The 57671-nt window shown below is 63.3% G+C and carries 43 protein-coding genes and 10 pseudogenes (2 of these 53 running past the window's edge); 23 read left to right on the top strand and 30 right to left on the bottom strand.

What is annotated here, in order from left to right:
* From AB5975_09610 to exbB, 6 genes and pseudogenes are all read right to left on the bottom strand, one after another.
* Positions 1-477, bottom strand: a pseudogene (locus tag AB5975_09610) (HDOD domain-containing protein) (it extends 926 nt beyond the left edge of the window).
* A gap of 78 nt (positions 478-555) precedes the next feature.
* Positions 556-2635, bottom strand: a pseudogene (recG, locus tag AB5975_09605) (ATP-dependent DNA helicase RecG).
* Between the two features lie 3 nt (positions 2636-2638).
* A pseudogene (locus AB5975_09600) lies at positions 2639-3564 on the bottom strand (LysR substrate-binding domain-containing protein).
* 94 nt (positions 3565-3658) lie between these two features.
* On the bottom strand, positions 3659-4390 hold the full coding sequence (locus tag AB5975_09595; protein XDR22037.1) for an energy transducer TonB: 732 nt from the start codon (positions 4388-4390) through the stop codon (positions 3659-3661).
* Positions 4387-4815: a TonB system transport protein ExbD gene (gene exbD, locus AB5975_09590; GenBank protein ID XDR22036.1), complete on the bottom strand. Its 429-nt coding sequence runs from the start codon at positions 4813-4815 to the stop codon at positions 4387-4389. Before exbD ends, AB5975_09595 begins: the two co-directional genes overlap by 4 nt.
* A 3-nt stretch (positions 4816-4818) precedes the next feature.
* Positions 4819-5799: a tonB-system energizer ExbB gene (gene exbB, locus AB5975_09585; protein ID XDR22035.1), complete on the bottom strand. Its 981-nt coding sequence runs from the start codon at positions 5797-5799 to the stop codon at positions 4819-4821.
* A gap of 190 nt (positions 5800-5989) precedes the next feature.
* Between exbB and AB5975_09580 the strand changes: the two are divergent.
* Positions 5990-6863 (top strand): annotated as a pseudogene (locus AB5975_09580) (SDR family oxidoreductase).
* Positions 6864-7004: 141 nt separating this feature from the next.
* Here AB5975_09580 and AB5975_09575 read toward each other — a convergent pair.
* The 5 genes from AB5975_09575 to AB5975_09555 form a co-directional block, all read right to left on the bottom strand.
* Entirely contained in the window at positions 7005-7736 is a 732-nt protein-coding gene (locus AB5975_09575; protein ID XDR22034.1) for a hypothetical protein, read from the bottom strand.
* 59 nt (positions 7737-7795) lie between these two features.
* Entirely contained in the window at positions 7796-8176 is a 381-nt protein-coding gene (locus AB5975_09570; protein ID XDR22033.1) for a RidA family protein, read from the bottom strand.
* A 23-nt stretch (positions 8177-8199) separates the two neighbouring features.
* Positions 8200-10308: a bifunctional GTP diphosphokinase/guanosine-3',5'-bis pyrophosphate 3'-pyrophosphohydrolase gene (gene spoT, locus AB5975_09565; GenBank protein XDR22032.1), complete on the bottom strand. Its 2109-nt coding sequence runs from the start codon at positions 10306-10308 to the stop codon at positions 8200-8202.
* Between the two features lie 59 nt (positions 10309-10367).
* Complete coding sequence (rpoZ, locus tag AB5975_09560; GenBank protein ID XDR22031.1) at positions 10368-10631, bottom strand: DNA-directed RNA polymerase subunit omega; 264 nt, start codon at positions 10629-10631, stop codon at positions 10368-10370.
* A gap of 240 nt (positions 10632-10871) precedes the next feature.
* Positions 10872-11744, bottom strand: coding sequence for a LysR family transcriptional regulator (locus AB5975_09555; protein XDR22030.1), 873 nt, complete (start codon positions 11742-11744; stop codon positions 10872-10874).
* A 205-nt stretch (positions 11745-11949) separates the two neighbouring features.
* On the opposite strand from AB5975_09555, the pseudogene AB5975_09550 reads away from it, so the two are divergent.
* From AB5975_09550 to AB5975_09540, 3 genes and pseudogenes are all read left to right on the top strand, one after another.
* A pseudogene (locus AB5975_09550) lies at positions 11950-13331 on the top strand (glutamine synthetase family protein).
* Positions 13332-13335: 4 nt separating this feature from the next.
* Positions 13336-14103: a gamma-glutamyl-gamma-aminobutyrate hydrolase family protein gene (locus tag AB5975_09545; protein XDR22029.1), complete on the top strand. Its 768-nt coding sequence runs from the start codon at positions 13336-13338 to the stop codon at positions 14101-14103.
* Positions 14104-14221: 118 nt separating this feature from the next.
* The gene (locus tag AB5975_09540) at positions 14222-15763 is read left to right on the top strand and encodes an APC family permease (protein XDR22028.1); all 1542 of its coding nucleotides are present in this window, start codon (positions 14222-14224) and stop codon (positions 15761-15763) included.
* A gap of 115 nt (positions 15764-15878) precedes the next feature.
* On the opposite strand, the gene gmk is transcribed toward AB5975_09540, so the two are convergent.
* Entirely contained in the window at positions 15879-16499 is a 621-nt protein-coding gene (gene gmk / locus AB5975_09535; protein XDR22027.1) for a guanylate kinase, read from the bottom strand.
* 13 nt (positions 16500-16512) lie between these two features.
* A complete protein-coding gene (locus AB5975_09530) occupies positions 16513-17376 on the bottom strand; it encodes a YicC/YloC family endoribonuclease (GenBank protein XDR22026.1) in 864 nt (287 codons plus the stop codon).
* Between the two features lie 228 nt (positions 17377-17604).
* Between AB5975_09530 and rph the strand changes: the two genes are divergently transcribed.
* Positions 17605-18327: a ribonuclease PH gene (gene rph, locus AB5975_09525; GenBank protein XDR22025.1), complete on the top strand. Its 723-nt coding sequence runs from the start codon at positions 17605-17607 to the stop codon at positions 18325-18327.
* A gap of 61 nt (positions 18328-18388) precedes the next feature.
* Here rph and AB5975_09520 read toward each other — a convergent pair whose 3' ends face one another.
* The gene (locus AB5975_09520) at positions 18389-19168 is read right to left on the bottom strand and encodes an exodeoxyribonuclease III (protein XDR22024.1); all 780 of its coding nucleotides are present in this window, start codon (positions 19166-19168) and stop codon (positions 18389-18391) included.
* Between the two features lie 80 nt (positions 19169-19248).
* Between AB5975_09520 and pyrE the strand changes: the two genes are divergently transcribed.
* Positions 19249-19890: an orotate phosphoribosyltransferase gene (gene pyrE, locus AB5975_09515; GenBank protein ID XDR22023.1), complete on the top strand. Its 642-nt coding sequence runs from the start codon at positions 19249-19251 to the stop codon at positions 19888-19890.
* A 79-nt stretch (positions 19891-19969) separates the two neighbouring features.
* Here the strand turns inward: pyrE and argB are convergent, their stop codons facing one another.
* The 4 genes and pseudogenes from argB to coaBC all read right to left on the bottom strand — a co-directional run bounded on the left by argB (position 19970) and on the right by coaBC (position 24089).
* Complete coding sequence (argB, locus tag AB5975_09510; protein ID XDR22022.1) at positions 19970-20875, bottom strand: acetylglutamate kinase; 906 nt, start codon at positions 20873-20875, stop codon at positions 19970-19972.
* Positions 20876-20905: 30 nt separating this feature from the next.
* Positions 20906-22305: pseudogene (locus tag AB5975_09505) on the bottom strand (phosphomannomutase/phosphoglucomutase).
* Between the two features lie 111 nt (positions 22306-22416).
* Positions 22417-22872: a dUTP diphosphatase gene (gene dut, locus AB5975_09500; protein ID XDR22021.1), complete on the bottom strand. Its 456-nt coding sequence runs from the start codon at positions 22870-22872 to the stop codon at positions 22417-22419.
* A 5-nt stretch (positions 22873-22877) separates the two neighbouring features.
* Entirely contained in the window at positions 22878-24089 is a 1212-nt protein-coding gene (gene coaBC / locus AB5975_09495) for a bifunctional phosphopantothenoylcysteine decarboxylase/phosphopantothenate--cysteine ligase CoaBC (GenBank protein XDR22951.1), read from the bottom strand.
* A 127-nt stretch (positions 24090-24216) separates the two neighbouring features.
* Here coaBC and radC point away from each other — a divergent pair, with 127 nt between their 5' ends.
* Positions 24217-24897 (top strand): DNA repair protein RadC, encoded by a 681-nt coding sequence (radC, locus tag AB5975_09490; GenBank protein XDR22020.1) that lies wholly within the window; start codon positions 24217-24219, stop codon positions 24895-24897.
* A 61-nt stretch (positions 24898-24958) separates the two neighbouring features.
* Here the strand turns inward: radC and AB5975_09485 are convergent, their stop codons facing one another.
* On the bottom strand, positions 24959-26566 hold the full coding sequence (locus AB5975_09485) for an ABC transporter substrate-binding protein (GenBank protein ID XDR22019.1): 1608 nt from the start codon (positions 26564-26566) through the stop codon (positions 24959-24961).
* 361 nt (positions 26567-26927) lie between these two features.
* On the opposite strand from AB5975_09485, the gene rpmB reads away from it, so the two are divergent.
* Both rpmB and rpmG read left to right on the top strand, forming a co-directional pair.
* The gene (gene rpmB / locus AB5975_09480) at positions 26928-27164 is read left to right on the top strand and encodes a 50S ribosomal protein L28 (GenBank protein ID XDR22018.1); all 237 of its coding nucleotides are present in this window, start codon (positions 26928-26930) and stop codon (positions 27162-27164) included.
* 11 nt (positions 27165-27175) lie between these two features.
* The gene (gene rpmG / locus AB5975_09475; protein ID XDR22017.1) at positions 27176-27331 is read left to right on the top strand and encodes a 50S ribosomal protein L33; all 156 of its coding nucleotides are present in this window, start codon (positions 27176-27178) and stop codon (positions 27329-27331) included.
* 70 nt (positions 27332-27401) lie between these two features.
* Here the strand turns inward: rpmG and AB5975_09470 are convergent, their stop codons facing one another.
* Positions 27402-27761, bottom strand: coding sequence for a cupin domain-containing protein (locus AB5975_09470; GenBank protein XDR22016.1), 360 nt, complete (start codon positions 27759-27761; stop codon positions 27402-27404).
* A 196-nt stretch (positions 27762-27957) separates the two neighbouring features.
* Between AB5975_09470 and AB5975_09465 the strand changes: the two are divergent.
* Positions 27958-29450, top strand: a pseudogene (locus AB5975_09465) (aldehyde dehydrogenase).
* Between the two features lie 104 nt (positions 29451-29554).
* Positions 29555-30694, top strand: coding sequence for an MFS transporter (locus AB5975_09460; protein XDR22015.1), 1140 nt, complete (start codon positions 29555-29557; stop codon positions 30692-30694).
* 39 nt (positions 30695-30733) lie between these two features.
* Here the strand turns inward: AB5975_09460 and AB5975_09455 are convergent, their stop codons facing one another.
* Together AB5975_09455 and AB5975_09450 are read right to left on the bottom strand one after the other, a co-directional pair.
* A complete protein-coding gene (locus AB5975_09455) occupies positions 30734-32287 on the bottom strand; it encodes a phospholipase D family protein (protein ID XDR22014.1) in 1554 nt (517 codons plus the stop codon).
* 60 nt (positions 32288-32347) lie between these two features.
* Positions 32348-33778 (bottom strand): PLP-dependent aminotransferase family protein, encoded by a 1431-nt coding sequence (locus tag AB5975_09450; GenBank protein ID XDR22013.1) that lies wholly within the window; start codon positions 33776-33778, stop codon positions 32348-32350.
* 178 nt (positions 33779-33956) lie between these two features.
* Here AB5975_09450 and AB5975_09445 point away from each other — a divergent pair, with 178 nt between their 5' ends.
* A complete protein-coding gene (locus AB5975_09445; protein ID XDR22012.1) occupies positions 33957-34187 on the top strand; it encodes a DUF1127 domain-containing protein in 231 nt (76 codons plus the stop codon).
* Positions 34188-34343: 156 nt separating this feature from the next.
* Here AB5975_09445 and AB5975_09440 read toward each other — a convergent pair.
* Positions 34344-35637, bottom strand: a pseudogene (locus AB5975_09440) (NAD(P)/FAD-dependent oxidoreductase).
* A gap of 129 nt (positions 35638-35766) precedes the next feature.
* Between AB5975_09440 and AB5975_09435 the strand changes: the two are divergent.
* A complete protein-coding gene (locus AB5975_09435) occupies positions 35767-36120 on the top strand; it encodes a YkgJ family cysteine cluster protein (GenBank protein XDR22011.1) in 354 nt (117 codons plus the stop codon).
* Between the two features lie 2 nt (positions 36121-36122).
* Here AB5975_09435 and dadR read toward each other — a convergent pair whose 3' ends face one another.
* Positions 36123-36611, bottom strand: a complete 489-nt coding sequence (gene dadR / locus AB5975_09430; protein XDR22010.1) for a transcriptional regulator DadR — start codon at positions 36609-36611, stop codon at positions 36123-36125.
* A 156-nt stretch (positions 36612-36767) separates the two neighbouring features.
* Between dadR and dadA the strand changes: the two genes are divergently transcribed.
* The 5 genes from dadA (at position 36768) to AB5975_09405 (ending at position 42531) form a co-directional block, all read left to right on the top strand.
* The gene (dadA, locus tag AB5975_09425) at positions 36768-38072 is read left to right on the top strand and encodes a D-amino acid dehydrogenase (GenBank protein XDR22009.1); all 1305 of its coding nucleotides are present in this window, start codon (positions 36768-36770) and stop codon (positions 38070-38072) included.
* Positions 38073-38218: 146 nt separating this feature from the next.
* Complete coding sequence (alr, locus tag AB5975_09420; GenBank protein ID XDR22008.1) at positions 38219-39292, top strand: alanine racemase; 1074 nt, start codon at positions 38219-38221, stop codon at positions 39290-39292.
* Positions 39293-39401: 109 nt separating this feature from the next.
* Positions 39402-39950: a cupin domain-containing protein gene (locus AB5975_09415; protein ID XDR22007.1), complete on the top strand. Its 549-nt coding sequence runs from the start codon at positions 39402-39404 to the stop codon at positions 39948-39950.
* Positions 39951-40104: 154 nt separating this feature from the next.
* Complete coding sequence (locus tag AB5975_09410) at positions 40105-40509, top strand: cytochrome c5 family protein (GenBank protein ID XDR22950.1); 405 nt, start codon at positions 40105-40107, stop codon at positions 40507-40509.
* 165 nt (positions 40510-40674) lie between these two features.
* Positions 40675-42531, top strand: coding sequence for an acetyl-CoA hydrolase/transferase C-terminal domain-containing protein (locus AB5975_09405; GenBank protein ID XDR22006.1), 1857 nt, complete (start codon positions 40675-40677; stop codon positions 42529-42531).
* A gap of 122 nt (positions 42532-42653) precedes the next feature.
* Here the strand turns inward: AB5975_09405 and AB5975_09400 are convergent, their stop codons facing one another.
* Together AB5975_09400 and rep are read right to left on the bottom strand one after the other, a co-directional pair.
* Positions 42654-43226, bottom strand: a complete 573-nt coding sequence (locus tag AB5975_09400; GenBank protein ID XDR22005.1) for a xanthine phosphoribosyltransferase — start codon at positions 43224-43226, stop codon at positions 42654-42656.
* 64 nt (positions 43227-43290) lie between these two features.
* Positions 43291-45299: pseudogene (gene rep, locus AB5975_09395) on the bottom strand (DNA helicase Rep).
* Positions 45300-45592: 293 nt separating this feature from the next.
* Here rep and AB5975_09390 point away from each other — a divergent pair.
* Complete coding sequence (locus AB5975_09390) at positions 45593-47257, top strand: putative bifunctional diguanylate cyclase/phosphodiesterase (GenBank protein ID XDR22004.1); 1665 nt, start codon at positions 45593-45595, stop codon at positions 47255-47257.
* A gap of 71 nt (positions 47258-47328) precedes the next feature.
* Here the strand turns inward: AB5975_09390 and AB5975_09385 are convergent, their stop codons facing one another.
* Positions 47329-48717 carry a NorM family multidrug efflux MATE transporter gene (locus AB5975_09385; protein ID XDR22003.1) on the bottom strand — a complete coding sequence of 463 codons (1389 nt, stop codon included), beginning with the start codon at positions 48715-48717 and terminating at the stop codon, positions 47329-47331.
* Positions 48718-48874: 157 nt separating this feature from the next.
* Here AB5975_09385 and AB5975_09380 point away from each other — a divergent pair, with 157 nt between their 5' ends.
* Positions 48875-49801, top strand: coding sequence for a LysR substrate-binding domain-containing protein (locus tag AB5975_09380; GenBank protein XDR22002.1), 927 nt, complete (start codon positions 48875-48877; stop codon positions 49799-49801).
* A gap of 51 nt (positions 49802-49852) precedes the next feature.
* Here the strand turns inward: AB5975_09380 and AB5975_09375 are convergent, their stop codons facing one another.
* Complete coding sequence (locus AB5975_09375; protein ID XDR22001.1) at positions 49853-51247, bottom strand: VOC family protein; 1395 nt, start codon at positions 51245-51247, stop codon at positions 49853-49855.
* Between the two features lie 140 nt (positions 51248-51387).
* A pseudogene (locus AB5975_09370) lies at positions 51388-52277 on the bottom strand (LysR family transcriptional regulator).
* Positions 52278-52413: 136 nt separating this feature from the next.
* Here AB5975_09370 and AB5975_09365 point away from each other — a divergent pair.
* Both AB5975_09365 and AB5975_09360 read left to right on the top strand, forming a co-directional pair.
* Positions 52414-53904: an aldehyde dehydrogenase family protein gene (locus AB5975_09365; protein ID XDR22000.1), complete on the top strand. Its 1491-nt coding sequence runs from the start codon at positions 52414-52416 to the stop codon at positions 53902-53904.
* 187 nt (positions 53905-54091) lie between these two features.
* A complete protein-coding gene (locus AB5975_09360; GenBank protein XDR21999.1) occupies positions 54092-55378 on the top strand; it encodes an NAD(P)/FAD-dependent oxidoreductase in 1287 nt (428 codons plus the stop codon).
* Positions 55379-55424: 46 nt separating this feature from the next.
* Here the strand turns inward: AB5975_09360 and AB5975_09355 are convergent, their stop codons facing one another.
* Positions 55425-56852: a mechanosensitive ion channel domain-containing protein gene (locus AB5975_09355; GenBank protein ID XDR22949.1), complete on the bottom strand. Its 1428-nt coding sequence runs from the start codon at positions 56850-56852 to the stop codon at positions 55425-55427.
* A gap of 232 nt (positions 56853-57084) precedes the next feature.
* Here AB5975_09355 and ycaC point away from each other — a divergent pair, with 232 nt between their 5' ends.
* Positions 57085-57671, top strand: the 5' portion of a protein-coding gene (gene ycaC / locus AB5975_09350; protein ID XDR21998.1) for an isochorismate family cysteine hydrolase YcaC. It continues 43 nt past the right edge of the window; 587 of the gene's 630 nt are visible here — the first part of the coding sequence; the start codon lies at positions 57085-57087; the stop codon falls past the right edge of the window.

Raw genomic sequence — 57671 nt, 5'->3', positions numbered from 1 at the left:
GCTGATGGCCTCGACTTCCTGACCGAAGTTGCTGGCGCTGGCTTTGGCCAGCATACGCTTGAAGTTCGCGCGTTCGATTTCCAGCAGCAGGCCGGCTTCGCCCGACTGGATATAGACGGTCTCGGCGTCGAGCAAGCTCTTTTCGTACTGGCACGGCGAGCTGGTCAGCGCCGGGATACCCGGCAAGGCCTTGAGCTGGTGCTTGTCGAGCATCTGCTTCAGTCGCGGCACCGACACAGCGGTGAGCTTGCGCCCGGTCAGCTCGGCCAGGCGGTTGAGGTCCAGCAGTTGGCTCTGCGGGAACAGCACCATGAGGGCGCCGACCTCGTCGTCGAGAAGCACCGCCTGCACCCGCGAAGCCGCAGGCAGCTGCGGGTGTTCGACCACCTCGCGGTAGGCCACGCCGAGTTTGTCGAGCAGCAGCCTGATGACAGAGGGGGCGTGTGGGGTTGCGGTGTCCAGGGCAACTTCAGTCATGGTCCGTATCCACTGTTTCTTTTAAACGCGAAGTATAACCAGCCTGCGAGCAAATCTGGATCCGTTCTGGGACTAGCGTCACACTTGGCCATATTGCTGGCCATGGCGCAGCCAGCGGTCGAGTAGCGGGCTGACATGATCCGGCCAGCGCGCGACCAGGGCTTGAGCGGCGTCTCGCACAGCCGGCAGCAGGTCGGCGTCGCGCATCAGGTCGGCGACCTTGAACTGAAGCAGGCCGGTTTGGCGGGTGCCCAGCATCTCGCCCGGACCACGCAGCTCAAGGTCCTTTTCGGCGATGATGAAGCCATCGTTGGTTTCGCGCATGATCCCCAAGCGCTCGCGACCGATCTGCGACAGCGGTGGGTGGTACAGCAGCACGCAATGGCTGACGGCGCTGCCCCGGCCAACCCGGCCGCGCAGCTGATGCAGTTGGGCAAGGCCCAGGCGTTCGGGGTTTTCGATGATCATCAGGCTGGCGTTGGGTACGTCCACGCCGACTTCGATGACAGTGGTCGCGACCAGCAACTGCAACTCACCGGCCTTGAACTGCGCCATGATCTCGGCTTTTTCCGCAGGTTTCATGCGGCCGTGAATCAGGCCCACACGCAGTTCGCCCAAGGCGCTGCCGAGTTCTTCATAAGTGCTTTCGGCTGCCTGACAGGTCAGCTCTTCAGACTCTTCGATCAGGGTGCACACCCAATAGGCCTGGCGCCCCTCGGCGCAAGCGGCGCGAACCCGCTCCACCACCTCGAAGCGGCGGCTGTCGGCCACCAGCACCGTGTTCACCGGGGTACGCCCAGGCGGCAGTTCGTCGAGCACCGAGGTGTCCAGGTCGGCATAGGCGCTCATGGCCAGGGTGCGCGGAATAGGCGTGGCAGTCATGATCAGCTGGTGTGGGCACAGCTCGCCGGCCACGCCTTTTTTGCGCAGGGCCAGGCGTTGCTGTACGCCGAACCGGTGCTGTTCGTCGATGATCGCCAGGGCCAGGTGCTTGAACTTGACCTCTTCCTGGAACAGCGCGTGGGTGCCGACCACCATGGGTGCACCGTTGGCGATCTGCTCCAACGAGGCTGCCCGGGCCTTGCCCTTGAGCTTGCCAGCCAGCCACGCCACTTCGATGCCAAGCGGTTCGAGCCAGCGTTTGAAGGTGATGTAGTGCTGTTCGGCGAGAATCTCGGTGGGTGCCATCAGCGCCACCTGGTAGCCCGCTTCCAGGCCCTGCAACGCAGCCAGGGCGGCAACCACGGTCTTGCCCGCCCCCACATCGCCTTGTACCAGGCGCATCATTGGCGCGTGCTGGCTGAGGTCGTAGGCAATTTCGTTGGCTACCCGCTGCTGCGCGCCGGTCGGCTGGAAGCCTAGGTTGGCCAGGTATTGCGCCTGCAGGCGCGTGGCCTTGGGCAATACCGGTGCACGCAGGCTGCGCAGGCTTTCGCGCAGGCGTTGTTGCGACAGCTGATGGGTCAGCAGCTCTTCGAAGGCCAGGCGGTGCTGGGCCCAGTGCTGGCCTTCGGCAAGCTCGTCGAGGTCGGCGTCGGCCGGTGGGTTGTGCAGGTAGCGAATGGCTTCGTCCAGCGGCGCCAGCTGGTAGTCCCGCGCCAGTTCGTCCGGCAACCAGTCGGGCAGGCTGCGTGGGCCGAGCAGGCCAAGGCTCTGTTGGCACAACAGGCGCAGGCGTTGCTGGGTAAGGCCTTCGGTGGAGGGGTAGATCGGCGTCAGGGTCTGCTCGACCGGTGGCGGCGGCTCGTCGCCGTTCAGTGCGCGGTACTCTGGGTGGTCAGATTTCCAGGCCCGAAGCGCCGGGGCGGGCTTCGCCGTAGCAGCGCAGGTGAGTGCCGCGCTTCAGGCCCTCCTTCTGCGCGTTGCTGAAGTGGTAGAAGCGCAGTGTCAGCACGCCGCTGCCATCACCCAGGCGCACCACCAGGCTGCGGCGCTTGCCCATGGTCACGTCGCTACCACTGACCACCCCCTCGATCACCGCATCCTGGCCGGGGCGCAGTTGGCCAATCGGTACCACTCGGGTGCGGTCCTGGTAGCGCAGGGGTAGGTGGAACAGCACGTCTTGCAGGTTTTCCAGGCCGACCTTGGCGAGCTTTTCCGCCATGGCCTCACCAACACCTTTCAGTACCGTGACCGGGACTTTCGACAGCTCACTCATGACTCAGGCCGGCTGTTCCGCAGGGTTTTTTGCGACCGAGCACAGGCGGATCGAGTCAGCGAGGATCTCGATGGCCTTGGGCCGAGGGAAGCTGGCGCGCCAGGCGATGGCCACGGTACGGAACGGTGCCGGTGCCGTCAGCGGGCGCACTTCGATGACGCCGGGGGCGTAGTGATGGCTGTGCACGGCCGACAGCGGCAGGATCGACACGCCAAGGCCCGAGGCCACCATGTGGCGGATGGTTTCCAGCGAACTGGACTCGACCGTGGTGTGCCTGGAGCCTTCTCCCCCTTGTTCAAGGTTGGGCAGGCTTCCAGTACCTGGTCACGGAAGCAGTGGCCTTCACCGAGCAGCAACAGGCTCTTGTCGTTGAGCATGGCGGTGTCGATGGTCTTCTTCGCCGTCCACGGGTGGTCGGCAGGCATCAAGGCGCAGAACGGTTCGTCGTACAGCGGCAAGGTCAGCACGTCGGCTTCGTTGAACGGCAGGGCGATGATCACCGCGTCCAGTTCGCCGTTGCGCAGCTTTTCGCGCAGTACGTGGGTGAAGTTTTCTTCGATGTACAGCGGCATCTGCGGCGCCACGCGGTGCAGTTGCGGGATCAGATGCGGGAACAGGTAGGGGCCGACGGTGTAGATGGCACCGACCTTGAGCGGGGCGGTCAGCTGATTCTTGCCGGCCTGCGCCAGTTCGCGAATGCCTTGGGCCTGCTCCAGTACCTTCTGCGCCTGGGCAACGATGCTTTCACCGACCGGGGTCAGGCGTACCGCGCTTTTGCTGCGCTCGAAGATCAGAACGCCAAGCTCATCCTCGAGCTTCTTCACACCGACCGACAGGGTCGGCTGGCTCACGTGGCAGCGCTCGGCGGCGTGGCCGAAGTGCTGTTCCTGGGCGAGTGTGACGATGTAGCGTAATTCTGTGAGGGTCATAACGTGCGTCCATGAAGTTGCGGGCCCAGCATAGCGGCTGCAATCGATAGACGCACGTTATCAGACTTGCCGATTTGTGACAGAAACAAAAGTCTCAGCGGCGGTCCAGTGAGTAGACGAACGGTGCCACGACTTCGATCGTGCCATTGTTCAGCAACTCGGGTGGCGGCTTGGGTACCGTGCCGGCCCGACGGATCATTTCCAGGGTCGCCCGGTCCAGTGCGGCGCTGCCCGAACCACCGGCCATGGAGTACGACACCACCTTGCCTTCGGCGTCGACCACGAAGCGCAGGCGGTTGATGCCTTGCAGGCCGCGACGGCGCGCGTCTTCCGGGTAACGCTTGTATTTGGCCAGGTGGCGCAGCAGGTCGCTCTGCCAGGTGGGCAGGGCGTTGCTGTTGGACGCAATGCTCGGTGCCGGTGCCGCGGACTTCTGCGGTGGCGTGTTGCTGGGCGGTGCGTCTACCGTTTGCTCGGTTGGCGGCGCTTCCTTCGGCGGCTCAGGCTTTTTCTCGGGCTTGGGCGGCTGTGGCTTGGCCTTCGGCTTGGGCGGCTTGTGGACGGCGATCTTGGGCTTGGGCGCTTCCACCAGCTTCGGCAATGGCAGTTCTTCGACCGGTGCCGGTGGCTGTGGAGCCGCTTTCGGTGGTGGTGGTGGCGCAGGCTCCGGTAGCGGTGCCAGTTCGACCATCATCGCTGCCGGGGGCAGTTCGATGGCCTGGGGCACCGACCAGTTGAGCGTCAGCAGCACGGCGACCACGTGCACGCCCAGCACGATCGCCAGGCTGCCACCGTAGCGCGCCATGTTCGAGCGCGTTTTCGTCATTTCTTGGCTGCCGTCTCGAGACCTACCAGACCGACCTTGAGGTAGCCGGCCGCGCGCATGTTGTTCATCACTTCCATCAGGTCACCGTAATCCACGCCTTTGTCGGCCTGGAAGAAGATGGTGGTTTCCTTGTCACCCTTGGTCTTGGCGTCGAGCATCGGGCCAAGCTGTTCGGGCGCAGCAACCTGATCGTCGCCGACGTACAGCTTCTGGTCGGCCTTGACGCTGACGAACACCGGCTTCTCGGGCCTCGGCGCCGGTTTGGCGGTCGAGGCTGGCAGGTCGACCTTGATGTCGACCGTGGCCAAGGGGGCTGCGACCATGAAGATGATCAGCAGCACCAGCATTACGTCGATGAACGGCGTAACGTTGATTTCGTGGTTTTCGGCGAGGTCGTCGCCACCTTCGTTGAGATGCAGGCCCATGGTTTACCCCACTTTCACCATGTGCGGGGCAGCGCGCTCGCTGCCCTGGTGGTCCAGGTCACGGCTGACCAGCAGCAGTACCTGTGCGGAGGCGTCGGACACCTGGGCCTTGTAGCCGGCAATGGAGCGGGCGAAGACGTTGTAGATGACCACAGCCGGGATTGCCGCGACCAGACCCAGGGCGGTGGCCAGCAGGGCTTCGGCGATACCTGGGGCAACCACGGCCAGGTTGGTGGTCTGGGTCTTGGCGATGCCGATGAAGCTGTTCATGATGCCCCATACGGTACCGAACAGACCGACGAACGGCGCGGTGGAGCCGATGGTGGCCAGGACGCCGGTGCCGCTGCTCATGGTGCGGCCGCTGGCATGCACCAAGCGCTCCAGGCGGAAGCTGACGCGTTCCTTGATACCCTCTTTTTCACGGGCGTTGGCCGACAGACGCATTTCTTCGAGGGCATCGTGGACCAGCGTGTGGGCCAGGGTGCCTTCCTTGTTGGAGACTTCGCTGGCTTCTTTAAGGGTGGTGGATTTCTTCAGCTGGGCAATTTCACCCCGCAGGCGACGTTTGGCGCCCATCAGCTCGAAGCCTTTGGCGATCCAGATGGTCCAAGTGATGATGGAGGCGATGGCCAGGCCGATCATGACGATCTTCACCACGATGTCGGCGTTCTTGTACATGCCCCAAGGGGACAGGTCGTGCGCCATGCCCAGCGAGGTGTCTTCAACCAGTGTATCGGTGGCGGGGTCGACCAGTACCTGCGAATCTGCCGGGGCGGCAGCTTGCGCTTGGCCTGCAGGTGCCTGGCCTTCCACGGCAGGTGCTGCCGGAGCGGCCGGAGCAGAGGCAGCGGCAGGCGTGGCGGCATTGGCAGTTGGCTCATCGGCCATGGCCACCGGGGCCAGCACCAGGCTGAGCGTCAGCGCGGCGATGGCGCGCCAGGCGCGCGACGGGGTTGGCGAAGCGGAAGGTTGAGTACGTGTCATGCTGGCCGGACCTGATGAAGAAAAAAGTGAGCGTTCTCCAAGGCCTCGAGGTAGGCCGAGAACAAATTGGCCGCCATTATTGCAAGTAATTCTTGTTAACAAAAGTAATCTTGTTGCTTTTTTCGCCTATGGTCTAGCCGCCCATCGTGTAGCGTGGCCGGGATGATCAATTGGTCTAGGGAGTTTAAAGATGTCAGACCTTTCCGTGATGGTGGTGGGTTGTGGTGATGTGGGTGGGCGTCTTGCCCTGCAGATGCTGGCTAAAGGTTGGCAGGTGAGTGGCCTGCGCCGTTCGGTCGAGCAGCTGCCAGCGGGCGTTCAACCAGTCGCCGCGGACCTGGCCGAGCCTTCGATCCCGCAAGCCTGGCCACAAGGCCCACTGGACTACCTGGTTTACTGCGTGGCGGCCAGCCAGCACGACGAGGCGGGTTACCAGGCGGCCTATGTTGATGGCTTGCGTCATGTGTTGGCCTGGCTGGTCGAGCGTGGCCAGCGCCCGCGTCGGCTGCTGTTCGTCTCCAGCAGCAGCGTGTATGCGCAGAAGGATGGATGGCGAGTGGATCGAGGAAGGCGCGGCCACCGAACCGGAGGGCTATTCCGGGCGGGTGATGCTGGAGGCGGAACAGCTGGCGCGGGCCAGTGGCATCCCGGCGAGCGTGGTGCGCCTGACCGGTATCTATGGCCCAGGCCGCGAGTGGCTGTTGAGCCAGGTTCGCCAGGGCTACCGTGTGGCCGAGGAGCCGCCGCTGTATGGCAACCGCATTCATGCCGAGGATGCTGCCAGCCTGCTGGCGTTTCTGCTGCAGGCTGATGCCGATGGCATGGCGCTGGACGAATGCTACATCGGTGTCGACGACGACCCTGCGCCGCTGGCCGATGTGGTGGCCTGGCTGCGGGCGTACATGGGCGTTACCGAGTGGTCCGATGAGCAGCGGGTACGGCGCACCGGCAGCAAGCGCTGCAGCAATGCCCGGGCGCGCGCGTTGGGCTGGGCGCCGGTGTACCCAAGTTACAAGGAAGGCTATGCCGCGATCCTTCAAGGAAAAAATCAGTCTCAGGCCTGATGCGGTCCCTGTAGGAGCGGCCTTGTGTCGCGATGGGGCGCGCAGCGGCCCCAGGATTTCAGCGTCGCCGCATAGAATGCGGGGGCTGCTTCGCAGCCCTATCGCGACACAAGGCCGCGCCTACAGGAACCGCGCTCGATTTCAGCTGCGCTCCAGCACCCACTGACGCTTGCCTGCTGCCAGTTCCGGCATGTCGTCCGGCTGAGCACGGTTAACCGCCTGGAAAATCTCCAGCTTGTCGCCATCACGCTTGATGATGAACGGTGCACCACGCTGGTTGCGCTCCAGCCACAGGCTGTCATTGCTGCCGCCCATGGTTGCGCAATCGCCCGCCAGGCACAGGGCGAAGCGGTCCGGACCGGGCAGGCCGGTGACGCTACCGGTGTCGCTGAAACGTACATTGGCACCTTTGCCCTGGCCTTCGACGATCTTCCAGTCGCCGCCCAGGTAAGCCTGGTACAGCGCCTTTTCGAAGCTGCTGCCCAGTGGCGCATTGGCTGCAGCTGGCGCCTTGGCACGCACGAAGGTCTGCTTGGCGCCGCGCTGGTCGACAGCCAGCAACGCGTCACCATCAAGCGACAACTGCTCGGTCTGGCCGCCCTCGAAGCTGGCCTGCCATTGCTTGTCATTGGCGCTCAACTGGCCGTCAGCGGCCTCGAAACCATTGCTGTAGCTGGCTTGCTGGCTGGCAACGTCGAGTTTCCACTCGAATACCGGGCCGTGCTCGTTCAGTGCTTGGCGCAGGCTGCCGCCTTTGACCGCCGCAGTGATGGCGTCCTGGTTGATCCAGGTGCCGTTGAAATCTTCGGGTTTGTGGCTGGCGCAGCCGCCCAGTAGCAGGGCTGCCAGCGCGAGGGGCAGTGCTTGACGCATGACGGGTTGACCTTGCAGAGGAGAGAGGGTGACGGGCAGGGCGCCCGTCACCAGGGGCATCATTCGATGACCAGGATGGCGTCCATTTCGACCTGGGAGCCTTTCGGCAGCGCGGCTACGCCGATGGCGGCGCGGGCTGGGTAGGGCTGTTCGAAGTAGCGGCCCATCACCTCGTTGACCTTGGCGAAGTGGCTCAGGTCGGTGAGGAAGATGTTCAGCTTGACGATGTCCTTGAACGAACCACCAGCGGCTTCAGCCACGGCCTTGAGGTTCTCGAACACTTGCACGGTCTGGGCTTCGAAGCCTTCGACCAGTTCCATGGTCTTCGGGTCCAGCGGGATCTGGCCCGACATGTACACGGTGTTGCCGGCCTTGATCGCTTGCGAGTAGGTACCGATGGCGGCTGGGGCCTTGTCGCTGGTGATGACGGTCTTGCTCATGATGACTCCTTGCGGTTGGCGGACTACGTACGCATGCGGGTGATGCGGACCACACCGGTCAGGGTACGCAGCTTCTTGATCACACGCGCCAGGTGCACGCGGTCGTGCACGCTGACCACCAGTTGGACCACGCTGATACGGCCGTCGCGTTCGTCCATGCTGATTTTCTCGATGTTGCCGTCGGCGGCGTTGACACTGCTGGCCAGCAGGGCGATCAGGCCGCGCTGGTGTTCCAGTTCGACACGCAGTTCGACATTGAACTCGCCGGTGATGTCCTTGGCCCAGGAGAGCTGTACGCACTTTTCCGGGTTATGGCGGATTTCACTGATGTTGCGGCAGTTTTCCAGGTGCACGACCATGCCCTTGCCTGCCGACAGGTGGCCGACGATCGGGTCACCTGGGATCGGTGTGCAGCACTTGGCGTAGCTCAGCACCAGGCCTTCGGTACCGCGGATCGCCAGCGGGCCTTCCGGCGCCGGCAGCTGTTCGCCTTCGGCCGACAGCAGGCGACGGGCGACCACGTAGGCCATGCGGTTGCCCAGGCCGATGTCCTCGAGCAGGTCTTCGATCAGCTCCAGGCGGTACTCGGCCAGAATCGCTTGAATGCGCTCCTGGGGGATTTTTTCCAGGCTGCTGTCGAAGCCGGTGAGGACCTTGTTCAGCAGGCGCTCGCCCAGGCTGATGGACTCGGAGCGGCGCTGCTGCTTGAGCGCGTGGCGGATGTGCGTGCGCGCCTTGCCGGTGACCACGAAGTTGAGCCAGGCCGGGTTCGGTCGGGCGCCCGGGGCACTGACGATTTCCACTGTCGAGCCGCTTTGCAGCGGTTCGGACAGCGGCGCCAGGCGACGGTTGATGCGGCAGGCGATGCAGCTGTTGCCGACGTCGGTGTGCACCGCGTAGGCGAAGTCGACGGCCGTGGAGCCTTTGGGCAGCTCCATGATGCGGCCCTTGGGCGTGAACACGTAGACCTCGTCCGGGAACAGGTCGATCTTCACGCTCTCGATGAATTCCAGCGAGTTGCCGGCACGTTGCTGCAGCTCGAGGATGCCTTTGACCCACTGACGCGCGCGGGCGTGGCTGCCCTTGGGCTGTTCGTCGTCGTTGGACTTGTACAGCCAGTGCGCGGCGATGCCATTGTTGGCCATCTCTTCCATCTCGCGGGTGCGGATCTGGATTTCGATGGGCACGCCGTGCATGCCGAACAGCGTGGTGTGCAACGACTGGTAGCCGTTGGCCTTGGGGATCGCGATGTAATCCTTGAAGCGACCGGGCAGCGGCTTGTACAAGTTGTGCACGGCGCCAAGCACGCGGTAGCAGGTATCGACCTTGTCGACGATGATGCGGAAGGCATACACGTCCATGATCTCGTTGAAGGCACGGCGCTTGCCGCGCATCTTCTTGTAGATGCCATAGAGGTGTTTCTGCCGGCCGCTGACCTCGCCCTCGATACCATCGGCGGCCAGGCAGTTGGCCAGCGAGTGCTCGATCTTGGCGACGATCTCTTTACGGTTGCCGCGTGCGCTTTTCACCGCTCGGTGAATCAGCGACGAGCGCATCGGGTGCATGGCCTTGAAACCGAGGTCTTCGAACTCCACGCGCACGGTGTGCATCCCCAGGCGATTGGCGATGGGGGCGTAGATTTCGAGGGTTTCCTTGGCGATGCGCCGACGCTTTTCGCCGGACAGCACTTCCAGGGTGCGCATGTTATGCAGGCGGTCGGCCAGCTTGACCAGGATCACGCGGATATCGCGAGCCATGGCCATGGCCATCTTCTGGAAGTTCTCGGCCTGCGCCTCGGCCTTGGTCTCGAAGTTCATCTGGGTCAGCTTGCTGACCCCATCGACCAGCTCGGCCACGGTCTCGCCAAACTGCTGGCTGAGGGCTTCCTTGGCGATGCCGGTGTCTTCGATCACATCGTGCAGCATGGCCGCCATCAGGCTCTGATGGTCCATGTGCATGTCGGCGAGGATGCTGGCCACGGCCAGCGGATGCGTCACGTAGGGCTCGCCACTGCGGCGGCGCTGCCCATCGTGGGCCTGTTCGGCATAGAAATAGGCGCGCCGGACCAGGTTGACCTGTTCGGGGCCAAGATAGGTCGACAGCCGTTCGGCCAAGGCTTCTATACCCGGCATGGGTTCACCTCCTGCCGAGGAAGAGGGCCTTGCGCCGTGCGACGTCGACCTGGCATCAATCAGACAGCCTCGTTGTTCTCGTCCTCGAACGCGGCGAACACCGGATCCTCGGTGACGATCTCTTCAGCGGCGATGAATTCGTTGGTGACGATGCCTTCGGCGATTTCGCGCAGGGCAACAACGGTCGGCTTGTCGTTTTCCCACGCAACGCGTGGCTCTTTGCCGCCGGTCGCCAGCTGGCGAGCGCGCTTGGTCGAGAGCATGACCAGCTCGAAGCGGTTATCCACGTGTTCCAGGCAGTCTTCAACAGTTACGCGGGCCATGGTCTTCCTCAGTAGCAATTGCGGTGGGCGTGCAGCCCAATAATGGGCAGGCGGACTCGATAGTATAAAAATTCACCAGCCAATAGGGAAGCGCTGTTTTGCCGGGCGGTCACCTAGAAGCCCTGTGTTTGCTTCTTTGTGGCCAACCCGCTCGCTCAGGCATCGCCTGCCCCGTGGAAGTGGGTTGGCCCGCGAAAGAGCCGGAACAGACAGCCGCGATACTTGAGCCTGACGATAACCTCAGAGCATCGCGTCACGCAACCGCGGGGTCAGTTCCTCGAACAGGGTCTGAACCGAGCGCAATGCACGGCAATCCGGCCGGGTCAGCAGCCACAGCTGGGTGTCGCAGCCGGGCAGCGGGCCGCTCAGTGCATCCACCCCAGGCAGCGCGTGCACCATGTAGTCCGGCAATGCCGCCACGCCCAGGCCTGCGGTGACCAACTGGGCGATGGTCGACATGCTGCTGCACTGGTAGCGTGGGCTCAGCCCTGGGTGCTGCTGGTTGCGCCAGACCACCGTGGGGTGGTCCTGCATCGAGTCGTCAGGGGCGATCCACGGCACGCTGCCGGGCGACTCGGTCAGGCGTTCGCGCCACTGCGGCTGGCCGCAGACGACATAAGAAGTAGAGCCCAGGTTGCGGCCCACCAGGTGCTCTGGTGGCGTGTTGGTCAGGCGCAAGGCGATGTCGGCGTCGCGCCGGCTGAGGTTGGCGAAGGTGTTGGAGGTGCCCATCTCCAGCGACAAGGCCGGGTAGTTGGGCATGAACTCGGCCAGTGCCGGCAGCAGCAGGCTGTGCATCACCGCCTCGGTACAGGTCACGCGCACCGTGCCGCTGACCACTTGCTCGCCACTGGTCATGGCAATGCGCGCCGCCTCCAGCGCCTGCTCGGCGCGCTCGGCCTGCTCGGCCAGGGCCTGGGCGGTGTCGGTCGGCAAGTAGCCCTTGCGGCTCTTGACGAACAAGGCTGTGCCCAGCGCCGACTCCAGCCGGCGGATCGAGCGGAACACCGTCGAAACGTCGACTTTGAGTAGCTCGGCGGCTTTGGCCAGCGAGCGGCCACGTTCCAGTGCCAGGACCAGAGAGAGGTCGGCGTGGGTAATCTGATATTGCATTGGTGCACGCTCTGCTTGCCGAATTGCCAATGTCTGTTGCGTCGGAGCCATTTTATAGTGAAACGGCCCCCCGGAATCAATGCGCCCGGTCGGGTAACCAATCCCCACGATGGGAAAGTGAAAAGAACAACAGCTGCAACCATCGTCGCCCGTGAGGCGCCAGCCGTATCCCCACATCGCCGCAGCACATCAAAGGATGTACACCATGACGTCGGTAACCCCGTGCGCCAGTTCTTCCAGCGAGATGAATGACTTCCTCCAGGCCCATCCGGACACGCAGTATGTAGACCTGCTGATCTCCGACATGAATGGCGTGGTACGTGGCAAGCGCATCGAGCGGGCCAGCCTGCACAAGGTGTACGAGAAGGGCATCAACCTGCCGGCTTCGCTGTTCGCCCTGGACATCAACGGCTCCACGGTCGAGAGCACCGGCCTTGGCCTGGACATCGGCGATGCCGACCGCATCTGCTTCCCGATCCCGGCACGCTGTCGGACGAGCCCTGGCAGAAGCGCCCCACCGCGCAGTTGCTGATGACCATGCACGAACTGGATGGCCAGCCGTTCTTCGCCGACCCGCGTGAAGTGCTGCGCCAGGTGGTGAGCAAGTTCGACGACCTGGGCCTGGATATCTGCGCGGCGTTCGAGCTGGAGTTCTACCTGATCGACCAGGACAACCTCAACGGTCGTCCACAGCCGCCGCGCTCACCGATTTCCGGCAAGCGCCCGCAGTCAACCCAGGTGTACCTGATCGACGACCTCGACGAATACGCCGACTGCCTGCAGGACATGCTCGAAGCAGCCAAGGAACAAGGCCTGCCCGCCGACGCCATCGTCAAGGAAAGCGCCCCGGCGCAGTTCGAGGTCAACCTGCACCATGTGGCTGATCCGCTGAAGGCGTGCGACTACGCGATTCTGCTCAAGCGCCTGATCAAGAACGTGGCCTACGACCATGAAATGGACACGACCTTCATGGCCAAGCCCTACCCAGGTCAGGCAGGCAATGGTCTGCACGTGCACATTTCGCTGCTGGACAAGAAAACCGGCAAGAACATCTTCGCCAGTGACGACCCGCTGCAAAGCGACACGCTGCGCCACGCCATTGGCGGCGTGCTGGAAACCATGCCGGCGTCGATGGCCTTCCTGTGCCCGAACATCAACTCCTACCGCCGCTTCGGTGCGCAGTTCTACGTGCCCAATGCGCCGAGCTGGGGCCTGGACAACCGCACCGTGGCAGTACGCGTGCCCACCGACAGCAGCGACAACGTGCGCCTGGAGCACCGTGTGGCTGGCGCCGACGCCAACCCGTACCTGATGCTCGCCGCGATCCTTGCCGGTGTTCACCACGGCCTGACCAACAAGGTCGAGCCCCAGGCGCCGATCGAAGGCAACTCCTACGAACAGCTGGAGCAAAGCCTGCCGAACAACCTGCGCGACGCCCTGCGCGCGCTGGATGACAGCGAAGTTCTCAACCAATACATCAGCCCGGACTACATCGATATCTTCGTGGCCTGCAAGGAAAGCGAACTGGCCGAGTTCGAAGTGTCGATTTCCGACCTCGAGTACAACTGGTACCTGCACACGGTGTAAGCCCATGAGCGCAACTGCGGTCCCCTTGATCGGTGTCAGCGCCTGCCGTCAGCAGGTGGGGAAGAACTCGTCGCACACGGTGGGCGACAAGTATGTCGAGGCGGCCGGCTTTGCCGGCTTACCGCTGATCTTGCCGGCCCGTGATGGCGGCAGCGACACGCATGCGCTGCTGGCTCGCCTGCACGGCATTGTTTTTACCGGCTCGCCTTCAAATATCGAACCGCATCATTACAATGGCGCCCCCAGTGTGGCAGGTACCCGGCATGACCTGGCGCGTGATCGCCTGACCCTGCCGCTGCTGCAGGCGGCCATTGCCGCCGGTGTGCCGGTGTTCTGCATTTGCCGTGGCTACCAGGAACTGAACGTGGCCCTTGGCGGCAGCCTGCACCAGCGCGTGCAGGAACTGCCTGGATACCTGGATCACCGCGAACCTGAGGATGCCCCCCTGGAGGTGCAGTACGGCCCTCGTCACCCGGTCGGCATCGAGCCTGGCGGGTTGTTCGAGCGCTTGGGCCTGGCGGCGCAGTTCGAGGTCAACTCGCTGCACAGTCAGGGCATCGACCGCCTGGCCCCAGGCCTGCGCGTCGAGGCACGGGCCCCGGATGGCCTGATCGAAGCAGTGTCCATGCCCGACGCGCCGGGCTTTGTGCTTGGCGTGCAGTGGCACCCGGAGTGGCGCTTCAACGAAAACCCGGTCTCGCTGCGCCTGTTTCAGGCGTTTCGCGAGGCCTGCATTGCCTATGCAGCACGGGAGGGTGCACGGCAGGAATGATTCTGACGTCAGCCGAAGGTCTCGGATGACTTGTCCCGGCAGCAAGCTTTCAATGAGTGAAAGCGGGCCTTGTACGCAAGGCCTGTGAAAACAATTCCAAAATTTACGGCAAATACTCATGAGCAATTATACAGAAGCCGGCCGCCCACCCGACGTGGCGGCCGACGCGGGCAACACTCAACGCAGCAAAGGCCTGGCCAAAGGCCGTTTGGGCTTGTTGGCCAGCGTGGTGCTGGGCATTTCCACCATCGCCCCGGTCTACACCCTGACCGGCGCCCTTGGCCCGACCGTGCGTGAGGTCGGTGCCCACCTGCCTGCCGTGTTCATCGTCGGCTTCCTGCCGATGTTGCTAGTGGCCCTGGGCTACCGCGAACTGAACTCGGCAGAGCCGGACAGCGGCACTTCGTTTACCTGGTCGGCGCGAGCATTCGGCCCGATGATCGGCTGGATCGGCGGCTGGGGACTGGTGGTTGCCACGACTATCGTGCTGTCGAACCTGGCGGGGGTGGCAGTCGACTTCTTCTACCTGTTCCTGGGCCAGATCACTGGCAAGCATGAGCTGGCGGCCTTGGCTGACAACCTGCTGATCAACATCACCACCTGTTGCGTGTTCATCGCCCTGGCGGTGTGGATCTGCTGCCGCGGTATAGCCACCACCATGACCGTGCAATACGGCCTGGTGGCCTTGCAGTTGGTGGTGTTGATCGGCTTTGCCGTTGCCGCCTTCGGCGGTACCACGGCGCCGCCACCGCTGGAGTTCGACTTCGCCTGGTTCAACCCGTTCGGCGTCGAGTCGTTCTCGGCCTTTGCCGCCGGGCTGTCGTTGTCGATCTTCATCTTCTGGGGCTGGGACACCTGCCTGACCGTCAGTGAAGAATCGGTGGGCAGCGAAGAGGTACCGGGCAAGGCCGCCACCTGGACCGTGATGCTGATTCTTGGCCTGTATCTGTTCACCGCCATCGCCACCCTGCAGTTCGCGGGTATCAGCGAAACGGGCCTGGGCCTGAACAACCCGCGTATCCAGGAGAACGTGTTCGCTCACCTGGCCGGCCCGGTCATGGGGCCGCTGGCGATCCTGATGTCCATCGCAGTGCTGGCCAGCACCGCGGCGTCGCTGCAGTCCACTTTCGTGGCACCGGCGCGCACCCTGTTGGCCATGGGTTACTACGGTGCGGTACCGCCGAAGTTCGCCAGCGTCTGCCCGCGTTCGCAAACCCCGCGCTACGCCACCATCTGCGCTGGCCTGGCGGCAGGGCTGTTCTACGTGACCATGCGTACCCTCAGCGAGAACGTGCTGGCGGATACCATCACCGCGCTGGGCATGATGATCTGCTTCTACTATTCGCTGACCGCGTTCGCCTGCGTCTGGTATTTCCGCGACAGCCTGTTCGACAGCCTGCGCCACTTCATCATGCGCGGCCTGTGCCCGCTGGTGGGTGGGGTGATCTTGTCGGTGATCTTCGCGCGTACCGCCATCGACAGCGCCTCGCCGGACTTCGGCAGTGGCTCGCATGTGGGCGGGCTGGGGCTGGTGTTCGTGATTGCCGCGATCATCTCGGTGCTGGGCATCGGGTTGATGATGCTGTCGCGCATGCGCGCGCCGGCATACTTCCTGGGGGCTACCCTGCGTCAGCAGGCTACCCTGCCGCTGCAGGAATAAAGCGGGGGGCGCTTTGCGCCCCTGGCGCGACACAAGGCCGCTCTCACAAGGAACTCAATCTCCTGTGGGAGCGGCCTTGTGTCGCGAAAGGGCCTCGAAGAGGCCCCATCAATCTTCAGCCGATCATTTGCTTCAGCAGCGCCGCATGACGCTGTTGCTGTTTCTTCAACAGCAGGCGATTGGAGCGGAACACCGCTTTCAAGTCTTCCAGCGCCACGTCGAAATCATCATTGATGATCACGTAGTCATACTCGTCGTAGTGCACCATCTCGCTGACCGCTTCCTTCATACGCCCGGCGATGATTTCTTCGCTGTCCTGCCCGCGGCCGTCCAGGCGCTGACGAAGCGCTTCCTGGCTTGGCGGCAAAATGAACACAGACAATGCCTGGGGCATCAGCTTGCGCACCTGCTGGGCGCCTTGCCAGTCGATTTCCAGGATCAGGTCATAGCCCTGGTCCAGGGTCTGCTGCAGCGCACTGCGCGAGGTGCCGTAGAAGTTGCCGAACACTTCGGCATGCTCCAGGAAGTCGCCTTGCTGGATCAGCGCCTTGAATTCTTCGTGGACCACGAAGTGGTAGTTCACCCCGTGTTCCTCGCCCGGGCGCATGGCGCGGGTGGTGTGCGAGACCGAGACGCGGATTTGCTGGTCGTCCTTGGTCAGGGCCGTTACCAGGCTGGTCTTGCCGGCGCCCGAAGGGGCCGAAACGATGTAGAGGGTGCCGCTGCTGTGGTTCATGGTCGGGGTGGCCTTACTCGATGTTCTGTACTTGTTCACGCATCTGTTCGATCAATACCTTCAGGTTGACCGCCGCTTGCGTGCTGCGTGGGTCGAAGGCCTTGGAGCCGAGGGTGTTGGCTTCGCGGTTGAGTTCCTGCATCAGGAAATCCAGGCGTCGGCCGGCGGCGCCGCCACCCTTGAGTACCCGGCGCACTTCGGTAACGTGAGTGCTGAGGCGGTCGAGTTCTTCGGCCACGTCGCTCTTCTGGGCCAGCAGCACCATCTCCTGCTCCAGGCGCTGCGGGTCCAGCTCGGCCTGCATATCGCCGAAGCGGTCGAGAATCTTTTGCCGCTGTGCTGCCAGCATCTGCGGGACCAAGGCGCGCAGGGTGGTGACTTCGCTGGCCATGTTGTCCAGGCGCTCGTTGATCAGCCGGGCCAGTTCCTGGCCTTCGCGCTGGCGCCCGGCCTTGAGCTCGGCCAGTGCTTCGTCGAACAGCGCCATGGCTTCAGCGTTCAGGGCCTGCGGGTCGCTGGTGTCAGCCACCAGCACGCCCGGCCACGACAGCACTTCCAGGGGGTTCAAGGGCGCTGGCTGCTTGATCAGGCTGGCGACTTCCTCGGCCGCGGCAACCAGTTGCGCGGCGCGCGCGTGGTCCACCTTCAGCGGTTTGCCGTTGCTGTCTTCGTTGAGGCGCAAGGTGCACTCCACCTTGCCTCGCGAAAGGCCCTGGCGCAGGCCTTCACGTACACCGCCTTCGAGGTCGCGCAGGGCCTCGGGCAGACGCAGGTGCGGCTCCAGGTAGCGGTGGTTGACCGAGCGCAGCTCCCAGACCAGGGTGCCTTGGCTGCCGGCGCGCTCGACACGAGCAAAAGCGGTCATGCTGTGCACCATGGGGAGTACCTCGCGTAGATGAATGAACGGTGGCAGCCTCTTGGCTGCAAGGCGCAGGATTGTAGCGCAGTGGGGCCGTGGCGCCCAATCCACCTATGTTACCGACGGGTGGCCGCGCAAGTAGGAAAAGGCGACGGGCTGTGCCGGGCGCGACAATAGGCATGTCTTCCCCAGGCTGCGGGCTCTATAATGCTCGGCAGATTCAAAGTCCCAGTACAGGTATCCCAGATGAAACGTCCAAGTGGTCGCGCCGCCGATCAGCTCCGCTCGATCCGCATCACCCGCAACTACACCAAGCACGCCGAAGGGTCGGTACTGGTTGAGTTCGGTGACACCAAGGTCATTTGCACGGTCAGCGTGGAAAACGGTGTACCGCGCTTCCTCAAAGGCCAGGGCCAAGGCTGGCTGACCGCCGAATATGGCATGCTGCCGCGCTCCACCGGCGAACGTAACCAGCGCGAAGCCAGCCGTGGCAAGCAGGGTGGCCGCACCCTGGAAATCCAGCGCCTGATCGGTCGTTCGCTGCGTGCGGCGCTCGACATGAGCAAGCTCGGTGACATCACCCTGTACGTTGACTGCGACGTGATCCAGGCCGATGGCGGTACCCGTACCGCGTCCATCACTGGCGCCATGGTCGCCCTGTGCGATGCCCTGGCGGTGATCAAGAAGCGCGGTGGCCTCAAGGCCGGCAACCCGCTCAAGCACATGATCGCTGCCGTGTCGGTGGGCATGTACCAGGGCGAAGCCGTACTTGACCTGGACTACCCGGAAGACTCCGCTGCCGAAACCGACCTGAACGTGGTCATGACCAGTGCCGGCGGCTTCATCGAAGTGCAGGGTACTGCCGAAGGCGCACCGTTCCAGCCGGAAGACTTCAACGCCATGCTCGCCCTGGCGCAGAAGGGCATGAACGAGATCTTCGAACTGCAGCAGGCCGCACTGGCTGACTGACTGTTCCTGTAGATACGAAAAAGCCGACATTAATGTCGGCTTTTTCGTATCTGAACAGCACTCAGATGGTCAACGTCCAGTCATAGTCCACGATCAGCGGCGCATGCTGGGAGAAGCGCGGCTGACGCGGCAGGCGAGCATTGCGCACGAAGCGGCGCAGGCCCGGCGTGAGGATCTGGTAGTCGAACCGGTAGCCCAGGTTGAGCATCTCGGCCTGCTCGTTGTCTGGCCACCAGCTGTACTGGTCGCCTTCACGGCTGACTTCGCGCAGGGCATCGACGTAGCCCATCTCGCCAGTGATCGCATCCATCCAGGCGCGTTCCGGCGCCAGGAAACCCGGCGACTGCTGGCTGTCACGCCAGTTCTTGATGTCGAGCTTCTGCTGCGCCACGTAGAACGAGCCGCAGTAGATGTATTCGCGACGCTTGCGACGCTGCTTGTCCAGGTACTTGGCGAAGTCGTCCATCAACTTGAACTTCTGGTTCAAGTCTTCGTCGCCGTTCATGCCCGAAGGCAACAGCAGGCTGGCAATACTGACTTTGTCGAAATCTGCTTGCAGGTAACGCCCGTAGCGGTCGGCTGTCTCGAAGCCCAGGCCGGTGATGACTGCCTTGGGCTGCATGCGCGAATAAAGGGCCACACCACCTTGGGCGGGCACCTCCGCGTCGCAGGCATAAAGGAAATAGCCATCGAGCTGGAAAGCTGGGTCGTCGAGTTCAAAGGCCGAGGCGCGGGTATCCTGAAGGCAGATGACGTCGGCATTCTGGGCTTGCAACCAGCTGAGCAATCCACGCTCGGCTGCAGCCTGAATGCCATTAACGTTCACACTGATGATCCGCATAAATGGCCCCAAAAATCTCGTGCGTGTATGATACCCGAGCTCAACCCATTTAGCTAAATCCGTGGTATCCGGGACTATCCATGCAGCCGTATCAGCGCGACTTTATCCGTTTTGCCATCGATCGCGGGGTACTGCGTTTCGGTGAATTCACCCTGAAATCGGGGCGTACCAGCCCGTATTTCTTCAATGCCGGCCTGTTCAACACCGGTTCCGCACTGGCGGAGCTGGGGCGTTGCTATGCCGCCGCCATCGTCGACAGCAAGATCCCGTTCGACGTGCTGTTCGGCCCGGCCTACAAGGGTATCCCTTTGGCGGCGACCACCGCCGTGGCCCTTGCCGACCAGCATCAGCTCGACGTGCCTTGGTGCTTCAACCGCAAGGAAGCCAAGGACCATGGCGAAGGCGGCAGCCTGGTCGGCGCGCCGCTGGCCGGTGACGTGCTGATCATCGACGACGTGATCACTGCCGGTACCGCTATCCGTGAGGTCATGCAGATCATCAACGCCCAGCAGGCCAAGGCCGCTGGCGTGCTGATCGCGCTGAACCGCGAAGAGCGTGGCAATGGCGAACTGTCGGCGATCCAGGAAGTGGAGCGTGACTTCGGTATCCCGGTGGTCAGCATCGTTTCGCTGACCCAGGTGCTGGAATTCCTGGCGGACGATCCGCAGCTCAAGCAGCATCTGCCGGCTGTAGAGGCGTACCGGGCGCAGTACGGGATCTGATCCCGGCCTGGTAACGAAAAAGGCGACCTTCGCAAGAAGATCGCCTTTTTTGTATCACCTGTACCGGCTAATCGATCACTCAGCGCGGCTTGCGGTTGGTGATCAGGGTACCCACGCCGCTGTCGGTGAAGATTTCCAGCAGCACAGCGTTCGGCACGCGGCCATCGATGATGTGCGAGCTGTTCACGCCGCCCTGCACCGCATCCAGCGCACACTTGATCTTCGGCAGCATGCCGCCATAGATGGTGCCGTCGGCGATCAGTTCGTTGACCTGCTCGGTGGTCAGGCCGGTCAGTACCTGGCCCTGCTTGTCCATCAGGCCGGCGATGTTGGTCAGCAGCATCAGCTTCTCGGCCTTCAGCGCCTCGGCTACCTTGCCTGCCACCAGGTCGGCGTTGATGTTGTACGACTCACCGTTGGCGCCCACGCCGATTGGCGCGATCACCGGGATGAAGTCGCCTTTCACCAGCATGTTCAGCAGGTCGGTGTTCACGCTCACCACTTCGCCCACGTGGCCGATGTCGATGATTTCCGGGGTGGTCATCTCGGGCGTCTGGCGGCTGACGGTCAGCTTGCGGGCGCGGATCAGCTCCGCATCCTTGCCGGTCAGGCCGATCGCGCTGCCGCCGTGGCGGTTGATCAGGTTGACGATGTCCTTGTTCACCTGGCCACCCAGCACCATCTCCACCACATCCATGGTCGCCGAGTCGGTGACGCGCATGCCATCGATGAAGTGGCTTTCGATCGACAGACGCTTGAGCAGGTCGCCGATCTGCGGGCCGCCACCGTGGACTACCACGGGGTTGATGCCCACAGCCTTCATCAGCACGATGTCGCGGGCGAAGCCGGTCTTGAGCTCCTCGCTTTCCATCGCGTTGCCGCCGTACTTGATCACCAGGGTCTTGCCGACAAAGCGGCGGATGTAAGGCAGTGCTTCGGACAAAACCTCGGCTACATGGGAAGCGGCATCGCGATCGAGGGTCATGCAGGGCTCCTGTAAGGAACAGATAGTCGGTCAGAACGGCAGTTGCAGCTCAGGCTCAACCCGCAGCAACTGGGTACGGAATACATCCTTGATACGTTGCAATTCGGCGTCGCTGTCGGCCTCGAAGCGCAGCACCAGCACCGGGGTGGTGTTGGAGGCGCGAACCAGGCCCCAGCCGTGGGTGTAGTCCACCCGCACACCGTCGATGGTAGTCAGGCTGGCTTCGCCCCAGTCGGCGTCGCGTTGCAGTGCATCAATGATGCTGAATTTACCCTCGTCGGTCACATCAATATTGATTTCCGGCGTGGAAATATCGTTCGGGAAGGCGGCAAACAGGTTTTCGGCGCTCTGCCCGGCCTTGCTGAGGATCTCCAGCAGGCGCGCGGCGCTGTAGATGCCGTCGTCAAAACCGTACCAGCGTTCCTTGATGAAGATGTGACCGCTCATTTCGCCGGCCAGCAGCGAACCGGTCTGTTTCATCTTCTTCTTGATCAACGAATGGCCGGTCTTCCACATCAGCGCGCGGCCGCCGTGTTGCTCGATCAGCGGGCTCAGGCGACGGGTGCATTTGACGTCGAAGATAATCTCGGCACCGGGGTTGCGCGCCAGTACATCCTGGGCAAACAGCATCAGCAGGCGGTCGGGTAGACGATGCTGCCCGTGTTGGTCACCACGCCGACGCGGTCGCCGTCACCGTCGAAGGCCAGGCCGATGTCAGCGCCGGTTTCCTTGACCTTGGCGATCAGGTCTTCGAGGTTTTCCGGCTTGCCTGGGTCTGGGTGGTGGTTGGGGAAGTTGCCGTCGACCTCGCAGAACAGCGGGATCACTTCGCAGCCCAGGGCTTCGATCAGCTGCGGTGCGATCACGCCGGCGGCGCCGTTGCCGCAGTCCACCACCACCTTGAGCTTTTTCGCCAGCTTTACGTCGCCGACGATCTGCTGGAAGTAGCGGTCAAGGATCTCGACCTTTTCCACGCGGCCTTGGGCCAGGGTCAGGTCGTTGGTTTTCAGGCGGGTCAGCAGGGCCTGGATCTGCTCGTTGGCCAGGGTGTCGCCGGCAATGACGATCTTGAAACCGTTGTAGTCCGACGGGTTGTGGCTGCCGGTCAGCATCACGCCGGACTTGCCGGCCAGCACATTGGCCGCGTAGTACAGCGCCGGGGTGGGTACCAGGCCAACGTCGCTGACCTGGCAACCGGCATCGACCAGGCCTTTGATCAGCTGTTCGACCAGCATCGGGCCCGACAGGCGGCCATCGCGCCCTACCGAAACCTGCGGTTCGCCCTGGGCCAGGCTCTGTGCACCGATGGCGCGGCCGATCCAGTAGGCGGTATCGGCATGAAGGGTTTTGCCGACCACGCCGCGAATGTCATACGCGCGGAAAATGCTGTCTGGTAGTGCGGCGGGGACCAGGTGGGCCATGTCGTTCATCTCTGGAAGCTCCAATAATCAAAGGCTTTCTGGGCAGGCGCAAACTGAACGCTTGGACGGTGCTTTCGCCAGAGAGTTCGCCATCCTTGGCCTGAACGGTCATTTGCCGGCTCAGTGGCTGCCGGAATGACCAAAGCCGCCAGCGCCACGCTGGCTTTCATCGAATGCTTCAACGATGTCGAAATGGGCCTGCACCACCGGTACCAGCACCAGCTGGGCGATACGTTCGCCAACTGCGATGGTGAACGGCGTGTTGCCGCGGTTCCAGCACGAAACCATCAGCTCGCCCTGGTAGTCCGAGTCGATCAGGCCGACCAGGTTGCCCAGCACGATGCCGTGCTTATGGCCCAGGCCCGAGCGGGGCAGGATGACTGCCGCCAGGCCTGGGTCGCCGATGTAGATCGACAGGCCGGTCGGAATCAGCAGGGTCTGGCCTGGCTCGAGGGCGGTGTCTTCCTTGAGCAGGGCGCGCAGGTCCAGGCCGGCGGAGCCGGGGGTTGCGTAAGTCGGCAGCGGGAATTCGCTGCCCAGGCGTGGGTCGAGGATCTTGGCTTGAAGAGCGTGCATGTAACTTATTGAACCTGGTTGAGCCGTTCGGCGATGAAGGCGACCAGTTGCCGGGCGATCTTGCCCTTGCTGGTCTGCGCGAAGAGAGTCTGGTGCTGCTGGCGGTCGATCACGGTCAAGGCGTTTTCTTCGCTGTTGAAGCCGATGCTGGGGTTGGCCACATCATTGGCGACGATCAGGTCGAGGTTCTTGTCCTTGAGCTTGCGCGTGGCGTAATCGAGCAAGTGCTCGGTTTCGGCGGCGAAGCCGACACTGAACGGGCGGTCGGCGCGGCCAGCAAGGGTGGCAAGGATATCGGGATTGCGCACCATCTGCAGCAGCATGCCGTCGCCGGTCGTAGGATCTTTCTTGAGTTTCTGTGTGGCAACCACTTCAGGACGGTAGTCCGCGACCGCCGCCGAGGCGATGAACAGGTCGCACGGTATGGCCGCTTCACAGGCCGCGAGCATGTCCCGCGCGCTGACCACGTCGATGCGGCTGACCCGGTCGGGGGTTGGCAGGTGCACAGGGCCGGTGACGAGGGTAACCCGAGCCCCGGCTTCGGCAGCCGCTTCGGCCAGGGCGAAGCCCATCTTGCCGGAGCTATGATTGGTGATGTAGCGCACCGGGTCGATGTTTTCCTGGGTCGGGCCGGCGGTGATCAGCACGTGCTTGCCGGTCAGTGCCTGGCGCTTGAAGCTTTCTGCGGCGCACCAGGCCAGGTCGGTGGCTTCGAGCATGCGGCCAAGCCCCACGTCACCACAGGCCTGGCTGCCGGAGGCAGGGCCGAACACCTGGATGCCACGGCTCTTGAGCAGCTCAAGGTTGGCTTGTGTAGCCGGGTCGCGCCACATGGCCTGGTTCATGGCCGGGGCGACGGCGACGGTGGCGTCGGTGGCCAGCACCAGGGTGGTCAGCAGGTCGTCAGCCATGCCTTGGGCCATGCGCGCCATGAGGTCGGCCGTGGCCGGGGCGATCAGCACCAGGTCGGCCCACTTGGCCAGTTCGATATGGCCCATGGCCGCTTCGGCGGCCGGGTCCAGCAGGTCCATGTGCACCGGGTGGCCCGACAGCGCCTGCAGGGTCAGCGGGGTGATGAACTCGGCCCCACCACGGGTCATGACGACGCGCACTTGCGCGCCGTGCTCCAGGAGACGGCGAATCAGCTCGGCGCTTTTGTAGGCGGCAATGCCGCCACCCACGCCGAGAACGATGCGCTTGCGATACAGCCGCTGCATAGGCTTGCCTTTTTCCAGTGAGAGCGGGCGGCGACGTTTGAAATTGCCTGCGGCAGTACGTCGCATGTACGAGGCGAAATAGATTAACACAGGGTCGAAATGGGCCGCAGCAAGGGCAGGGGGCGGGATGAATATCAGGGAGTGGCCGGCGGAAGAACGGCCTAGGGAGAAGTTGTTGCAGCGAGGGGCGGTGGTGTTGACGGACGCCGAATTGCTTGCCGTGTTGCTGGGCTCTGGCGTTGCCGGGCGCAATGTGTTGGACCTTGCGAGGGGGCTGTTGGTGCGTTTCGGCGGGCTCAGGCAGTTTCTTGAAGCTGAGCGCGAAGCGGTGTTACGTGAGCCAGGCATTGGGATGGTGAAGTACGCACAGTTGCAGGCGCTGTTGGAGATTGGTCGGCGATATCTGGACGAGAACATCAAGCGCGCAGCGGCTCTTGACGGCCCGGCGGCGGTGCGGCGGTACCTCAAGGCCATGTTGCGCCATGAGGTCAGTGAAGTTTTCGGTTGCCTGTTTCTCGACAGCAAGCACAGGCCGTTGGCTTTCGAAATCCTGTTCAGGGGCACGATAGACCGGGCAAGTGTCTACCCTCGGGAGGTGGTGCGGCGGGCGTTGCTGCATAACGCAGCGGCTTTGATCCTGTGCCACAACCACCCTTCGGGTAGCAGTGAGCCGAGCCAGGACGATGTGCATTTGACCCTGTCGCTGAAGAGGGGGCTGGCATTGATCGATGTGCGGGTGCTGGACCACATTATCATCGGCGACGGGGAGCCGTTGTCGATGGTCGAGCATGGGTGGATTGTGGCTTAGGCCTTTGTGCTGCCTGTTAGGGCCTCTTCGCGGGCGAGCCCGCGAAGAGGCCGGTGCAGGTTTACTTGGTCACCGACACCTTGCTGAAATCCAGTCGCCCGAACGGGCTCACCTGATACCCCTCGACCTCCTGGCGCAGCAAGGTCGCCGCCGTCGGGTGCGCAAGTGGCACCCACAGCGCCTGCTGCTGAATCAGCGTCTGCGCCTGCTGGTAAAGCCGGCTGCGCACACTCTGGTCGTTGGTGGTGCGCCCGGCGCTGATCAGCTGGTCCAGGCGGTTGTCGCAGAAACGGGCAAAGTTGGTGCCCGACTCGACCGCCGCACAGGAAAACTGCGGGCTGAGGAAGTTGTCCGGGTCGCCGTTGTCGCCTGCCCAGCCCATGAACAGCAAGTCATGCTCGCCCGCCTTGGCACGGCGGATCAGTTCACCCCATTCGATCACGCGGATCTCGGCCTTGATGCCGATCTTGGCCAGGTCGGCCTGCAGCATCTGTGCACCAAGGCTGGGGTTGGGGTTGAGCAGGCTACCCGACGGGCGGGTCCAGATCGTGGTGCTGAAGCCTTCGGCCAAGCCGGCCTTGGCCAGCAGCGCCTTGGCTCTCTTCTGGTCCAGCGGGTAGCCGGGCAGGTCCTTGGCGTAGCTCCAGGTATTGGGCGGGTAGGGGCCGTTGGCGGCCACTGCGGAGTCTTCGAACACGGCCTTGAGGTAAGCCTGCTTGTCGAAGGCCAGGTTGATGGCCTGGCGCACTTCCGGCTTGTCCAGCGGCGGGTGCTGGCTGTTGATGGCGACGAAGGCGGTCATGAACGCCGGCGTCGTGGCTACCTTGAGGTTGCTGTCCTTGCCTGCTTCGGCAATGTCCAGCGGCTTGGGCGACAAGGCAACCTGGCACTCGCCCCGCTTGAGCTTCTGCAGGCGCACATTGGCATCGGTGGTAATGGCGAAGATCAGCGGGTCGACCGCCGGCTTGCCGGCGAAGTAGTCCGGGTTGGCGCGGTAGCGCACCACGGCGTCCTTCTGGAAGCGCTGGAATACGAACGGCCCGGTGCCGATCGGCTGGCTGTTGAGCTTCTCGGGCGTACCGGCCTTGAGCAGCTTGTCGGCATACTCGGCGGAGTAGATCGAGGCGAAGCCCATGCTCAGGGTGGCCAGGAAGGTAGCGTCCGGGTGGCTGAGGGTGAAGCGCACGGCGTTCGGTGCAGGTGCCTCGATCGCCTTGATCAGGCTGCCCAACTGCAGCGACTGAGCATGCGGGTAGCCGCCCGGTGCCGTCTTGTGCCACGCATGTGCCGGGTAGAGCATGCGCTGGAAGCTGAACAACACATCGTCGGCGTTCAGCTCGCGGCTTGGCTTGAAGTAGGCGGTGCTGTGGAACTTCACGCCGTCGCGCAGGGTGAAGTCATACACCAGGCCGTCGGCCGATACTGCCCAACTGGCCGCCAGGCTTGGCACCACCTTGCCTTGCGCCGCGTCGAACTCCACCAGGCGGTTCATCAGCACGTCAGCCGTGGCGTTGGTCGTGGTCAGCGAGTTGTACTGCACCACGTCGAAGCCTTCGGGGCTGGCTTCGCTGCAAACGCTCAGCGGCGCGGCCTGAGCTGCGCCGGCAGCGAACAGAGCGCCGGCGGCGAACAGAGAGTTGAACAATAAGGAAAGGGCGGCAGCACGCATGGTGGCTCCTTGGCTGTCGGTGGCCCATCTGCCAGTGCAGTCTGGAAAAGGCTTACCCTAGTGCGCCTGCCGGCAAATGACCACACCCTTTTTTACAAATCTGGCGACGAGTGGTCGACGGCTGGCGGGGCCTGCCGCTATGCTGGCCCGGCGCGTTCTGGCGTGCGGCAATGTGCATCTCCTGTTGTTGCAGCCAAGTCTTTCTGGTATAAAGCAGCGCTCTTTTCTAGGGGCTCGGCCTGTCGCATAAGCGGATCCGGTCGATAAGACCTCCAGAATCACGGCGCCCAGGCGCCAAAGACTGAGAGATTAAGCGGCCAACCCATGCCGGGTTGGGCATGTGGTTTTAGAGGGCTGAGTCATGTCGAGAGTCTGTCAAGTTACTGGTAAGGGTCCAGTAACCGGGAACAACATTTCCCACGCAAACAACAAAACCCGTCGTCGTTTCCTGCCGAACCTGCAGCACCACCGTTTCTGGGTTGAATCCGAGAAGCGTTTCGTGCGTCTGCGCGTTTCCGCCAAGGGCATGCGTATCATCGACAAGCGCGGCATCGACGCCGTTCTGGTTGACATCCGTAAAGCTGGCGCCAAGGTTTAAGGGAGAACATCATGCGTGAATTGATCCGTCTGGTTTCGAGTGCCGGTACCGGCCACTTCTACACCACCGACAAGAACAAGCGCACCACTCCGGACAAAATCGAGATCAAGAAATATGATCCGGTTGTTCGCAAGCACGTGGTGTACAAGGAAGCCAAGATCAAGTAATTGATCGGCAACCTGAAAAAACCCGCATCCGAAAGGACGCGGGTTTTTTTATGCCTGCGTTGGCCTCAGGTCATTTCTGCTCGAACATCACATAGATCTTGCGGCACGGCTCAAGCACCTCCCAGGTGCCCTTGAACCCGGCGGGGATGACAAACCGATCGCCGGCACGCAGGGTTTTCGCTCCGCCTTCCTGGTCGCGCAGCACCGAAACGCCCTGAACGATCTCGCAGTATTCATGCTCGGTGTAGTTCACCGTCCACTGGCCCACCTCACCCTCCCACACGCCAGCGGCAAACTGCCCGCACGGGCTGGAATAGTGGTTGTAGACCGCCTGGTCTGGCTCACCCTTGAGGATTTTTTCCGCCGCTGGGCGGTAGCGTTCGGCCTCTGTGATGACCTGGGCGAAGTCGATGATGCTGTCTATGCGCATGGTGCGGCTCCTGTTGTTGTTTAATAAAATGAACATCAGTAGGCATTTGGGCCTTCCGTGTCAAATATATTGATAGTTTACACCGGCTGGTTTAGGGTATCGCTAGCCAGTGTGCGCTCGTCGCCCGGCCAGAATTCTGACAACGCCTGTGAGTCCTCAGTGCGGCGTTGCACCTAAACAAGAGGAGGAGTTTCGTATGACCACCCTGACCCGTGCGGACTGGGAACAACGTGCCCAGCAACTGAAGATCGAAGGCCGCGCCTTCATCAACGGCGAATACACCGATGCCGCATCCGGTGAAACCTTCGAGTGCCTGAGCCCGGTCGACGGACGCTTCCTGGCCAAGGTTGCCAGCTGCGACCTGGCCGATGCCAATCGCGCTGTGGAAAACGCCCGCGCCACCTTCAATTCCGGCGTCTGGTCGCAACTGGCCCCGGCCAAGCGCAAGGCCAAGCTGATTCGCTTCGCCGACCTGCTGCGCAAGAACGTCGAAGAGCTGGCGCTGCTGGAAACCCTGGACATGGGCAAGCCGATCGGCGACTCCTCCAGCATCGACATCCCAGGTGCGGCCCAAGCCATCCACTGGACTGCCGAAGCCATCGACAAGGTCTACGACGAAGTCGCCCCGACCCCGCACGACCAGCTTGGCCTGGTTACCCGCGAACCGGTGGGCGTGGTGGGTGCCATCGTGCCGTGGAACTTCCCGCTGCTGATGGCTTGCTGGAAACTCGGCCCTGCGCTGGCCACCGGTAACTCGGTGGTGCTCAAGCCGTCCGAAAAATCGCCGCTGACGGCCATTCGCATCGCCCAGCTGGCCATCGAAGCCGGCATCCCGGCTGGTGTGCTGAACGTGCTGCCAGGTTACGGCCACACCGTGGGCAAGGCTTTGGCCCTGCACATGGACGTCGACACCCTGGTGTTCACCGGTTCCACCAAGATCGCCAAGCAGTTGATGGTTTACGCGGGTGAATCGAACATGAAGCGCATCTGGCTGGAAGCCGGCGGCAGAGCCCGAACATCGTCTTCGCCGATGCGCCGGACCTGCAAGCTGCCGCTGAGGCCGCTGCCAGCGCCATCGCCTTCAACCAGGGCGAAGTGTGCACCGCAGGCTCGCGTCTGCTGGTCGAGCGTTCGATCAAGGACAAATTCCTGCCGATGGTGGTCGAGGCCCTCAAAGGCTGGAAGCCAGGCAACCCGCTGGACCCACAGACCACGGTCGGTGCCCTGGTCGACACCCAGCAGATGAACACCGTGCTGTCGTACATCGAGGCTGGCCACCAGGACGGCGCCAAGCTGCTGGCCGGCGGCAAGCGCACCCTGGAAGAGACTGGCGGCACCTACGTCGAGCCGACCATCTTCGACGGCGTGACCAACGCCATGCGCATTGCCCAGGAAGAAATCTTTGGCCCTGTGCTGTCGGTGATCGCCTTCGACACCGCCGAAGAAGCCATCGCCATTGCCAACGACACGCCGTATGGCCTGGCGGCTGGTATCTGGACCTCGGACATTTCCAAGGCCCACAAGACCGCCCGTGCCGTGCGCGCTGGCAGCGTCTGGGTCAACCAGTACGACGGCGGCGACATGACCGCGCCGTTTGGTGGCTTCAAACAGTCGGGCAACGGTCGTGACAAGTCGCTGCATGCGCTGGAGAAATACACCGAGCTGAAGGCGACCTGGATCAAGCTGTAATCCAGTGAAGGGGGCTGCACAGCAGCCCCAGCCATAGCCGGGTCGGCTTACGCTGCCCCGGCTTCGTCGTTTTTGCTGTTCAAGAATTCTGCTGGGAGGCTGCAATGCGTTGGGGTACCTATTTCGCCGTACTGGCATCGGTGCTCAGCGTCGGGCTGGCGCTCGGCGTGAGCATGCCGCTGGTGTCCCTGCGCCTGGAGGCCTGGGGCTACGGCAGCTTTGCCATCGGCGTGATGGCGGCGATGCCGGCGCTGGGGGTATTGGCAGGTGCCAGCCTGGCCAGCCGCCTGGCAGGCTGGGTGGGCGTGCCTTCGGCGATGCGCCTGTGCCTGTGGGGTGGGGCGCTGTCGATCGGCCTGCTCGCACTGTTGCCCAGTTACCCGCTGTGGCTGCTGCTGCGGCTGATGATCGGCATGTCCCTGACCGTGGTGTTCATCCTCGGCGAAAGCTGGATCAACCAATTGGTGGTCGAGCAGTGGCGTGGCCGGTTGGTGGCGCTGTATGGCAGCAGCTACGCCCTGAGCCAGCTGGCCGGGCCGTTGGTGCTGGGCTTTCTCGGCTCTGATGACGACTTCGGTTTCTGGGCCGCGACCGGCCTGTTGCTGGCCGCGCCGCTGGTGCTGCTGGGGCGTGGCGGTGCGCCGAGCACCGAAGCCTGCAGTGTCACCTTCCGCGACCTGTTCGCCTTCTGCCGGCGTTTGCCGGTAATCGCCTGGGCCATTGCCCTGTTCGCTTCGTTCGAGGCGATGATCCTCACCTTGCTGCCGGTGTATTGCCTGCAGCAGGGCTTCAGCACCGAAATCGCCCTGTTCATGGTCAGTACCGTGGTGGTGGGGGATGCAGTGTTGCAGTTGCCTATTGGCGCGCTGGCTGACCATATGTCGCGCCGTACGCTGTTTACAGGCTGTGCAGTGACGTTGCTGGTTTCTAGCCTGGCGATTCCGCTGCTGTTGCATACGCCGGTGATCTGGCCATTGTGGGTGTTGTTCGGCGCCAGTGCTGGTGGCCTGTTTACCCTGTCGCTGGTGCTGATTGGCGAGCGCTACCGGGATGATGAATTGGTGCGGGCGAATGCCCATGTTGCGCAGTTGTGGGGTATTGGCTGCTTGCTCGGGCCTTTGCTGGCGGGGGCGGGGAGCCAGTGGGTCAGCGGGCATGCGTTGTTGTTCCTGATGGCAGCAGGGGCTGCCGGGCTGGTGGTGTTGACCCAGCGGCGCGGGGCTTTCGAGGCAGTGTCTGCCTGATGGATTTTGGGGCCGCAAGGCGGCCCCCCGCATTTGCGGCTACAGCATCTTCTCCAAGCCAACCGCCTTGCTGACCCAGGCATTGAACCGCCGCCAGATCCCCCCTGGCTCAGAGGTCAGCATATGCCGTTTGCCATGGTCCTCGGTCGCCCACACCAGCTTGTCGCCCACCAGCTTCACCTGGTAGCTCAACGCAGGCGCCATACCCTGTTGGGCCAGCTCGCGGGTGTATTCGGCCAGCTCCGGGCTGTCCACCAGCACCCCGACTTCAGTGTTCCACAGCACTGAACGTGGGTCGAAGTTGAACGACCCGATGAACGTCTTGCGCCGGTCGAACACGATTGCCTTGGTGTGCAAGCTTGAATCCGAACTGCCACGGAAGCTCAGTCGCCTCGCGCTGGGGTCGCCCGGCTGGCGCCGCAGTTCGAACAGCTGTACGCCATGCTCAAGCAAGGCACGGCGATAGGGCGCATATCCACCATGCACCGCCGGCACATCGGTTGCCTCCAGCGAATTGGTCAGCAGCTTCACCGAGGCGCCGGCGTCGGCGCGGCCGGTCAGGTACAGCAGGCCCGGTTCGCCCGGTACGAAATAGGCCGACATCAGGATCAGCTCGCGCTGCACGCTGGCCAGGTCCGGCGCCAGCTGCTGGCTCAGCAGCAGTTGCGGGTCAGGTTCGTCGTCGGCTAGCACCTTGCTTGGCGCATCCCATAGCGCCTGGGCGTGGGCCCAGATGAGCTCATTGCGCCAGACGTCCAGGCGCGGCTGCGACTGGTAGGCCATCAAGCGATCGTACAGGGCCTTGCGCCGGGTTCTGGCTTCGGCCAGCGACACTTCCAGGCGGTGGCGGCTGGCACGCAGGTCGTTGGCATCCGGGTCATACCAGAGGAAGTCGGTGATCGGCCGGCTGAGGGCGCTGTTCCAGTACTGGTCGAAGCTGTGCCCCAATTGCTCGGCCACCGGGCCCACACCCAGCAAGTCGATGTCGGTGAAATTGAGGTTGGGCTCGGCATCGAAATACTCGTCGCCCAGGTTGCGCCCGCCGACGATGGCCATGCTGTTGTCCACCAGGAACAGCTTGTTGTGCATGCGCCGGTGCTGGCGGGACAGGTTGAACAGCCGGCCGGCAGCGCGCGTAAAACCGGTGCTGCGGCCCAGGTGCAGCGGGTTGAACACGCGAATCTGGATGTTCGGGTGGGCATCGAGGGTGCCCATGATGGTGTCCAGGCCATCGCTGGTGGTGTCGTCCAGCAGGATGCGCACGCGCACGCCACGGTCGGCGGCGCGCAGCAGCTCATGCACCAGGGCGCGGGTGCTGAGGCCGTCGTGGACAATGTAGTACTGCAGGTCGATGCTCGCCTGGGCGTTGCGGATCAGCTCGGCACGGGCGCGAAATGCCTCGTTGCTGTTGGGCAGCAGGCGAAAGCCCGAGCGGCCGCCGTATGGCGCGGCCTGGCGCAGCACCGAACGGCCGAATGCCGAGTCGTTGGCGGGCAGCGCCTGGCTGGTTTCGCGGGGCGCACTGACGCTGGCGCAGCCGGCAAGGCCGAGCGACAGCACCAGCAGCAGAGGCAAGGCTCGCTGGAGTGTCAAGGGTGGATCGTCCTGTGCAGCAAGGGCTTTAGGGGTTGGACCGTGGCGGGCGGCGCAAAGTTACGCGTCGGCGCTTTCTTCATCCAGTAGACGAAGGGCGGTTTCACCTACCTTGCGCACGGCGGCTTCGATCTGCGGCGTCGGCCGCGCGGCGAAGTTCATGCGCAGGCAGTGGCGGAACTTGCCCGAGGCCGAGAAGATGCTGCCTACGGCAACCTGCACGCCTTGCTCCAGTAAAGCGCGGTTTAGCCGCAGCGTATCGAAATGTTCGGGTAATTCCACCCACAGCATGAAGCCGCCCTGGGGCCGGCTGACCCGGGTGCCTGGCGGGAAGTAACGGGTTACCCAGTCGCTCATCAGGTCGCGGCCACGCTGGTACTGGCTACGCATGCGCCGCACGTGGGGCTGGTAGTGCCCGCCGGCGATGAAGTCGGCGATGGCCAGTTGCGGCTGGCTGGCGCTGCTGCCAGTGCTGATGTACTTCATGTGCAGCACGCGCTCCAGGTAGCGCCCGGGCGCCACCCAGCCGACCCGCAGGCCGGGGGCGAGGGTCTTGGAGAACGAGCTGCAGAGCAGCACGCGGCCATCGTCGTCGAACGACTTGAGGGTGCGCGGGCGCGGGTAGGTGTAGGCCAGGTCGCCGTACACATCGTCTTCCAGAATCGCCACGTCATAGCGTTGAGCCAGGCTCAGCAGGGCCTTCTTGCGCGCCTCGGGCATGATGTAACCCAGCGGGTTGTTGCAGCTGGGGGTGATCTGGATGAGTTTGATCGGCCACTGCTCCAGAGCCAGCTCCAGCGCTTCCAGGCTGATGCCGGTGACCGGGTCAGTGGGGATTTCCAGCGCTTTCATGCCCAGGCCCTTGAGGGTTTGCATGGCGCCGTGGAAGCTCGGCGAGTCGACCGCAACGATGTCGCCAGGCTCGCAAACCGCTCGGATGCTGCAGGACAACGCCTCATGGCAGCCGGTGGTGATCACCAGGTCGGCAGCACCCAGGCGGCAGCCGGAGTCGAGCACCAGCCGGGCCACCTGTTCGCGCAGGGCCAGGTTGCCATGGATGTTGTCGTAGTACAGGCCAGGCATGTCCTGGCGCCGGCTCAGCTGGGCGAGGCTGCGCAGCAGCGGCTTCAGGGTGGGGCTGTCGATGTCGGGCATGCCACGACCAAGCTGGATCACGTCCTTGCGCGGGGTGCTGCGTATCAGCTCCAGCACCTGCTCCCACTGTGAAATATCCACCGGGCGCTGGGCCGGGCGGCTGACGGCAGGCAGGGCCGGCAGGTGGCGGTGGTCACTGACGAAGTAGCCGGACTTGGGCCGTGGCGAGACCATGCCGCTGTCTTCGAGCATGCGATAGGCCTGCTGCACGGTGCTTAGGCTGACCCCATGCTCCACGCTCAGGGCTCGTACCGACGGCAGGCGTTGGCCGGGGCGGTACAGGCCCTGCTCGATGCGGGCGCCGAGTAGTTCGGCGAGGTTCAGGTAAAGGGTCACGGCATACTCCTGCGCTGCATTGGCATAGCGACCGGTACAGTTGGGGTGAAAATACAGCATTCAGTCGGCCAATGGCTAATTCTGTATGGGAATAATAAGGTTGTATTGGATCTGTATTGTCGATGGTGCCGACGCGCATGCTTTCTCCACGGTATCAACTGAACGGGAGGGTGCAGTGATGGGTGGCATGAGCGATGTGCGCTTGCAACTGTTGGCCAAGGAGCTGGAAGCCGGGCAGCAGGCCAAGGTGTTCAACGCGCCGCAAGGACTCGGGCGTTTGGGGCTGATGCTGCATCGCTGGCATACCCGCAGGGCGCTGCTGCAACTGACCGATGACGAGTTGCGCGATGTCGGGCTGAGCTGGGAGCAGGCCCGTACAGAAGGGCGCAAACCCTTCTGGAAGGACTGACCAATGTGACGCTGCGCGGTCCCTGTAGGAGCGGCCTTGCGTCGCGAAAGGGCCGCAAAGCGGCCCCAGCGATATCTGTGGCGAAGCTGGAAACCTGGGGGCGCTTCGCACCCCTTTCGCGACGCAAGGCCGCTCCTACACTGACCGCGCCAGCTGTCAGGCCAGCTCTTTGAGCCTGTGCCACAGCATCCCCAACGCCAGTAGCGGCGAGCGCAGGTGCTTGCCGCCAGGGAAGGTGATATGTGGCACCTTGGCGAACAGGTCGAAGCGCCCGCTTTGCTGGCCACTGATGGCCTCGCCCAACAGGCGCGCGGCCAGGTGGGTGGCGTTGAGGCCATGGCCCGAGTAGGCCTGGGCGTAATACACGTTCGGCTGGCTGGCCAGGCGGCCGACCTGCGGCAGGCGGTTGGCGCCAATGCCGATCATGCCGCCCCACTGGTAGTCGATGCGCACGTCGGCCAACTGTGGGAATACCTTTAGCATCTTCGGCCGCATGTAGGCGGCGATGTCTTTCGGGTCGCGCCCTGAATAGTGGCAGGCACCGCCGAACAGCAGGCGTTGGTCGGCGGACAGGCGGTAGTAGTCCAGCGCCACGCGCTGGTCACACACCGCCATGTTCTGCGGCAGCAATGCGCGGGCGCGTTCTTCGCCCAGTGGCTCGGTGGCGATGATGTAGCTACCGGCCGGGAGCACCTTGCCGCCCAGCTCGCGGTTGAGGCCGTTGAGGTAGGCGTTGCAGCACAGTACCAATGTCTTGGCGCGTACCCGGCCCTGGGCGGTATGCACCTGCACTTCGGGGCCGTAGTCGATGCGGGTGACCTCGGACTGCTCGAACAGCTTCACGCCCAGGCGGCTGGCCACGGCCGCTTCGCCCAGGGCCAGGTTCAGCGGGTGCAGATGGCCGGAACCCATGTCGATCAGCCCGCCCACATAGCAGTCGGCACCGACCACGCTGTGGATATCGTCCTTGCCGACCAGCCGTAGCTCATGCGCATAGCCCAGGCTGCGCAGCTCCTCGGCGTCTTCGGCAAAGCCCAGCAGTTCGGCGGGTTTGTTGGCCAGGTCGCAGTCAGCCCCACGTCAGGTCGCAGGCGATGGCATGCTTCTCGACGCGCTCGCGGACGATCTGCACGGCTTCCAGGCCCATCAGCTTCATGCTGCGCACGCCGTCCTCGCCAATCACCGGGAGGAACTGCTCCAGGCCGTGGCCGACGCCACGGATCAGTTGCCCGCCATTTCGCCCGCTGGCACCCCAGCCAAGTTTGCGTGCCTCCAGCAGGATCACCGATAAGCCGCGTTCGGCCAGCTCGATGGCGGTGTTGAGGCCCGAGTAGCCGCCGCCGACGATACATACATCGGCGCTGTGCTCGCCTTGCAGGAAGGAGTAGTCAGGGTGTGGCGCGCTGCTGGCGGCGTAATAGGAGGCGGCGTGCTGCGCGCTGTGGACCATTGGCTCGTTCCTGGGGGTGGTGGGCTAGGGGAGGAGGATAAGCCGGGGTAGGGTAGTGGGCAACAAGGCGAGGGCTGCGCCCGCGAATGGGCCTATAATCCGGTCAAGATCCTTGCTTTGTATTCCGCCATGTCCTGCAACCGCCACAAGATCCACTTCCTGCGCGAACTCATCCCCTCATTCGAGTGCGAGCCCGGCTGCCACGACTGCTGCGGCCCGGTCACTACGTCGGCGGAAGAAATGGCCCGCCTGCCGCGCAAGTCCCAGGAAGAGCAGAGCGCCGCGCTGGAGCGTCTGGACTGCGTGCACCTGGGCCCCAATGGCTGCACGGTGTATGAAGAGCGGCCGATGATCTGCCGCCTGTTCGGCACCACGCCGCGCATGGCCTGCCCGCGTGGCCGTGGCCCTGAGCCGATGATCGACCCCGCCGCCGAGCAGCTGGTCCACCAGTTCATAGCCACCACCCGCCAGGTGCTGGTCTAGCCTCAGTCCGGGATCGGTAGGCAGAGGCTCTCCTTAACCTCTTCCATCACGATGTAGCTCTTCGATTCGCGCACGTGCGGCAGCTTCAGCAGGATGTCGCCGAGCAGCTTGCGGTACGAGGCCATCTCCGAAATGCGCGCTTTCACCAGGTAGTCGAAGTCACCGGAAACCAGGTGGCACTCCAGTACGTGCGGCAGCTTCAGCACCGCACGGCGGAACTCTTCGAAGGTGTCGCCCGACTTGTAGTCCAGGCTGATTTCCACGAACACCAGCAGGCTGCCCTTGAGGTGCTGCGGGTTCAGGCGGGCGTTGTAGCCCATGATGATGCCCTCGCGCTCCAGGCGGCGAACCCGCTCGGTGCAAGGGGTGGTGGACAGCCCAACTTTCTCGCCCAGTTCGGTGAAGGAAATACGGCCGTCATTCTGCAGGATCCGCAGGATGTTGCGGTCGATCTTGTCCAGTTCACGCTTGCTCTGGTGCTGGGTTCTCATAGGGGATGCCCCTCCGTGAAAGGCGATTTTGCCGAGAATTCTCGCCAATAATAGGCTTTTATATAGTGAATTGCACTGGTCTCAAATTCCTATACTGCGCGCATTCATGCCATTTCAATAAAAGTCTGCGGCGTGCCGCGTGTGAGGGATAGAACGATGCGAGTTTTGGTACTTGGTAGCGGTGTAATCGGAACCGCCAGTGCCTATTACCTGGCCCGGCAAGGTTTTGAAGTGACGGTGGTCGACCGCCAGCCGGCGGTGGCCATGGAAACCAGCTTTGCCAACGCCGGTCAGATCTCGCCCGGCTATGCCTCGCCCTGGGCTGCCCCGGGTGTGCCACTGAAAGCCATCAAGTGGCTGCTCGAGCGCCACGCGCCCCTGGCCATCAAGCTCACCGGCGACGTCGATCAGTACCTGTGGATGGCGCAGATGCTGCGCAACTGCACCGCCAGCCGTTACGCGGTGAACAAGGAGCGCATGGTGCGTCTGTCCGAGTACAGCCGTGACTGCCTCGATGAACTGCGCGCCGAAACCGGCATCAACTACGAAAACCGCAGCCTGGGTACCACCCAGCTGTTCCGCACCCAGGCCCAGGTGGATGCCGCGGCCAAGGACATTGCCGTGCTCGAGCAGTCCGGCGTGCCTTACGAGCTGCTCGACCGCGACGGCATTGCCCGCGTCGAACCTGCCCTGGCCGGCGTCAAAGACATCCTGGCCGGTGCCCTGCGCCTGCCAAATGATCAGACGGGCGACTGCCAGCTGTTCACCACCAAACTGGCCGACATGGCGCTGAAACTGGGCGTGGAGTTCCGCTTCGGCCAGGACATCCAGCGCCTGGACTTCGCAGGCGACCGCATCAATGGTGTGTGGATCGACGGCAAGCTGGAAACTGCCGACCGCTATGTGCTGGCGTTGGGCAGCTACTCGCCGCAGATGCTCAAGCCGCTGGGCATCAAAGCCCCGGTGTACCCGCTGAAAGGCTACTCGCTGACCGTGCCGATCACCAACGGCGACATGGCGCCGACGTCGACCATCCTCGACGAAACCTACAAAGTCGCCATCACCCGTTTCGACAACCGCATCCGTGTCGGCGGCATGGCTGAAATCGCCGGTTTTGACCTGTCGCTGAACCCGCGTCGGCGCGAAACGCTGGAGATGATCGTCAACGACCTTTATCCTCGCGGCGGTGACCTGAGCCAGGCCAGCTTCTGGACCGGCCTGCGCCCGGCGACCCCGGACGGCACGCCAATCGTTGGCGCCACAGCGTTCCGCAACCTGTTCCTGAACACCGGTCACGGTACCTTGGGCTGGACCATGGCGTGTGGCTCCGGTCGCCTGCTGGCCGACCTGATCGCGCGCAAGAAGCCGCAGATCAGTGCCGAAGGCCTGGACATTTCCCGTTATGGCAACAGCCGGGAAGTGGCCAAGCACGGGCAGACCGCGCCGGCTCACCAGCAGTAATAGCCTGCACCGGCCTCTTCGCGGCTAAAGCCGCTCCCACACGGACCGCATGTTCATGGACATTGAGGGGTCCTCTGTGGGAGCGGCTTTAGCCGCGAAGAACCCAACACCGTTTTCAACCTGTGAACCACCATAAGGCAGCCGCCATGCGTCCCGCCCGCGCCCTGATCGACCTCCAGGCCCTGCGCCACAACTACCGTCTGGCCCGTGAACTGACCGGTGCCAAAGCCCTCGCCGTGATCAAGGCCGATGCCTATGGCCACGGTGCCGTGCGCTGCGCCCTGGCCCTGGAGGCCGAAGCCGACGGCTTCGCCGTGGCCTGCATCGAAGAGGCGCTGGAGCTGCGCGCCGCCGGTATCAAGGCCCCGGTGCTGTTGCTGGAAGGCTTTTTCGAAGCCAGCGAGCTGGCGCTGATTGCCGAGCACGACCTGTGGTGCGTGGTGCACTCGCTGTGGCAGCTCGAAGCCATCGAGAAAACCCAGCTGCACAAGCCGCTCACCGTTTGGCTGAAGCTAGACAGCGGCATGCACCGTGTTGGCCTGCACCCCAAGGACTACCACGACGCCTATCAGCGCCTGTTGGCCTGCGGCAAGGTTTCGCGCATCGTGCTGATGAGCCACTTCGCACGTGCCGACGAGTTGGACGCTGACGCTACCGCCCAGCAGATCGCCGTGTTCGAGGCCGCCCGCCAGGGCCTGGCCGCCGAATGCAGCCTGCGCAACTCGCCCGGTGTGCTGGGCTGGCCGCAAGCGCCCAGCGACTGGGTACGCCCTGGTTTGATGCTGTACGGCGCCACACCGTTCGAAGTGCCCCAGGCAGAAGCTACGCGGTTGCAGCCGGTGATGACCCTGCAGTCGCGGGTGATCAGCGTGCGCGAGTTGCCTGCCGGCGAGCCGGTAGGCTATGGCGCCAAGTTCGTCAGCCCACGGCCAACCCGCGTTGGCGTGGTCGCCATGGGCTATGCCGATGGTTACCCACGCCAGGCGCCCAACGGCACCCCGGTGCTGGTGGCCGGCCAGCGCACCCAGGTGATTGGCCGGGTGTCGATGGACATGCTCAACATCGACCTGACCGACGTGCCTCAAGCCACCGTCGGTAGCTCGGTCGAACTGTGGGGCAAGCAGGTGCTGGCCAGCGAAGTGGCCGCGCAGGCGGGCACCATTCCGTACCAGATCTTCTGCAACTTGAAGCGGGTGCCGCGGGACTACATCGGCGAATGACACGCTGAAGCGGACAGGTTGAAGGGCGGTGTGTTGTAAATACTGAACGGCATTGCCATGATATCGTTCACATTCACCCCCCTTCCCACCGTTTCAGGAGGCTCCAGCTTTGGACGTCGGCGAACGACTGCAAGCCATCCGCAAGCTCAAGGGCCTGTCCCAGCGCGAACTCGCCAAGCGTGCCGGCGTGACCAACAGCACCATCTCGATGATCGAGAAGAACAGCGTAAGCCCCTCCATCAGCTCGCTGCGCAAGGTGTTGAGTGGGATTCCCATGTCCATGGTCGAGTTCTTTTCGGTCGAGCTGGAACCTGAAAGCCCCACGCAGATCGTCTACAAGGCCCATGAGCTGATCGATATCTCGGACGGTGCGGTGACCATGAAGCTGGTCGGCAAGTCGCACCCCAATCGTGCCATCGCCTTTCTCACCGAGGTGTACCCGCCAGGTGCCGACACCGGTGCCGAGATGCTCACCCACGACGGCGAGGAAACCGGCATCCTGCTTGAGGGGCGCCTGGAACTGGTGGTCGGCAACGAGATCTTCATCCTCGAAGAAGGCGATAGCTACTACTTTGAAAGCACTCGCCCGCATCGCTTTCGCAACCCGTTCGACCAGCCGGCGCGGTTGATCAGTGCGGCGACGCCTTCAAACTTTTGATCCAGCGCAGTGCATTGATTCGGCAATACCCCTTTCCCGTGTGGGGTCGTTTCACGGCCTCTGGGTTCCCGCTATACTTTTCAACGCTCGCCGATCCGTGGCCGCGAGCGTGATTAGCCACCATGAGGGTGTTCGCGTGAACCAAATCAAGAAGATGCTGGCCGTACCAGCAGCCGTATTCGCCCTCTGGGCAATGAGCGCAACCGCTGCGACCAATGACGACATCGCCAAACGCCTGGAGCCGGTTGGCCAGGTGTGCGTCCAGGGCCAGGAATGCAAGGGCATGGAAGTGGCTGCAGCAGCGGGGGGCGGGGGCGCCAAGACGCCAGATGACATCATCGCCAAGCACTGCAATGCCTGTCATGGCACTGGCCTGCTGGGGGCACCGAAAATTGGCGATACCGCCGCGTGGAAAGAGCGCGCCGATCACCAGGGCGGCCTCGACGGCATCCTGGCCAAGGCCATTACCGGTATCAACGCCATGCCGCCCAAAGGCACCTGCGCGGACTGCTCGGATGACGACCTGAAAGGGGCGATCAAGAAAATGTCCGGCCTGTAAGACACAGCTGAATCGCACGAGGCCCGCCATTGATGGCGGGCTTTGTTTTTGGGGTGCCGGCACTCTCCCTGTCGCGGGTTCGCCCGTGAAGGGGCCGGTACAGGCAACCAATCACGCCCGGACTGTGTCCAACCCCTGAACCCATGGATGTCTCAGGAGGCCCCGATGCACCTCTGCTCCATCGACCTGGCTGTCGAGCAAGTCCTGTCGCGCCTGCCTGCTCATATCCACATGGGCCTGCCGTTGGGCTTGGGGAAACCCAATGCATTCGTCAACGCGCTCTACGCCCGAGTGCGCGAGTTGCCCGAGCGACGGCTGACCATCTACACCGCGTTGTCCCTCGGCCGCCCGCCATTGGGTGACGGCCTGCAACGGCGCTTTCTCGAACCCTTCGTCGAGCGCGTCTTCGCCGACTACGAAGAGCTCACCTACCTCGCCGACTTGCGCAACGACAGCCTGCCACCAAACATTCGCGTAGAGCAGTTCTTCATGCAGCCCGGCAGCCTGCTGCACAGCGAATCGGCCCAGCAGGACTACATCAGCAGCAATTACAGCCACGCCGCCCGCGACATCAACGCCAAAGGTTTGAACCTGATTGCGCAAATGGTGGCCGCCACACCTGAAAAGCCTGTTCACTTGAGCCTGGCCTGCAACCCCGACATCACCCTCGACCTGCTGCCGATGATCGCCAAGCGCCGTGCGGCCGGCGAAACCATCCTCATGCTCGGCCAGGTGCACGCCGAGCTGCCTTACATGCCGGGCGATGCGGAACTGCCCATCGATGCCTTCGACCTGTTGATCGACGAAGCCGAGCAGCGCCGGCTGTTCTCCACGCCGAACATGCCGGTCGGCACCCAGGACCACTGCATCGGCTTGCACGCCAGCAGCCTGGTGCGTGACGGCGGCACTTTGCAAATCGGCATCGGTGCCATGGGTGATGCAGTCGCCGCCGCGCTGCTGGCGCGCCAGGGTGACAACGCAGGCTACCGTGCCTTGCTGGAAGAATTGGATGTTGGCCCTTGGCAGTCACTGATCGAGCGGGAAGGGGGGCTGGATACGTTTGCCCAAGGCCTGTACGGCTGCAGCGAAATGTTCGTCAACGGCCTGCTGGTGCTGGCCGAAGCAGGCCTGCTGCGGCGCTCGGCGGATGAGCAGGGGCCCGTGGTGCATGGCGGTTTTTTCCTTGGCCCGCAGGCGTTCTACCAACGGTTGAGAGAGATGCCACTGGAACAGCGCGCGCGGTTTGCCATGACCCGTATCAGCTTCATCAACGAGCTGTACGGGCAGGAGGAACTGAAGCGCCGTCAGCGACGCGATGCGCGTTTTATCAACACGGCGTTCGGTATGACGCTGCTCGGTGCCGGGGTGGCCGATCAACTGGAAGATGGCCGTGTGCTCAGCGGCGTGGGTGGGCAGTACAACTTCGTCGCCCAGGCTCATGCACTGGAAGGCGGGCGCTCGATTTTGCTGCTGCGCAGCTGGCGTGAGTCGGGCGGGGAGGTGACCTCGAACCTGTTCTGGACCTATGGCCACTGCACCATCCCTCGGCACCTGCGCGATATCGTTGTGACCGAGTACGGCATTGCCGACCTACGCGGGCAGACCGACAGCGAGGTGATTGCGCGGTTGTTGGCGGTGTGTGATTCGCGGTTCCAGCAGGGGCTGATCGAGCAGGCGAAAGAGGCCGGCAAGCTGCCCAGGGATTTTCAGCTGGATGCGCGGTTTACCGACAATACGCCACAGCGGCTGGAGGCGATCAAGGCGCGGCATGCGCGGTTGTTCCCGGAGTACCCGATGGGGACGGACTTTACGGCTGAAGAGCGGGACTTGTTGCGGGCGCTGAACTGGTTGAAGAGCAAGTTCAAGCTGAGCGAGGTGCTGGAGCTGGGCAAGGCAGCGTTGGATGCGCCGGGGCCGGAGGGGTATGAGGGGCACCTGAAGCGGATGCAGCTTGATAGGCCGCATGGGCTGAAGGAAGAGCTTTATCAGCGGTTGCTACTGGCGGGGTTGGCGGCGTCCTGATGAATAGCTGGGGCTGCTTTGCAGCCCATCGCGACACAAGGCCGCTCCTACAAGGGTTATGCGTATTCCTGTAGGAGCGGCCTTGTGCCGCGAAAGGGCCGCAAAGCGGCCCCCAATGGTGCTTATTCGATGAAGCTGACCACACCGCCTTCCAGCGACTTCACCCGGGCCAGCGATTCAACGCGGTAGCCTTGGCTGTCCAGCTCGGCACGGCCGCCCTGGAACGACTTCTCGATCACGATGCCCAGGCCTGCCACGGTGGCGCCGGCTTGCTTGATGATCGAGATCAGCGCCTGCGAAGCTTTGCCGTTGGCCAGGAAGTCGTCGATCACCAGCACGCGGTCGCTGCTGTTGAGGTGGCGTGGCGAGATGGCCACGGTGTTCTCGGTCTGCTTGGTGAAGGAATACACCGAGGCAGTCAGCAGGTTTTCGGTCAGGGTCAGCGACTGATGCTTGCGCGCGAAGATCACCGGCACGCCCAGCTTCAGGCCAGTCATCACCGCCGGGGCAATGCCCGAGGCTTCGATGGTGACGATCTTGGTCACGCCGGCGTCGGCGAACAGGCGGGCGAACTCGTCACCGATCAGCTGCATCAGCGCCGGATCGATCTGGTGGTTGAGAAACGCGTCGACTTTGAGAACCTGATCGGAAAGCACGATGCCTTCTTCGCGAATCTTCTGATGCAGTGCTTCCACTTTGTTTTCCTCGATGTAGCAAAGGTGGCCGCAAATAGCGGCAAAGTTAAAGAGTAATGGTTGATCAGCGTTTGAGCATTGCCCGGATATCGGCCAGGGCGTTGTTGCCGCGTGCGGCCTTCACCTCGACCGGTGCATCGTCCAGGCCCTCCCAGGCCAGGTCGTCCGGAGGCAGTTCGTCGAGGAACCGGCTTGGCGTGCAGTCGATGATTTCACCGTACTGCTTGCGCTTGGCCGCGAAGGTGAAGGCCAGGGTCTGGCGCGCGCGGGTAATGCCCACGTAGGCCAGGCGGCGTTCCTCTTCGATGGTGTCGGCCTCGATGCTGGAGCGGTGCGGGAGGATTTCCTCTTCCATGCCCATGATGAACACGTAAGGGAACTCCAGGCCCTTGGAGGCGTGCAGGGTCATCATCTGCACACCTTCGGCGTTTTCTTCCTCTTCCTGCTGGCGCTCGAGCATGTCGCGCAGCACCAGCTTGCCGATGGCGTCCTCGATGGTCATGTCACCCTCTTCATCTTTCTCGAGGGTGTTTTTCAGCGCTTCGACCAGGAACCAGACGTTGCTGATACGGAAGTCCGCAGCCTTGTCGCTGGCGGTCTGCTGGCGGATCCAGTTCTCGTAGTCGATGTCGCGGATCATCTCGTGCAGTGCGGCAATCGGGTCTTCCAGGGCGACCTTGTGACGCACCCCGTCCAGCCAGTGCTTGAAGCGCTGCAAACGTTCGGTGTAGCGGGCGTCCAGGTGCTCGCCCAAGCCCAACTCCTCGCTGGCGGCGTACATCGAAATGCCGCGTTCGGTGGAGTAGTTGCCGAGCTTTTCCAGGGTGGTGGAGCCGATTTCCCGGCGCGGTACGTTGATCACCCGCAAGTAGGCGTTGTCATCGTCCGGGTTCACCAGCAGGCGCAGGTAGGCCATCAGGTCCTTGACCTCCTGGCGGCCGAAGAAGCTGTTGCCGCCCGACAGGCGATACGGCACCTGGTGGTGCTGCAGCTTCAGTTCGATCAGCTTGGCCTGGTAGTTGCCCCGGTAGAGGATGGCGAAGTCGCTGTACGGGCGGTTGGTGCGCAGGTGCAAGGTGAGGATTTCCATGGCCACGCGTTCGGCCTCGGCTTCCTCGTTTTTGCAGCGGATCACGCGGATCTCGTCGCCTACGCCCATCTCGCTCCACAGCTGCTTTTCGAACGCGTGCGGGTTGTTGGCAATCAGCACGTTGGCGCAGCGCAGGATACGGCTGGTGGAGCGGTAGTTCTGTTCGAGCATGACGATCTTCAGGGAGGGGTAGTCCTCCTTGAGCAGCATCAGGTTTTCCGGGCGGGCACCTCGCCAGGCGTAGATCGACTGGTCGTCGTCGCCCACCACGGTGAACTGGTTGCGCATGCCGATCAGCATCTTCACCAGCAGGTACTGGCTGGCGTTGGTGTCCTGGTATTCGTCCACCAGCAGGTAGCGCACGCGGTTCTGCCAGCGCTCCAGCACTTCGGGGTGTTCCTGGAACAACTTGACCGGTTGCAGGATCAGGTCGTCGAAGTCCACCGCGTTGAACGCCTTGAGCGTGCGCTGGTAGTGGGTGTAGACGATGGCGGCGGTCTGCTCGCGCGGGTTGCGTGCTTTTTCCAGGGCCTCTGGCGGCAGGATAAGGTCGTTCTTCCAGGCACCGATCATGTTCTTGATCTCGTCGATGCCGTCGTCGCCGGAGTATTCCTTCTGCATGATGTCCGACAGCAACGCCTTGATGTCGGACTCGTCGAAGATCGAGAAGCCCGGCTTGTAGCCGAGGCGCTCGTGCTCCTTGCGAATGATGTTCAGGCCCAGGTTGTGGAACGTGCACACCGTAAGCCCTCGGCCTTCCCCGGGCGCAGCAAGGTGCCGACACGCTCCTTCATCTCGCGCGCGGCCTTGTTGGTAAAGGTCATCGCCACGATGTACTGGGCACGGATGCCGCAGTTCTGGATGAGGTGGGCAATCTTGCGCGTGATCACGCTGGTCTTGCCCGAGCCTGCACCGGCGAGCACCAAAAGAGGGCCGCCGACATAGTCACGGGCTTCCTGCTGCCGGGGATTGAGTCGGGACATGCTAGAAACCGGGGGTCGCCAGAAAATAGCCGCGCATTCTAACAGGCATGGAGCGGTTGTGGCGCGACCGTCTGACGTCTGAGTCAGACTTTTGTCCGCCTAACTATTAGTGCCACTAATGCTAGTAGCTGAAAAAATCATATTTGCCGGTTTGTTTCGTTTCGCGCAGGATGCACGACAAAATACGTCGGGCTGCTACATCAGAAACATGTATAAAAGTGAAAATCATTTTCATTAAATACAGTAGCATATCCGCCAGATCTCGTTGCACCGTCAAGCCCTAAGGAGCCCGCTTGTCCACGCCTGTCGAACCTTTGCGTTTGCTGCTGTTGGCCGATGAGCCGGAATGGGCCGCCGTGTTGCGCGCGTGCATGCCTGCACTGGGCGGCAGCGCCGTACTGTTGACCGCGCCGAACTGGGAGGCGATCGACAGCCTGTTCAGCCATGATCGCCATGCCGTCGTGTTGGCGACGCCAGCCTTGCAGCCCGCTCCTGGGCGTTGCGAGCTGCCGACCATCCTGCTGCTCGACCATGAGCCCGAGGCACCGCCCAGCGCCGTCAGCGACTGGCTGGTGCGCGACCAGCTCAATGCCGATGGCCTGCGCCGCTCACTGCGCCATGTGCGTGAGCGCAGCGTGCTGGTGGCCACCTTGCAGCGCCTGGCCGAGCAGGACCCGCTGACCGGCATCGCCAACCGCCAAGGCTTCCAGGCTTTGCTCAACGCACGCCTGGCCGAAAACGAAGGCCGTGGCGTTGCGCTTGGCCACCTGGACCTGGACAACTTCCGCCACGTCAATGACGCCCTTGGTCACCAGAGTGGTGACCGCCTGATCCTGCAGGTAGTGGCACGGCTGAAACATCAGCTGGAGGCGGGTGACCAGCTGGCACGTCTGGGTAGCGACGAGTTCGCCTTGTTGATCGACACACGCCGCGACGCCAATCGCGCCGAATGGATTGCCGAACGCATCGTCGAGGCCTTGGCCGAACCCTACTGGATCGACGGCGAAAGCCTGCTGCTGGGCTGCAGCCTGGGCCTGGCCCATGCTCGCGCGCAGAGCGGCGCCGATCCGCTGATGTGGCACGCGCATATCGCCATGCGTCAGGCCAAGGGCAGCCAGGGCTGCACCTTCCATGTGTTCAACGAACGTATCAACCGCAACGCCCGCAGCCTTGCCGACCTGGAAAGCGAACTGCGCCGTGCCCTGCGCCGCGACGAGCTGGAGCTGCACTATCAGCCGCGGATGAACCTGGCAGACGGGCGCATCGTCGGCCTGGAAGCGCTGGTGCGCTGGCGCCATGCCGAGCGCGGGCTGCTGCCACCCAGCGAGTTCGTGCCACTGGCCGAGCAGAGCGGCCTGATCGTGCCCTTGGGTTACTGGGTGATTTCCCGCGCCCTGCGCGATATGCAGGCCCTGTGCGAGCGCGGCCTGGAGCCGTTGCACATGGCGGTAAACCTGAGTTTCCGCCAGTTCCAGGACAGCCAGTTGTTGGCCACCTTGAGCCGGTTGATCCTTGAGCACGGTGTGGATGCCCGCTGGCTGGAGTTCGAACTGACCGAAACGGCGGTGATGCGTCGTAACGAGCTGGTGCGCCAGACCATGGACGCGCTGGGGCGCCTGGGTGTGCGCTTTTCGCTGGATGATTTCGGCACCGGGTTTTCTTCGTTCGTGCACCTCAACAGCCTGCCGATCACCTTGCTCAAGGTGGACCGCAGCTTCGTTGCGGAAATGGAAATGCGTGAAGAGAACCGCAAGCTGGTGCACGCCATGATCAACCTGGCGCACAACCTCAACCTCGAGGTGGTGGCCGAGGGGGTGGAGCGTGAAGAGCAGTTGGCGCTGTTGCGCGGGTTTGGGTGTGACCAGGTGCAGGGCTTCTTGGTCAGCAAGCCATTGCCGGTCGGGGAGTTGATCGAGTTCTTGCTGGATTGCAGCAGGCCGAAGCTGGTTAGCCTGTGAGGTCGTAGGGGAGGGCTTTGCCCTCCATCGCGGCCTTGTGTCGCGATAGGGCTGCAAGGCAGCCCCTGCAATCAAACAGACACCGCAGTCCCACCAGACAAATCAGCCTTTCTCAACAGCCGCTTCATCCGCCACTCAAAGCCAAAGGTCAGCGCCACCGCCGCACACGCCAACCCCAGCGCCAGCCCCCACCAGATACCCACTGCTCCCCCGCCCAGGGTGAAGGTGAACAACCAGGCGCTCGGCGCCCCCACCAGCCAGTAGCACACCAGACCGATCAAGAAGGTGGTCTTGGCGTCCTTGAGCCCACGGATCGAGCCCATGGCAATTGTCTGCATGCCGTCGAACAGCTCGAACCACGCTGCCACCATCAACAACTGCACGGCCACTTGGAAAATCGCGGCGAAGGCTGGGTCATTGCGGTCGATGAACAGCCCCACCAGCGCCTCGGGCAGCAGCAGGAACAACGCGGCAAAGGCAAACATGATCATTGCCCCGAAGCCAATGCCCACACGCCCGGCGCTGCGTGCTGCCAGCAGGTTGCCAGCGCCGTAGTACAGGCCCACGCGCATGGTGACCGCATACGACAAGCCAGTCGGTACCATGAACGCCGTGGACACGATCTGCAGGGCGATCTGGTGCGCCGCCAGTTCGGTGCTGCCCAGCACGCCCATGCACAGCGCGGCGAAGGCGAACAGGCCCACTTCCACCATATAAGTGCCGCCAATCGGCAGGCCCAGCCGCCACAGCTCGCGCAGTGCCGGCAGCGATGGGCGCGACAGGCCCTTGCGCAGTGGGTAGGCGGCGTAGGCCGAGTGCCAGCGGATATACAATGCCAAGGCAATGGCCATGCCCATCGACACCACGGCGGTGACCAGGCCGATGCCCATCAGGCCCAGCTTGGGCAGGCCGAACATGCCTTCGATCAACGCCACGTTGAACAGGTAGTTGAGCACGGTGCCGACCAGGCTGATGACCATCACCGGGGTCGAGCGGCCCAGTGCGCTGGTGAAGCCGCGCAAGGCCATGAAGGTCAGGTAGCCGGGCAGGGCCAGCGGCAGCAGGGTGAGGAATTCTGCGGCCGAGGCCACGTTTTCGGGCTGTTGCCCGAACAGCAGCAGAACCGGCTGAAGGTTCCACAGCACCAGCGCGGCGAACAGCGCCAGGCCCCAGGCCAGCCACAAACCGTTCTGCGCCAGGCGGGTGGCACCCTCGATGTCATTGGCGCCCTTGCGAATTGCAACCAGGGTGCCGACTGCGGCGATCACGCCCAGGCAGAAAATCGACACGAACGAGTAGCTGGCCGCCCCCAGGCCACCACCGGCCAAGGCCTGGGGGCTGATGCGGGCCATCATCAGGGTGTCGGTCAGCACCATCAGCATGTGCGCCAACTGCGAGGCAATCAGCGGCCCGGCCAGGCGCAGCAAAGCCTTGAGTTCTGTGGTGGGCGCGACGTGCATGGGGGCGATCCTTCATTCTGGGGTGATCAACGAACGGCGATTCTGAGGCTTCGGTCAACTTTGCACAAAAGGATAAATCCGATAGTTGGCATGAGTTGAACTCATGCATATATGCTCCTCGGTGATTCACGTCATACGCCCATATTGCAGGTACCACATGTCACGCCAGCTACCACCGCTGTATGCCTTGCGCGCATTCGAAGCTGCCGCGCGGCTAAGCTCCTTCACCCGTGCTGGCGAGGAGCTTTCGATCACCCAAAGCGCCATCAGCCGGCATATCCGCACACTCGAGGAGCATTTTGCCTGCCGCCTGTTCGTGCGCAGTGGCCGCAGCCTGCAACTGACCGAAGCGGGGCGGGTGTTGCTGCCGGGTGTACGTGAGGGCTTCGCGGCGTTTGAGCGGGCTTGCGAAACCTTGTGTGGCGAAGACGATATTCTGCGCATGAAAGCCCCATCGACCCTGACCATGCGCTGGCTGCTGGCGTGCCTGAGCCGTTTTCGCCACCTGCAACCGGGTAACGAGGTGCAACTGACCAGCGCGTGGATGGACGTCGACCATGTGGACTTCAACCAGGAGCCGTTCGATTGCGCGGTGTTGCTCAGTGATGGGGTGTTCCCCGCAGACTGGGAGGTGCGCAAGCTGTTCCCGGAGCTGCTGATCCCGGTCGGTGCGCCTGACCTGCTCGACGAACAACCCTGGGACGTGTGCCGGCTGGCTAGCATCGAGTTGCTGCACCCCACGGTGGACAAGCGCGATTGGCGGGAGTGGCTGGAGCGCATGGGGCTTGGCGACAAGGTGTCGCTCAAGGGTGGCCAGGTGTTCGACACACTGGAGCTGGGCATGATTGCCGCCGCGCGGGGCTACGGGATTTCAATGGGCGATTTACTGATGGTGGCCGAGGACGTGGCGCAAAAGCGCTTGAGCCTGCCTTGGCCGACGGCCGTGCCCAGCGGGATGGATTACTACCTTGTGTGGCCGCGAACCCGGCGAGGCGGCGAGCGGTTGCGGCGCTTGAGTGTGTTTCTGGAGCAGGAGGTGGCGGCGATGGATTTGCCCGATGTGGAAATCCTGCCGCCTCTCTGATCGCCTGTGCCGTCCCTTTCGCGGGCGAGCCCGCGAAAGGGACGGAAAGCCTTACATCGAACCCAGGTTCAATGCTTGTGCGCAGGCTTGCAGCGAGCGGCGTTCGCTTTGTGCATACAACGCCAGCTCATCCTGCACCTGCAGCCCCAACGCCGCTTCGAAGGCATCGCGGTTGGCGTTGCTGCCGTACTCGGCCTGCGCGTCGTCGCCCAGGTTGGACTGGAAGATCCCCGCCGCGCTCACCGGCAGGAAGTCCTCGTACACCAGCGCTTCGAAGTGCACATGGCCAGCGTCGATCAGCCCTTGCAGGGTAGTCGGGCGGCCTTCCTGGTCACGCGCGGCCAGGCCTTTCTCAGTCGCGAAATAGCGGAAATACGCCAGGCCTTGCTCACGCATCTGCGCCAGGTCGTCCGGGAATTCGGCAAAGGTTGCCTTCAGCAGCGCCATGTAGCGCTCGGCATTGGCCTCGGCCGGTGCGCCACCCAACGCGGCGCGGGTAGCGTCGAGCAGTTTGTCGTACAGCTGGCGGCCTTTCGGCGTCAGCGCCGCGCCGCGTTGCTCAATCTCGCCAAAGCGCGCGGTGTGGCTGCCTTCGCTACCTTGCTGGTCGCTGAACGCGACCCTTTCCTGCAGGGCCTTGAAGCTGGTCTGGCGCAGCAGGATCGGGTGGCGACGAGTGGGCGGGCCTTCGACCACGGCCTTTGGCGGGATGCCCTTGGCCGGCATGCCGACCTGGATTGCATCGATGTCCAGGGTACGCGGCGTGAGGTGGTTGATGTGCGGGCCCTTGAAGGCCACCACATCGGCGATCAGGCGATGCTGGTCGTGCAACTGCTGGTATTGCTCGGCTGTGACGGTGGCGTCATGGTGCCAGCGGAAAGTGTGCAGGGCTTCTTGCACGAAGGCTTCGGCATCCGCTGCGTTAAGGCCGCCATCACGTTCGCACTGGGCGATCAGCTCGAGGGCGCGGGCGGTGAAGATCTGGCGTTTGGCCAGAATGCTCTGGGCCAACTCGCGCAGCTGCGGGTTGTCGATCAGCTCCAGGCGCAGCAGCGAGGTGAATACACGGAACGGGCTGACGTGCAGCGCCTGCTCGTGCACCGCACGGAAGGCAGTGGAGTGCACCGGCACGCCGGCAGAGCTGAGGTCGTAGTAGCCGACCGGCTGCATGCCCATGACCGCAAACAGGCGCGCGATGGTGGCCAGTTCTTCAGCGGTGCCCACACGGATGGCGCCGTGGCGCTCCTGGTCCAGGCGTTCGATTTCGCCGGTCCAGCGCAGGGCCTCGGCCACTTCGGGTTGCTGGGCCATGACCTGCTGGTTGATTTCGCTCACCAGCTCCAGCAGCGTGCCGTACAGCGGCACTTCCTGTTTGTACATGAGCGACATGGCGGCAGAGAACTGCGCGCGAATGCTGTCTGGGCTGACGAAATCGTGGGCGGGCATCGCTAGCTTCCTGGTTGGGTTCGGACGCTTACATGAAAGCTGGGAATGCACTTGGCTCACAAGCGAAAAAAAGTGAGTGTGTCATTCCTTTTTTGATCGACCTTCAGGGCGCTTTCGCAGGTAACTCCGCGAAGAAGCCCTCAAGCCTGAAGTTGCTCACGAATCCATTCCACCAATGCCCTTACCTTGGGCACCTCCGCCGCATGCTCGGCATACGCCAGGTAATGTGCCCCGGCACTGCGCATCGCATGGTTCCACGGCACCATCAGGCTACCCTCGGCCAACTCCTTTGCCGCCAGGTAGCGCGGTACCAGCGCCACGCCGCACCCGGCCTGCGCCGCGCTCAACGCCATATAGAACGTATCGAAGCGTGGCCCGTGATAGGCGTTGACGCTCTGCAGGTCTTGCTCCAGGAACCACTCATGCCAGGCCTCCGGTCGCGACGTGCTCTGCAACAGCACCAGGTCGGCCAGCTCTGCGGCATCGCCCAGCGTGCGCCCGGCCAGCAGCTCCGGCGCGCACACCGGTACCACCTCTTCGCGGAACAGCTCCACGCAGGTAGCCCCGGCCAAGTGCCCTGGCCATAGAAGAACACCACGTCAGCCGAACCCTGTAGCAAGGCGAACGGCTCCATCTCGTTGCGGATGTCCAGGTGGATATTGCTGTGCCGTTTGCCAAAGCCCTTCAGGTGCGGGATCAACCAGCGCACGCCAAAACTCGGTTGCGTGGCTACCTTCAATATCTCGGTCTGCTCGCCATAAGTGAGCACGTAGCGGCTGGACATATCCACCTGGGTGAGGATCTTGTTGACCTCGGCCAGGTACAGGCTTCCGGCCGGGGTCAGCTGCAGGCGCCGGCGGATGCGCAGGAACAGGTGGTGGCGCAGCATGTCTTCAAGCTGCGCCACCTGCTTGCTGACCGCGCTCTGGGTCAGGTGCAGCTCTTCGGCGGCACGGGTAAAGCTCAAGTGGCGGGCTGCAGCTTCAAAGCACTGCAGGGCGGTCATGGAAGGCACCAGGCGTTTGGACATAGCGGTCTCTGCGGCTCGAATCATTACCTGGTGGAATGATATGCGGAATAAAGGTCGTTTGTTGTACCTATGTGATCGGATTAATACTGATCCCCATCAATTTTCCACCCCATCACCCGATGTAGGAGAAGCACTAATGGTTGCTGGATTGCTCGAGCGCCTTGGCGTTGCCGCCGAGGCTTACACCCAGGGCGACTACCCTGTTCACACGCCGATCGACGGCAGCCAGATCGCCTCGGTGAAACTGCTCGGCAAGGCCGAGACCATCGCCCGCATCGATCAGGCCCAAAGCGCCTTCGACGCCTGGCGCACTGTGCCGGCCCCGCGCCGTGGCGAATTGGTACGCCTGTTCGGCGAAGTGCTGCGCGAGCACAAGGCCGACCTGGGCGAGCTGGTTTCGATCGAAGCCGGCAAGATCACTCAGGAAGGCCTGGGTGAAGTGCAGGAAATGATCGACATCTGCGACTTCGCCGTGGGCCTGTCGCGCCAGCTGTACGGCCTGACCATCGCCTCCGAGCGCCCAGGCCACCACATGCGCGAAACCTGGCACCCGCTGGGCGTGGTCGGTGTAATCAGCGCCTTCAACTTCCCGGTTGCGGTGTGGGCCTGGAACACCGCGCTGGCCCTGGTGGCCGGTAACTCGGTAGTGTGGAAGCCGTCCGAGAAGACCCCGCTGACCGCCCTGGCCTGCCAGGCGCTGTTCGAAAAAGCCCTGAAAGCCTTTGGCGACGCCCCGGCTGGCCTGGCGCAACTGGTGATCGGCGGCCGTGAAGCCGGCGAAGCCATGGTCGATGACCCGCGTGTCCCGCTGGTCAGCGCCACCGGCAGCACCCGCATGGGGCGCGAAGTCGGCCCACGTGTGGCCGCCCGCTTTGGCCGCAGCATCCTGGAACTGGGCGGCAACAACGCCATGATTCTGGCCCCGAGCGCGGACCTGGACCTGGCCGTGCGCGGCATCCTGTTCTCCGCTGTCGGCACCGCCGGCCAGCGTTGCACCACGCTGCGCCGCCTGATCGTGCACCGCTCGATCAAGGACGAAGTGGTTGCCCGCGTCAAAGCCGCCTACGGCAAAGTGCGCATTGGCGACCCGCGCAAGGACAACCTGGTGGGCCCGCTGATCGACAAGCTGTCGTTCGACGCCATGCAAGGTGCGCTGGCCAAGGCCCGCGACGAGGGTGGCCAGGTATTTGGTGGCGAGCGTCAGCTGGCCGACCAGTACCCGAACGCCTACTACGTGTCGCCTGCCATTGCCGAAATGCCGGCGCAAAGCGATGTGGTGCGCCACGAAACCTTCGCCCCGATCCTGTACGTGCTGGCTTATGACGACTTCGAAGAGGCCCTGCGCCTGAACAACGAAGTGCCACAAGGCCTGTCGTCGTGCATCTTCACCACCGACATTCGCGAAGCCGAGCGCTTCCAGAGTGCTTCGGGCAGCGACTGCGGCATCGCCAACGTCAACATCGGCACCAGCGGCGCCGAGATCGGCGGTGCGTTCGGTGGCGAGAAGGAAACCGGTGGTGGCCGTGAGTCGGGTTCGGATGCCTGGAAGGGCTACATGCGTCGTCAGACCAACACCGTGAACTATTCGCGTGAGCTGCCGCTGGCACAGGGTATCGTGTTCGACTGATGGTTTGATGCTGCATGGCCGGGGGCTATGCCCCCGGTTCGCGGGTGAACCCGCTCCCACAGGGACAACACAGCTTTCGGAACCTGTGATGTCCCTGTGGGAGCGGGTTCACCCGCGAATGGGCCGCAAAGCGGCCCCGATAAACCAGATGCACCTGCAATAAGAACAACACTGCTGGAGCCGGGCCATGTCCGAACTGCGTCAAGAATGCTTGTGGGAATTCGTCAGCAAACCGAGCGTTGCCGCCCAGGCCCTGGCCGGTGAGCACAAGGCCGATGTCTGCGTGATCGGCGGCGGTATCACCGGTCTGTCGGCAGCCATCCATCTGCTCGAACAGGGCAAGTCGGTGATCTTGCTGGAGGCGTGGAAGATCGGCCACGGTGGTTCCGGGCGCAACGTCGGCCTGGTCAACGCTGGCACCTGGATCCGCCCCGACGACGTCGAGGCCACCCTCGGCCAGAAGCAAGGCAGCCGCCTGAACAAGGTGCTTGGCGAAGCCCCGGCTGAAGTGTTCGCCATGATCGAACGCCTTGGCATCGACTGCCAGGCCCAGCACAAAGGCACGCTGCACATGGCGCATAACGCCACGGGCATCGCCGACCTCGAAGCCCGCCACGAACAATGGCGCCGCCGTGGTGCCGACGTCGAGCTGCTGACCGGCGCCCAATGCCAGGAATACTGCGGCACCAACAAGATCTCTGCCGCGCTGCTCGACCGCCGCGCCGGCACCATCAACCCGATGGGCTACACCCAGGGCCTGGCCGCCGCCGTGGCCCGCCTGGGCGGCAAGCTGTTCCAGCAGTCTTCGGTCGAAGGCCTGGAGCGTGACGGCGATGCTTGGCGGGTGAAGACTGCGCGGGGTTCGGTGCGCGCCGACAAGGTGGTGATTTCCACTGGTGCCTACACCGAAGGCGACTGGAGCAACCTGCAGAAGCAGTTTTTCCGCGGTTACTACTACCAGGTGGCTTCCAAGCCTTTGCAAGGCGCAGCCGCCGACAAGGTGCTGCCGCATGGCCAGGGCTCGTGGGACACCCGCACCGTGCTCAGCAGCATCCGCCGCGACGACCAGGGCCGCCTGTTGCTCGGCAGCCTGGGCCGGGTCGACAACAAGCCAGCGTGGTTCGTGCGCAGCTGGGCGGACCGGATCCAGAGCCACTACTACCCGGAACTGGGCAAGGTCGAGTGGGAAATGCACTGGACCGGTTGCATCGACTTCACCCCCGACCACCTGATGCGCCTGTTCGAGCCGGCGCCGGGGCTGGTGGCGGTGACGGGGTACAACGGGCGGGGCAATACCACGGGCACCGTGATCGGTCGGGCATTTGCCGAGTTTTTGCTGAAAGGGGAAGCGGACAGCCTGCCGATTCCGTTTTCGCCCATGAGCGGGGTGAGTGCGCCTTCATTGCGCACCGCGTTCTATGAGTCCGGCTTCTCGCTGTACCACGCGGGGCAATGCTTGAGAGTTGTGCTGTAAGCATTGGCCTCTTCGCGGGTGAACCCGCGAAGAGGCCAGTACCGGCTTACTTGTGTAACCAGCTGAGGAAGCCGCCTTTCTTGATCAGGGCCGGCTTCTGCAGCAACAACGACTCGCGGTTCTGCCGCCGAAACCGCTGCAACTTGCTCAACGCCGTCTGCACTTCGCCACGCTGCTGCAGGCAGCTCTTCACCTGTTCCTTGTCGATGCGGTACAGCACGCAGCTGGTCAGCGTGCGGAACTCGGCCAGCGAATCGTCTTCGTCGATGATGCCCTCGATCCCCAGCACTTCACCCGGCCCCATGCGCCCGGCTTCCAGCAGTTTGTCGCCATCGCGCACCGACGCCGATACCACCCCGCTGCCAATCACCAGCAAATGATCTGAATGCTCGCCAACCCCCAGGATCACCTGGTCCGGCAGGTACTCCACTGCGGTCATGCGCTGGCTCAAGGCGTCTCGCTCTTCATCGCTCAGCGAGCGGAACACGCGGACCTCGTCCAGCACTTCGCGCTGGCGGCTGCGCGGCGGCACGGCCAGGTCGACGTTCCACATCACTCCGCTGGCTTCCAGATGCCGGTGCGCCAGGTCGAACAGCTGGTTGCGCGCGTCACCCTTGGCGCCCATATCGGCCACGAAGCCACTGGCCTCGTACTCCACTGACTCCAGCGTCGAGGCCTTCACCGTTACTTTCGGTTTTGGGGTGGCAAGAATGGCACTGACGCCTTGCAAGGCCTTTTCCAGCGCGTCGAACACCCGCTTGGGGCGCACCTTGGCCGGCACCACCACGCTGATCGTGACCCCATGCACATCGGCCGGGCGGCTGTGGTTGAGCAGCCGTGCCTTGGCCGCCACCGAGTTGGGGATCACCGCCAAACTGCCGCTGCCGGTGAGCAAGCGGGTGGCGCGCCAGTCGATGTCCAGCACCTTGCCTTCGGTGCCGTCGATAGAGATGGAATCGCCGATCTGGTAGGGCCGCGTGGTGTTCAGCACGATGCCGCTGAACACGTCGGCCAGGGTGCTCTGCAACGCCAGGCCAATGACGATGGCCATCACCCCGGAGGTGGCCAGCAGGCCCTTCACCGGCAGCTGCATCACATAGCCTGCGGCAGCCACCACGGCGGCCAGGAAGATCAACGCCCCCAGCACATCCTGCAGCAACCGCCCGCCATGGCTGCCACGGGCTACCAGCAACAGGCCGAACACCACGGTCACCGTGCGTGCGCCAAACAGCCACCAGCCGATCGCCAGCACCGTGGCCATCAGGTTGCGCGAGACATCGTCGGGCCAGGGCGGTGGTTGCAACGGGCTCATGCCGGCGGCCACCAGCACTGAGCTGAACAGCAGGAATATCACCAGCCGCGTACCGATGCGCCAGGCTCGGCGCTGCATGGGGATGGCTTGCCAGAGCACGAGGTCGAGCAGGATCAGGGCGGTACCGAGCAACAACGGGGATGACTGGATGAACGCCAGCATGGTGGTCTCGGGGTGAGGGGAGGGCTGTGGGTAGTAATAGAGCAGGTTTGCAGGGCAGGCAATGGCAGCCCGCGAAGAGGCCAGCAAAACCAACGCCAATCTATCGTTCCTAAAACAGAACGCTCAAGCCAAAAACCACCATCTACCGCTCCAAAGGTCCTGGTTTTAATCTTCAAACATCAACGCGAAACACCCCACTTACTGAAAATCAAAACCATCAGGAGCTGCCACCATGACTCACTTCAAATACAACCGCCTGAACAAAGGCGACGCCGCCGTACTGCTGGTCGACCATCAGGCTGGCCTGCTGTCCCTGGTCCGCGACATCGAGCCGGACGCGTTCAAGAACAACGTGCTGGCCCTGGCCGACCTGGCCAAGTTCTTCAATCTGCCGACCATCCTCACCACCAGCTTCGAGCAAGGCCCCAACGGCCCGCTGGTGCCGGAGCTCAAAGCGCTGTTCCCGGACGCCCCATACATCGCCCGCCCAGGCCAGATCAACGCCTGGGACAACGAAGACTTCGTCAAGGCCGTGAAGGCCACCGGCAAGAAGCAGCTGATCATCGCCGGCGTCGTGACCGAAGTGTGTGTTGCCTTCCCGGCCCTGGCGGCACTGGAGGAAGAGTTCGAAGTGTTCGTGGTGACCGATGCCTCCGGGACCTTCAACGCCATGACCCGTGACGCCGCCCATGACCGCATGAGCCGGGCCGGTGCGCAGCTGATGACCTGGTTCGGCGTGGCCTGTGAGCTGCACCGCGACTGGCGCAACGACATCGAAGGCCTGGCCGCGCTGTGCTCCAACCACATCCCGGACTACCG

It is taken from the genome of Pseudomonas putida, assembly GCA_041071465.1.
GTDB lineage: Bacteria > Pseudomonadota > Gammaproteobacteria > Pseudomonadales > Pseudomonadaceae > Aquipseudomonas > Aquipseudomonas putida_P.
The sequence above is the reverse complement of the archived record's forward strand: the minus strand, read 5'-3'. Positions and strand labels throughout refer to the sequence as shown.

Coding starts and splice junctions, on each gene's coding strand:
- AB5975_09520 (XDR22024.1), bottom strand. CDS start 19,168: ATGCGGATCATCAGTGTGAACGTTAATGGCATTCAGGCTGCAGCCGAG.
- AB5975_09405 (XDR22006.1), top strand. CDS start 40,675: ATGCACCTCTGCTCCATCGACCTGGCTGTCGAGCAAGTCCTGTCGCGC.
- dadA (XDR22009.1), top strand. CDS start 36,768: ATGCGAGTTTTGGTACTTGGTAGCGGTGTAATCGGAACCGCCAGTGCC.
- rpmG (XDR22017.1), top strand. CDS start 27,176: ATGCGTGAATTGATCCGTCTGGTTTCGAGTGCCGGTACCGGCCACTTC.
- argB (XDR22022.1), bottom strand. CDS start 20,875: ATGACCCTCGATCGCGATGCCGCTTCCCATGTAGCCGAGGTTTTGTCC.
- exbB (XDR22035.1), bottom strand. CDS start 5,799: ATGACACGTACTCAACCTTCCGCTTCGCCAACCCCGTCGCGCGCCTGG.
- exbD (XDR22036.1), bottom strand. CDS start 4,815: ATGGGCCTGCATCTCAACGAAGGTGGCGACGACCTCGCCGAAAACCAC.
- AB5975_09545 (XDR22029.1), top strand. CDS start 13,336: ATGAGCGCAACTGCGGTCCCCTTGATCGGTGTCAGCGCCTGCCGTCAG.
- AB5975_09470 (XDR22016.1), bottom strand. CDS start 27,761: ATGCGCATAGACAGCATCATCGACTTCGCCCAGGTCATCACAGAGGCC.
- AB5975_09355 (XDR22949.1), bottom strand. CDS start 56,852: ATGCTGGCGTTCATCCAGTCATCCCCGTTGTTGCTCGGTACCGCCCTG.
- AB5975_09530 (XDR22026.1), bottom strand. CDS start 17,376: ATGGTGCACAGCATGACCGCTTTTGCTCGTGTCGAGCGCGCCGGCAGC.
- dadR (XDR22010.1), bottom strand. CDS start 36,611: ATGAGAACCCAGCACCAGAGCAAGCGTGAACTGGACAAGATCGACCGC.
- AB5975_09575 (XDR22034.1), bottom strand. CDS start 7,736: ATGCGTCAAGCACTGCCCCTCGCGCTGGCAGCCCTGCTACTGGGCGGC.
- AB5975_09375 (XDR22001.1), bottom strand. CDS start 51,247: ATGCCCGCCCACGATTTCGTCAGCCCAGACAGCATTCGCGCGCAGTTC.
- radC (XDR22020.1), top strand. CDS start 24,217: ATGAATATCAGGGAGTGGCCGGCGGAAGAACGGCCTAGGGAGAAGTTG.
- AB5975_09555 (XDR22030.1), bottom strand. CDS start 11,744: ATGCAATATCAGATTACCCACGCCGACCTCTCTCTGGTCCTGGCACTG.
- rph (XDR22025.1), top strand. CDS start 17,605: ATGAAACGTCCAAGTGGTCGCGCCGCCGATCAGCTCCGCTCGATCCGC.
- AB5975_09380 (XDR22002.1), top strand. CDS start 48,875: ATGTCACGCCAGCTACCACCGCTGTATGCCTTGCGCGCATTCGAAGCT.
- gmk (XDR22027.1), bottom strand. CDS start 16,499: ATGAACCACAGCAGCGGCACCCTCTACATCGTTTCGGCCCCTTCGGGC.
- alr (XDR22008.1), top strand. CDS start 38,219: ATGCGTCCCGCCCGCGCCCTGATCGACCTCCAGGCCCTGCGCCACAAC.
- coaBC (XDR22951.1), bottom strand. CDS start 24,089: ATGCAGCGGCTGTATCGCAAGCGCATCGTTCTCGGCGTGGGTGGCGGC.
- AB5975_09540 (XDR22028.1), top strand. CDS start 14,222: ATGAGCAATTATACAGAAGCCGGCCGCCCACCCGACGTGGCGGCCGAC.
- rpmB (XDR22018.1), top strand. CDS start 26,928: ATGTCGAGAGTCTGTCAAGTTACTGGTAAGGGTCCAGTAACCGGGAAC.
- AB5975_09460 (XDR22015.1), top strand. CDS start 29,555: ATGCGTTGGGGTACCTATTTCGCCGTACTGGCATCGGTGCTCAGCGTC.
- AB5975_09570 (XDR22033.1), bottom strand. CDS start 8,176: ATGAGCAAGACCGTCATCACCAGCGACAAGGCCCCAGCCGCCATCGGT.
- AB5975_09435 (XDR22011.1), top strand. CDS start 35,767: ATGTCCTGCAACCGCCACAAGATCCACTTCCTGCGCGAACTCATCCCC.
- AB5975_09360 (XDR21999.1), top strand. CDS start 54,092: ATGTCCGAACTGCGTCAAGAATGCTTGTGGGAATTCGTCAGCAAACCG.
- AB5975_09595 (XDR22037.1), bottom strand. CDS start 4,390: ATGACGAAAACGCGCTCGAACATGGCGCGCTACGGTGGCAGCCTGGCG.
- pyrE (XDR22023.1), top strand. CDS start 19,249: ATGCAGCCGTATCAGCGCGACTTTATCCGTTTTGCCATCGATCGCGGG.
- AB5975_09365 (XDR22000.1), top strand. CDS start 52,414: ATGGTTGCTGGATTGCTCGAGCGCCTTGGCGTTGCCGCCGAGGCTTAC.
- rpoZ (XDR22031.1), bottom strand. CDS start 10,631: ATGGCCCGCGTAACTGTTGAAGACTGCCTGGAACACGTGGATAACCGC.
- AB5975_09385 (XDR22003.1), bottom strand. CDS start 48,717: ATGCACGTCGCGCCCACCACAGAACTCAAGGCTTTGCTGCGCCTGGCC.
- spoT (XDR22032.1), bottom strand. CDS start 10,308: ATGCCGGGTATAGAAGCCTTGGCCGAACGGCTGTCGACCTATCTTGGC.
- AB5975_09410 (XDR22950.1), top strand. CDS start 40,105: ATGCTGGCCGTACCAGCAGCCGTATTCGCCCTCTGGGCAATGAGCGCA.
- dut (XDR22021.1), bottom strand. CDS start 22,872: ATGCACGCTCTTCAAGCCAAGATCCTCGACCCACGCCTGGGCAGCGAA.
- AB5975_09445 (XDR22012.1), top strand. CDS start 33,957: ATGGGTGGCATGAGCGATGTGCGCTTGCAACTGTTGGCCAAGGAGCTG.
- AB5975_09485 (XDR22019.1), bottom strand. CDS start 26,566: ATGCGTGCTGCCGCCCTTTCCTTATTGTTCAACTCTCTGTTCGCCGCC.